The organism is Antarctobacter aquimaris (assembly GCF_900184945.1).
In the GTDB taxonomy this organism is placed as follows: Bacteria; Pseudomonadota; Alphaproteobacteria; order Rhodobacterales; family Rhodobacteraceae; genus Maliponia; species Maliponia aquimaris.
In genome coordinates this window covers 111,313-166,446 of sequence record NZ_FXYF01000007.1, presented here as the reverse complement: position 1 = coordinate 166,446, position 55,134 = coordinate 111,313, and the positions used below count along the sequence as shown (strand labels likewise).

At 69.1% G+C, this 55,134-nt stretch carries 55 protein-coding genes (2 of these 55 cut by a window edge); 14 read left to right on the top strand and 41 right to left on the bottom strand.

Annotated elements, in window-relative coordinates; translation table 11 throughout:
* From MAA8898_RS14175 to MAA8898_RS14165, 3 genes are all read right to left on the bottom strand, one after another.
* Positions 1-486 carry the 5' portion of a TIGR00282 family metallophosphoesterase gene (locus MAA8898_RS14175; protein WP_094021790.1) on the bottom strand. The gene continues 327 nt to the left of window position 1, outside the view, so 486 of the gene's 813 nt are visible here — the first part of the coding sequence; the start codon lies at positions 484-486; its stop codon lies beyond the left edge, outside the window.
* A gap of 153 nt (positions 487-639) precedes the next feature.
* Positions 640-1,380, bottom strand: coding sequence for a VCBS repeat-containing protein (locus tag MAA8898_RS14170; protein ID WP_245853416.1), 741 nt, complete (start codon positions 1,378-1,380; stop codon positions 640-642).
* A complete protein-coding gene (locus tag MAA8898_RS14165; protein ID WP_094021685.1) occupies positions 1,380-1,703 on the bottom strand; it encodes a 2Fe-2S iron-sulfur cluster-binding protein in 324 nt (107 codons plus the stop codon). Before MAA8898_RS14165 ends, MAA8898_RS14170 begins: the two co-directional genes overlap by 1 nt.
* 131 nt (positions 1,704-1,834) lie before the next feature.
* Here MAA8898_RS14165 and MAA8898_RS14160 point away from each other — a divergent pair, with 131 nt between their 5' ends.
* A complete protein-coding gene (locus MAA8898_RS14160; protein ID WP_094021684.1) occupies positions 1,835-2,179 on the top strand; it encodes an OB-fold nucleic acid binding domain-containing protein in 345 nt (114 codons plus the stop codon).
* Between the two features lie 96 nt (positions 2,180-2,275).
* On the top strand, positions 2,276-2,824 hold the full coding sequence (locus MAA8898_RS14155; RefSeq protein ID WP_094021683.1) for a peptidoglycan-binding domain-containing protein: 549 nt from the start codon (positions 2,276-2,278) through the stop codon (positions 2,822-2,824).
* A gap of 89 nt (positions 2,825-2,913) precedes the next feature.
* Here the strand turns inward: MAA8898_RS14155 and MAA8898_RS14150 are convergent, their stop codons facing one another.
* The 5 genes from MAA8898_RS14150 to MAA8898_RS14130 form a co-directional block, all read right to left on the bottom strand.
* Positions 2,914-4,305, bottom strand: a complete 1,392-nt coding sequence (locus MAA8898_RS14150; RefSeq protein ID WP_370738626.1) for a DegQ family serine endoprotease — start codon at positions 4,303-4,305, stop codon at positions 2,914-2,916.
* A gap of 278 nt (positions 4,306-4,583) precedes the next feature.
* On the bottom strand, positions 4,584-4,784 hold the full coding sequence (locus tag MAA8898_RS14145) for a DUF2065 domain-containing protein (protein ID WP_094021682.1): 201 nt from the start codon (positions 4,782-4,784) through the stop codon (positions 4,584-4,586).
* Entirely contained in the window at positions 4,781-5,842 is a 1,062-nt protein-coding gene (gene hflC, locus MAA8898_RS14140; protein WP_094021681.1) for a protease modulator HflC, read from the bottom strand. Before hflC ends, MAA8898_RS14145 begins: the two co-directional genes overlap by 4 nt.
* A complete protein-coding gene (gene hflK / locus MAA8898_RS14135; protein WP_094021680.1) occupies positions 5,842-6,984 on the bottom strand; it encodes an FtsH protease activity modulator HflK in 1,143 nt (380 codons plus the stop codon). The genes hflC and hflK overlap by 1 nt, the downstream gene beginning before the upstream one ends.
* 60 nt (positions 6,985-7,044) lie before the next feature.
* Complete coding sequence (locus MAA8898_RS14130) at positions 7,045-8,514, bottom strand: FAD-dependent oxidoreductase (RefSeq protein WP_094021679.1); 1,470 nt, start codon at positions 8,512-8,514, stop codon at positions 7,045-7,047.
* Positions 8,515-8,716: 202 nt separating this feature from the next.
* Between MAA8898_RS14130 and MAA8898_RS14125 the strand changes: the two genes are divergently transcribed.
* Positions 8,717-9,979, top strand: a complete 1,263-nt coding sequence (locus tag MAA8898_RS14125) for a SulP family inorganic anion transporter (protein ID WP_094021678.1) — start codon at positions 8,717-8,719, stop codon at positions 9,977-9,979.
* A 134-nt stretch (positions 9,980-10,113) separates the two neighbouring features.
* Here the strand turns inward: MAA8898_RS14125 and rpiA are convergent, their stop codons facing one another.
* The 3 genes from rpiA to MAA8898_RS14110 form a co-directional block, all read right to left on the bottom strand.
* A complete protein-coding gene (gene rpiA / locus MAA8898_RS14120; protein WP_094021677.1) occupies positions 10,114-10,896 on the bottom strand; it encodes a ribose-5-phosphate isomerase RpiA in 783 nt (260 codons plus the stop codon).
* A 103-nt stretch (positions 10,897-10,999) separates the two neighbouring features.
* Entirely contained in the window at positions 11,000-11,680 is a 681-nt protein-coding gene (locus MAA8898_RS14115; RefSeq protein WP_094021676.1) for an anti-sigma factor, read from the bottom strand.
* A complete protein-coding gene (locus MAA8898_RS14110) occupies positions 11,677-12,228 on the bottom strand; it encodes a sigma-70 family RNA polymerase sigma factor (protein ID WP_094021675.1) in 552 nt (183 codons plus the stop codon). The genes MAA8898_RS14115 and MAA8898_RS14110 overlap by 4 nt, the downstream gene beginning before the upstream one ends.
* A gap of 92 nt (positions 12,229-12,320) precedes the next feature.
* Between MAA8898_RS14110 and cobS the strand changes: the two genes are divergently transcribed.
* The 3 genes from cobS to MAA8898_RS14095 are packed head-to-tail and all read left to right on the top strand — an operon-like array spanning position 12,321 to position 14,182.
* Positions 12,321-13,307, top strand: coding sequence for a cobaltochelatase subunit CobS (gene cobS, locus MAA8898_RS14105; RefSeq protein WP_094021674.1), 987 nt, complete (start codon positions 12,321-12,323; stop codon positions 13,305-13,307).
* Positions 13,304-13,705 carry a VOC family protein gene (locus MAA8898_RS14100; protein WP_094021673.1) on the top strand — a complete coding sequence of 134 codons (402 nt, stop codon included), beginning with the start codon at positions 13,304-13,306 and terminating at the stop codon, positions 13,703-13,705. Before cobS ends, MAA8898_RS14100 begins: the two co-directional genes overlap by 4 nt.
* A gap of 57 nt (positions 13,706-13,762) precedes the next feature.
* Complete coding sequence (locus MAA8898_RS14095; RefSeq protein WP_176445166.1) at positions 13,763-14,182, top strand: hypothetical protein; 420 nt, start codon at positions 13,763-13,765, stop codon at positions 14,180-14,182.
* A 316-nt stretch (positions 14,183-14,498) separates the two neighbouring features.
* Here MAA8898_RS14095 and MAA8898_RS14090 read toward each other — a convergent pair whose 3' ends face one another.
* On the bottom strand, positions 14,499-15,533 hold the full coding sequence (locus tag MAA8898_RS14090; RefSeq protein ID WP_094021671.1) for a hypothetical protein: 1,035 nt from the start codon (positions 15,531-15,533) through the stop codon (positions 14,499-14,501).
* Positions 15,534-15,638: 105 nt separating this feature from the next.
* Between MAA8898_RS14090 and cobT the strand changes: the two genes are divergently transcribed.
* A complete protein-coding gene (cobT, locus tag MAA8898_RS14085) occupies positions 15,639-17,513 on the top strand; it encodes a cobaltochelatase subunit CobT (RefSeq protein ID WP_094021670.1) in 1,875 nt (624 codons plus the stop codon).
* Here the strand turns inward: cobT and MAA8898_RS14080 are convergent.
* A complete protein-coding gene (locus tag MAA8898_RS14080; protein ID WP_094021669.1) occupies positions 17,497-17,679 on the bottom strand; it encodes a hypothetical protein in 183 nt (60 codons plus the stop codon). The two genes, cobT and MAA8898_RS14080, sit on opposite strands and share 17 nt — an antisense overlap.
* Before the next feature lie 153 nt (positions 17,680-17,832).
* Here MAA8898_RS14080 and MAA8898_RS14075 point away from each other — a divergent pair, with 153 nt between their 5' ends.
* Positions 17,833-19,029: an alpha/beta hydrolase gene (locus MAA8898_RS14075; RefSeq protein WP_094021668.1), complete on the top strand. Its 1,197-nt coding sequence runs from the start codon at positions 17,833-17,835 to the stop codon at positions 19,027-19,029.
* A gap of 1 nt (position 19,030) precedes the next feature.
* Complete coding sequence (locus MAA8898_RS14070; protein ID WP_176445165.1) at positions 19,031-20,239, top strand: alpha/beta hydrolase; 1,209 nt, start codon at positions 19,031-19,033, stop codon at positions 20,237-20,239.
* A gap of 24 nt (positions 20,240-20,263) precedes the next feature.
* On the opposite strand, the gene MAA8898_RS14065 is transcribed toward MAA8898_RS14070, so the two are convergent.
* Both MAA8898_RS14065 and MAA8898_RS14060 read right to left on the bottom strand, forming a co-directional pair.
* Positions 20,264-20,707: a hypothetical protein gene (locus MAA8898_RS14065; protein ID WP_094021666.1), complete on the bottom strand. Its 444-nt coding sequence runs from the start codon at positions 20,705-20,707 to the stop codon at positions 20,264-20,266.
* A gap of 99 nt (positions 20,708-20,806) precedes the next feature.
* On the bottom strand, positions 20,807-21,253 hold the full coding sequence (locus tag MAA8898_RS14060) for a hypothetical protein (protein WP_094021665.1): 447 nt from the start codon (positions 21,251-21,253) through the stop codon (positions 20,807-20,809).
* Positions 21,254-21,383: 130 nt separating this feature from the next.
* Here MAA8898_RS14060 and MAA8898_RS14055 point away from each other — a divergent pair, with 130 nt between their 5' ends.
* The gene (locus MAA8898_RS14055) at positions 21,384-23,150 is read left to right on the top strand and encodes an aminopeptidase P family protein (protein ID WP_094021664.1); all 1,767 of its coding nucleotides are present in this window, start codon (positions 21,384-21,386) and stop codon (positions 23,148-23,150) included.
* A 56-nt stretch (positions 23,151-23,206) separates the two neighbouring features.
* A complete protein-coding gene (locus tag MAA8898_RS14050; RefSeq protein ID WP_094021663.1) occupies positions 23,207-23,548 on the top strand; it encodes a DUF427 domain-containing protein in 342 nt (113 codons plus the stop codon).
* Between the two features lie 45 nt (positions 23,549-23,593).
* On the opposite strand, the gene MAA8898_RS14045 is transcribed toward MAA8898_RS14050, so the two are convergent.
* Positions 23,594-24,409 (bottom strand): sulfotransferase family protein, encoded by an 816-nt coding sequence (locus MAA8898_RS14045; RefSeq protein WP_094021662.1) that lies wholly within the window; start codon positions 24,407-24,409, stop codon positions 23,594-23,596.
* Positions 24,410-24,664: 255 nt separating this feature from the next.
* On the opposite strand from MAA8898_RS14045, the gene MAA8898_RS14040 reads away from it, so the two are divergent.
* A complete protein-coding gene (locus MAA8898_RS14040; RefSeq protein WP_094021661.1) occupies positions 24,665-25,492 on the top strand; it encodes an SH3 domain-containing protein in 828 nt (275 codons plus the stop codon).
* Between the two features lie 52 nt (positions 25,493-25,544).
* On the opposite strand, the gene MAA8898_RS14035 is transcribed toward MAA8898_RS14040, so the two are convergent.
* Positions 25,545-27,152 carry a chloride channel protein gene (locus MAA8898_RS14035; protein WP_094021787.1) on the bottom strand — a complete coding sequence of 536 codons (1,608 nt, stop codon included), beginning with the start codon at positions 27,150-27,152 and terminating at the stop codon, positions 25,545-25,547.
* A gap of 141 nt (positions 27,153-27,293) precedes the next feature.
* Between MAA8898_RS14035 and MAA8898_RS14030 the strand changes: the two genes are divergently transcribed.
* Positions 27,294-28,667: an FAD-binding oxidoreductase gene (locus MAA8898_RS14030; RefSeq protein ID WP_094021660.1), complete on the top strand. Its 1,374-nt coding sequence runs from the start codon at positions 27,294-27,296 to the stop codon at positions 28,665-28,667.
* Between the two features lie 125 nt (positions 28,668-28,792).
* On the opposite strand, the gene MAA8898_RS14025 is transcribed toward MAA8898_RS14030, so the two are convergent.
* The 16 genes from MAA8898_RS14025 to MAA8898_RS13950 all read right to left on the bottom strand — a co-directional run bounded on the left by MAA8898_RS14025 (position 28,793) and on the right by MAA8898_RS13950 (position 45,633).
* A complete protein-coding gene (locus MAA8898_RS14025; protein ID WP_094021659.1) occupies positions 28,793-29,386 on the bottom strand; it encodes a TetR/AcrR family transcriptional regulator in 594 nt (197 codons plus the stop codon).
* A 73-nt stretch (positions 29,387-29,459) separates the two neighbouring features.
* Entirely contained in the window at positions 29,460-31,112 is a 1,653-nt protein-coding gene (gene recN / locus MAA8898_RS14020) for a DNA repair protein RecN (protein ID WP_094021658.1), read from the bottom strand.
* Between the two features lie 34 nt (positions 31,113-31,146).
* Entirely contained in the window at positions 31,147-32,001 is an 855-nt protein-coding gene (locus MAA8898_RS14015) for an outer membrane protein assembly factor BamD (RefSeq protein ID WP_094021657.1), read from the bottom strand.
* A gap of 131 nt (positions 32,002-32,132) precedes the next feature.
* Positions 32,133-33,062, bottom strand: coding sequence for a UDP-3-O-acyl-N-acetylglucosamine deacetylase (gene lpxC, locus MAA8898_RS14010; protein ID WP_094021656.1), 930 nt, complete (start codon positions 33,060-33,062; stop codon positions 32,133-32,135).
* A 382-nt stretch (positions 33,063-33,444) separates the two neighbouring features.
* A complete protein-coding gene (gene ftsZ, locus MAA8898_RS14005; RefSeq protein ID WP_094021655.1) occupies positions 33,445-35,055 on the bottom strand; it encodes a cell division protein FtsZ in 1,611 nt (536 codons plus the stop codon).
* Positions 35,056-35,563: 508 nt separating this feature from the next.
* The gene (gene ftsA, locus MAA8898_RS14000) at positions 35,564-36,892 is read right to left on the bottom strand and encodes a cell division protein FtsA (protein ID WP_094021654.1); all 1,329 of its coding nucleotides are present in this window, start codon (positions 36,890-36,892) and stop codon (positions 35,564-35,566) included.
* A 3-nt stretch (positions 36,893-36,895) separates the two neighbouring features.
* Positions 36,896-37,942, bottom strand: coding sequence for a cell division protein FtsQ/DivIB (locus MAA8898_RS13995; RefSeq protein WP_094021653.1), 1,047 nt, complete (start codon positions 37,940-37,942; stop codon positions 36,896-36,898).
* A complete protein-coding gene (locus MAA8898_RS13990; protein ID WP_094021652.1) occupies positions 37,930-38,850 on the bottom strand; it encodes a D-alanine--D-alanine ligase in 921 nt (306 codons plus the stop codon). The genes MAA8898_RS13995 and MAA8898_RS13990 overlap by 13 nt, the downstream gene beginning before the upstream one ends.
* Positions 38,851-39,044: 194 nt before the next feature.
* On the bottom strand, positions 39,045-39,983 hold the full coding sequence (gene murB, locus MAA8898_RS13985; protein ID WP_094021651.1) for a UDP-N-acetylmuramate dehydrogenase: 939 nt from the start codon (positions 39,981-39,983) through the stop codon (positions 39,045-39,047).
* Between the two features lie 42 nt (positions 39,984-40,025).
* Positions 40,026-40,301 carry a hypothetical protein gene (locus MAA8898_RS13980; RefSeq protein ID WP_094021650.1) on the bottom strand — a complete coding sequence of 92 codons (276 nt, stop codon included), beginning with the start codon at positions 40,299-40,301 and terminating at the stop codon, positions 40,026-40,028.
* On the bottom strand, positions 40,298-40,582 hold the full coding sequence (locus tag MAA8898_RS13975; protein WP_094021649.1) for a hypothetical protein: 285 nt from the start codon (positions 40,580-40,582) through the stop codon (positions 40,298-40,300). The genes MAA8898_RS13980 and MAA8898_RS13975 overlap by 4 nt, the downstream gene beginning before the upstream one ends.
* Before the next feature lie 83 nt (positions 40,583-40,665).
* On the bottom strand, positions 40,666-40,917 hold the full coding sequence (locus tag MAA8898_RS13970) for a DUF2484 family protein (protein ID WP_094021648.1): 252 nt from the start codon (positions 40,915-40,917) through the stop codon (positions 40,666-40,668).
* A 334-nt stretch (positions 40,918-41,251) separates the two neighbouring features.
* Entirely contained in the window at positions 41,252-42,655 is a 1,404-nt protein-coding gene (gene murC, locus MAA8898_RS13965; RefSeq protein WP_094021786.1) for a UDP-N-acetylmuramate--L-alanine ligase, read from the bottom strand.
* Between the two features lie 13 nt (positions 42,656-42,668).
* Positions 42,669-43,814, bottom strand: a complete 1,146-nt coding sequence (gene murG, locus MAA8898_RS13960; protein ID WP_094021647.1) for an undecaprenyldiphospho-muramoylpentapeptide beta-N-acetylglucosaminyltransferase — start codon at positions 43,812-43,814, stop codon at positions 42,669-42,671.
* Between the two features lie 97 nt (positions 43,815-43,911).
* A complete protein-coding gene (locus MAA8898_RS13955; protein ID WP_094021646.1) occupies positions 43,912-45,078 on the bottom strand; it encodes a peptidoglycan glycosyltransferase FtsW in 1,167 nt (388 codons plus the stop codon).
* Between the two features lie 246 nt (positions 45,079-45,324).
* The gene (locus MAA8898_RS13950; RefSeq protein ID WP_094021645.1) at positions 45,325-45,633 is read right to left on the bottom strand and encodes a hypothetical protein; all 309 of its coding nucleotides are present in this window, start codon (positions 45,631-45,633) and stop codon (positions 45,325-45,327) included.
* 144 nt (positions 45,634-45,777) lie between these two features.
* Here MAA8898_RS13950 and MAA8898_RS13945 point away from each other — a divergent pair, with 144 nt between their 5' ends.
* Positions 45,778-46,956, top strand: coding sequence for a BaiN/RdsA family NAD(P)/FAD-dependent oxidoreductase (locus tag MAA8898_RS13945; RefSeq protein WP_094021644.1), 1,179 nt, complete (start codon positions 45,778-45,780; stop codon positions 46,954-46,956).
* Here MAA8898_RS13945 and murD read toward each other — a convergent pair.
* The 8 genes from murD to rsmH all read right to left on the bottom strand — a co-directional run.
* On the bottom strand, positions 46,953-48,356 hold the full coding sequence (gene murD / locus MAA8898_RS13940; RefSeq protein WP_094021643.1) for a UDP-N-acetylmuramoyl-L-alanine--D-glutamate ligase: 1,404 nt from the start codon (positions 48,354-48,356) through the stop codon (positions 46,953-46,955). The genes MAA8898_RS13945 and murD overlap by 4 nt on opposite strands.
* Entirely contained in the window at positions 48,353-48,685 is a 333-nt protein-coding gene (locus MAA8898_RS13935; protein ID WP_094021642.1) for a hypothetical protein, read from the bottom strand. Before MAA8898_RS13935 ends, murD begins: the two co-directional genes overlap by 4 nt.
* 37 nt (positions 48,686-48,722) lie before the next feature.
* Positions 48,723-49,805: a phospho-N-acetylmuramoyl-pentapeptide-transferase gene (mraY, locus tag MAA8898_RS13930; RefSeq protein ID WP_094021641.1), complete on the bottom strand. Its 1,083-nt coding sequence runs from the start codon at positions 49,803-49,805 to the stop codon at positions 48,723-48,725.
* 14 nt (positions 49,806-49,819) lie between these two features.
* Positions 49,820-51,259, bottom strand: coding sequence for a UDP-N-acetylmuramoyl-tripeptide--D-alanyl-D-alanine ligase (locus tag MAA8898_RS13925; RefSeq protein ID WP_094021640.1), 1,440 nt, complete (start codon positions 51,257-51,259; stop codon positions 49,820-49,822).
* Entirely contained in the window at positions 51,256-52,749 is a 1,494-nt protein-coding gene (locus tag MAA8898_RS13920) for a UDP-N-acetylmuramoyl-L-alanyl-D-glutamate--2,6-diaminopimelate ligase (protein WP_176445164.1), read from the bottom strand. The genes MAA8898_RS13925 and MAA8898_RS13920 overlap by 4 nt, the downstream gene beginning before the upstream one ends.
* 73 nt (positions 52,750-52,822) lie before the next feature.
* Positions 52,823-54,616, bottom strand: a complete 1,794-nt coding sequence (locus tag MAA8898_RS13915) for a peptidoglycan D,D-transpeptidase FtsI family protein (protein ID WP_094021639.1) — start codon at positions 54,614-54,616, stop codon at positions 52,823-52,825.
* The gene (ftsL, locus tag MAA8898_RS13910) at positions 54,613-54,963 is read right to left on the bottom strand and encodes a cell division protein FtsL (RefSeq protein WP_094021638.1); all 351 of its coding nucleotides are present in this window, start codon (positions 54,961-54,963) and stop codon (positions 54,613-54,615) included. Before ftsL ends, MAA8898_RS13915 begins: the two co-directional genes overlap by 4 nt.
* A gap of 1 nt (position 54,964) precedes the next feature.
* On the bottom strand, positions 54,965-55,134 hold the 3' end of the coding sequence (gene rsmH / locus MAA8898_RS13905; protein ID WP_094021637.1) for a 16S rRNA (cytosine(1402)-N(4))-methyltransferase RsmH. It continues 814 nt past the right edge of the window; 170 of the gene's 984 nt are visible here — the last part of the coding sequence; the start codon falls outside the window, past its right edge; it ends in the stop codon at positions 54,965-54,967.

Here is a 55,134-nt window from a genome sequence, read left to right as displayed (position 1 = left end):
CATCTTCTCGCTGGTCGCCTCGCAGTGCATGTCGACCACGATGGCCTGCGCCTGCCCGCCCAGCGGATGACGCTTCAGCACCTCGTCCACGGCGGCAAAGGGGTTGTCGTAGGCGCGGCTCATGAACACCTGGCCCAGCGCCTGCACCACCAGCACCTTGCGCCCGCGCCGGTCCTTGTAGAGCGCCGCGCCGCGCCCCGGCGCCTGCCGGGCATAGTTGAGCGGCCGCAGGATCCGGGTCTCGCCCTCGATATGGGCCAGCATCTCCTTCTGGTCAAAGGCATGATCGCCCAGCGTGATCACGTCCGCGCCCGCGTCAAAGATCGCCTTGGCGTGCTCGGCCGACAGCCCCGCGCCATTGGTCGCGTTCTCCGCGTTCACGATCACGAAATCCAGCCGCCAGGCTTCGCGCAGCCCGGGCAGCTTGTCGGTGATCCCCTGCCGCCCCGCGCGGCCCATCACATCGCCTAGAAACAACAGTCGCATGAGGCCAAGCCCTACCCGCCGGACCGGCGAAAGCAAAGCCCCAATCTTGCACGGAACCCATCGGAAAAAAGCACCGCACCCAGGGCTTCTTCTGGCCGAAAATACCCCGGGGGAGCCCCGGACCTGATCCGGGGCGGGGGCAGCGCCCCCGACCTACCGGCAGTCCAGCGCGCGCGCCATCCGGTCAGCGCTGTACGGCCCCAATGCGCGCGGCGTCAAACCGCCGTCAAACCGCACCGCCACCACTTGCCGCCAGTCGCCCGTGGCCAGCACCATCTCCGGCCCCGCGCCGCAGTCGCGCAAGCCCCCGGCGATGTAATCCCAGCCGATGCGATGGTTGGTGAATCCTTCCGCCGCCGCGACCTCGGTCAGGCGGCCCGCCGAATAGCGCCAGACGCGCAGGACCCGGGCCAGGTGCGGCCGGTCGACATAGGCGATCTCCACCGCCCCGTCGCCGTCCAGGTCCGCCGCGCCCACCGGCGCCAGCCAGCGGTTCGGCTGGCCGATGTGCGGCGTCGCGGCCAGCTTGACGCCATCCGCCCCGTACAGCGCCAGTTGCGCGCCGGTCTGCGCCTGGGTCTCGACCACCAGCACCGCGCGGCAGCCCTCCGGCCCCAGGTCCACCAGCCGCGGCGCGACGTCCTCGAACACCCGGTCGGGCGGCAGCGTCACGGTCACGCTCCGGCCGCCGGCACGCTCGATCGTCAGGCTGCCCCACTCGATGGCATCGCCCAGCACGCCATGCGCATAGCGATCCGTCGGCGCGCCATAGCGCGCCGCCTCGGTGCAGCCTTCGGCATGGGCACCGCCCGCCACAAGCGCCAACGCGAAACACGCGCCGCGGGCCAGAGACCGCCACGGGCGCCACGACAGGCGCGGCGCCCCCTCGGGCATCAGATCTGCTTCTCGGGCATCTGCACCACGAGACCGTCCAGCGCGTCGCTCACCTTCAGTTGGCAGGTCAGGCGCGACCGCGTGGGATCGGGCTCGTAGGCGAAATCCAGCATGTCCTCTTCCATGTCCTCGCGCTTGGGCAGCTTTTCGACCCAGTCGGGATGCACGTAGACATGGCAGGTCGAACAGGCGCAGGCGCCGCCGCAATCGGCCTCGATGCCGGGGATGTTGTTGTCGCGGGCACCTTCCATCACGGTCAGCCCGTTGGGGACCTCGACGACGTGCTCGGTGCCGTTATGCTCGATGTAGGTGATCTTCGCCATACAACCGCTCTCCTTGAACTCCGGGACCTAGTTAGTGCGCCCTCCGGCCCGCCGCCACCCCCCTTTTGCGCAAAGCCGCGCAGGCCACGGACCGCTTGGCGGCAGGGTGGGAATGTTCTATATTCGTTCCCATGACACCCCCGCCCGACTGGCCCCGCCCGCCCTCCTGCCTGCCGGCAAACCGCCTTGGCGCGCCGCCCAACGGCGCGCGGGTGACGGTGGCCGGGCTGGTGATCCTGCGTCAGCGCCCCGGCACCGCCAAGGGGGTGATCTTCGTCACGCTCGAGGATGAGACCGGGGTGGTCAACGTCATCGTCTGGCGCAAGCTCTATGAGCAGTTCCGCCGCGCGGTGATCGCCGGGCGGATGCTGCGGGTGACCGGCCGCGTGCAGCGCGAAAACGGCGTGACCCATGTCATTTCCGAGCATATCGAGGATATCTCGCCGCTGCTCGACCGCCTGCTTGAGACCCCCTGAGCACACCGCCGCCCAGCGCCGCGCGCGACCCTAGGCAGGCGCCTGCAAAACCGCTATTGTCCCGCCAACAAAGGCACATCAGAGGCCCGAGCAGTCATGCCCCGATCCCACCGGTCCCTTCGGCACTGGCCCGCGCCGCTTGGCGCGCTGGTCCTGCTGACCGCCTGCGGCGATGCCCCCGGCGTCAGCCGCGACGCCCTGGACCTCGACGCCCCGCCGCCGCTGGCCGAACAGATGGCCGACGGCACCTGCCGCGCACGCGACACCGTGCCCGCGGTCTACGAACACGTCATGGGCGAGGTCCAGGTCGTGCAGGCCGAGATCGCCGAGGACGGCACCGTGGTCCGCCCGCCGATCTACCGCAAGGCCCCGGTCCCCCGCGTGGTGCGCGAACGCGGCGAGGTCACCTTCGAAGCGCCCTGCCCCGACCAGATGACCCCGGAGTTCATCGCCTCGGTACAGCGCGCGCTGGCCGCGCGCGGCCATTTCGCGGGCAATGTCACCGGTGCGCTGGACGCCCCCACCGCCGCCGCCATCCGCCGCTACCAGTCCGAACGCGGGCTAGAAAGCGCGCAGCTTTCGCTGGAAACCGCGCGCGCCCTGGGGCTGATCGCCGTCGACCTCAGCAAGGATACCAACGGCTAGCCCCCCCGCGGGCGGACAAGACGCCGACATGAAAAAGGGCGGCCCAAGGGCCGCCCTTCCTGTTTCTCCGGACCGCTGTCGCGCGGGGATCAGCCCTGCGACAGGCTCAGCGCGACAAAGCGCGGGTCGCCACCGCGACGCACCAGCAGCAGGATCGACTTGCGGCCTTCGTCCTTGGCCTCCTCGATCCGTGCCTCCAGGTCCTCGACGCTGGTGATCGGGTTCTGACCCACCTCGGTCAGCACGTCGCCGGCACGCAGGCCCTTCTCGTAGGCCTCCGAGGTTTCCTCGACCCCCATGATGGCCAGGCCGGTGGTGCCGTCGGGCAGGTTCAGCTCGGTCATCAGCTCTTCGGTCAGCGGGCTCAGGGTCAGGCCCAGCGTCTTCAGCTCGGTCACCTCTTCCGGCGCGGCGGGGGCGGCGGCGGGCACGGCGGACTGCGCCTCTTCGCGGCGGCCCAGCGTCACCTTCAGCGTCTGCGTCTCGCCGTTGCGGTTGACCACCACGCGCACGGCCTTGCCCACCTGGGTGTTGGCCACGACGCGCACCAGCTGGCGGGTGTCGGTCACCTCGATGCCGTCGAACGACAGGATCACGTCGCCCGCTTCCATCCCCGCTTCCTTGGCCGGACCTTCGGGCACGTCGGACACCAGCGCGCCCTTGGCCTCGGCCAGGCCCAGCGCCTCGGCGACATCGGCGCTGACGTCCTGGATGCGCACGCCCAGCCAGCCGCGGCGCGTCTCGCCGAACTTCTGCAACTGGTCGACCACGTTCATCACGACGTTCGACGCCATCGAGAACCCGATGCCGATGGAGCCGCCGTTGGGCGACAGGATCGCGGTGTTCACGCCGATCACCTGGCCGTCCATGTTGAACAGCGGCCCGCCCGAGTTGCCGCGGTTGATCGCGGCGTCGGTCTGGATGTAGTCGTCATAGGTGCCGCTCAGCGCGCGGTTGCGGGCCGACACGATGCCCGCCGACACCGAGAATCCCTGCCCCAGCGGGTTGCCCATGGCCATCACCCAGTCGCCGACACGGGCGGTGTCGCTGTCGCCGAAATTGACGTATTTCAGCGGCTTGTCCGCCTCGACCTTGAGCAGGGCGATGTCGGTGTTGGGGTCGGTGCCGATCAGCTTTGCCGGCAGTTCGAAGCCTTCGAAGAACTCGATGGTGATCTCGTCGGCGCCTTCGATGACGTGGTTGTTGGTGACGATGTAGCCGTCTTCGGAAATCACGAAACCCGACCCGAGGGCCGACGACCGGCGCGGCCGGCTGGGGCCGTTGCGGTCCTGGAATTCACGAAAGAAATCCTCGAAAGGCGACCCTTCGGGCACGATGCCCTGCGGGCCGGTCCGGCCGGATACCGTGGTGGAGGTGGTGATGTTGACCACCGAGGGGCTGATCCGTTCCGCCAGGTCGGCAAAGCTTTCGGGCGCACCGCGGGCCGAGGCCATCAGCGATTGCGATACGATCAGGATCATCGACAACGTCGCCAGCCAGAACAGCCGGAGCGGGGTCGCCTTGTCCTGCGTCAGAGCGAGGGATTGCGGTTTCAATGGGGTCTCCTTGTCTCTGCCAATGGCAGACGCGCAGGACGCGCGTCGCCACCTGCCTCCTGTCTGCCAGTGTGACAAAGATAGGTGCGCGCGCGCAACACCAAAGGGATGAAACAGCGCCTCACTGCCTTGTGACAGCCCCCGGCGCGCCGCAGGTCGGCATGTTTCCGCCCCCGGTCGCGGCCGGAAGCGGGTCCGGGCGGTCAGATCAACCCGCCCCTGGCGACCCAGAGCACGATCAGCCCGCTGATCACCGCCAACAGCCCCAGGCTGCGGCGCTGGTCCAGCGTCAGCTGGCGCAGCGCCTCCAGCAGCTGTTCAATGAGTTGAGGGGCCAGTGCGTACACCAGCCCCTCGATCACGAGGACCATGCCGATCCCCGTCAGGATGTCCGTCCAGCTCAATTGTCGGCGGGGGCGCTGTCGGCTTCGGGCGCCGCCGGCGCGGGCGCCGGATCGGCGGGCGCGGGCGCCGGGGTCGGCGCCGGCGTGACCGGGGCCGCGTCCTGTGCGGCCTCGGGCGCGGGCGCCACCGGCGACAGGGCCTCGGCCGCGGGCGCGGCAGGCAGACCCAGCGTCAGGTCCCCGACCAGCGAGTTCTCGCTCTTGAAGTAGTCGAAGAACTGGCTGTCCGGCGTCATGACCATGGTCGAGTTGTCGCCGCGCAGCGCTTCCTCGTAGGCCTGGAGCGAGCGGTAGAAGGCAAAGAACTCCGGGTCCGCGCCGTAGGCGTCGGCAAAGATCTTGCTGCGCTCGGCGTCGGCCTCGCCTCGGATCACGTTGGCTTCGCGTTCCGCCTCGGACAGGGTCTCGACCACGGTCCGGTCGGCCAGCGCGGTGACGCGCTGCGCCGCCTCGTTGCCTCGGGCACGTTCGTCCGCCGCCTCGCGCTCGCGCTCGGCCCGCATCCGGTCAAAGGTCGCGTCGAGGTTCTGCGACGGCAGGTTGGTCTGCTTCAGGCGCACGTCGACCACGTCCAGCCCCAGCGAACGGGCCTGCTGGCGCGCCGCGTCGCGGATCCGCACCATCAGTTCGCGCCGGTCCTCGGACAGGATCCGGTCCGAGGTCACCTGGTCGGCACCCAGCACTTCGCGGATCTGCGCGTTGAGGATGCCCGACAGGCGGTCCTCGGCGACGCGTTCACCGCCAACACCCACCGCCTGGCGGAACTGCACCACGTTGGCGATGCGGTAGCGGGCAAAGGCGTCGACCACCAGACGGCGGTCGTCCGAGGGCGTGACTTCGATGGTGTCGGTGTCCAGCGACAGGATGCGGTCGTCGTAGCGCACGACCTCCTGGATCAGCGGGATCTTGAAGGCGAGCCCGGGCTCTTCCTTGACGGCCTTGATCTGGCCGAACTGCAACACCAGCGCCTTCTCACGCTCGTCCACGACAAAGATGGACGACAGGAAGACGACGATCGCCACCACGAGGATTGGCAATAGCAGGGTTGTCTTGCGCATCACTGGTTCCCCCCGCTGCGGCGAAGTTCATTGAGCGGCAGGTAGGGCACGACGCCGCTGCCGGCCCCGTTCCCGGTGACCGAACCGTCGAGGATCATCTTGTCCACGCCGGCCAGCACGCGTTCCATCGTCTCGAGGTAGAGACGGCGGCGCGTCACTTCGGGCGCCATGGCGTATTCCTGCTGCACGCTGGTAAAGCGGGCCGCCTGGCCCAGCGCCTCGTTCACGACGCGGGCGCGGTAGCCTTCGGCCTCTTCGCGGATCTGCGCGCCCTGGCCTCGGGCCTCGGCGACGACGCGGTTGGCGTAGGCATCGGCCTGGCGTTCCAGCCGGTCGCGTTCCTGTTCCGCCGCCTGGACGGCGCGGAACGAATCGATCACCTCGCGCGGCGGGTCCGCGGTGTCGAGGTTGATCCGGACGATGGAGATGCCGCTTTCGTATTCGTCCAGCGTCGACTGGATTTCCTGCAACGCGTTGTCGGCGATCGCGCCACGGTCACGGTTGAGGATCGGCGCCAGGTTGGACGCCGCGATGATCTCGCGCATCACCGATTCCGACACCGCCTGCACCGTCAACTGCGGATCGCGGATGTTGAACAGCAGCTTGGCCGGATCATTGATGTTCCAGACCACCTGGAACTCGATGTCGACGATATTGGCGTCGGTGGTCAGCATCAGCCCGTCGCCGGTGCCGCGCCCGGACCCGATCGTCTCGGTCCGTTCCGAGGTCACGTTGACCACCTCGTAGGTGACCAGCGGCCAGGGGGCAAAGTTCAGGCCCGGCTGGCCGGTCGCCGAATAGCTGCCCAGGAACAGTTCGACCGACTGCTCTTCGGGCCGCACCGTGTAGAACGATCCAAAGGCCCAGAGCGCCAGCAGGCCCAGCGCGCCCAGCGCCACGGTGCCGCGGGTCAGCCCGCCGCCACCGCCGCCCGAGCCGCCGCCGGACCCGTTGCGCCCGTCGCCGCCGCCGCGCCCGCCCATCAGGACGCGCAGCCGCTCCTGGCCCTTTTTCATCAGCTCGTCGATTTCCGGGATCTGGCTTTCTTCCGGTCGCCGGCCGCCGCCGTTGGGCGGGCGCTGGTTGCCTCCGCCCTGGTTTCCACCGCCGCCCCCCCAGGGGCCGCCGCTATTGCCTGCCATGAACTTCGTCCTTCCTGGTCTCTCGTATTGGTTTCATACCTGTGCGCCCGATCCGCGAATTCAAGCGCTTCGCACCGGATTGCGCATGGTGACGATCTCTTCGGACATGGTCGGATGCACCGCCACCGTCCGGTCAAAGTCCTCCTTGGTCGCGCCCATCTTGATCGCGATGCCGGCCAGCTGGATCATCTCTCCCGCGCCGGGGGCCACGATATGACAGCCCAGCACCTTGCGCGTCGCCTTGGACACGATGAGCTTCATCAGCACCCGGTCGGGCCGCTCGGCAAAGGCCGTGCGCATCGGCCGGAACGAGGTGCAGTAGACGTCGATCTCCTCGCGGTCGCGCGCGGCCTCCTCGGTCAGGCCCACGGTGCCCATTTCCGGCTGGGTGAAGACCGCGCTGGGGATCAGCTCGTGGTCCACCGGCGTCGGGTTGCCGCGAAACACCGTCTCGACAAAGGCCATGCCCTCGCGGATCGCCACCGGCGTCAGGTTCACCCGGTCGGTCACGTCGCCGATGGCATAGACCGAGGGCACCTTGGTCTGGCTGTAGGCGTCCACCTCGACCGCGCCGCCGCGCGTCAGGGTGAGGCCCAGGTCCTCCAGCCCCATGTCGGCGGTGTTGGGCCGGCGCCCGGTGGCAAACAGCACCGCGTCGAAATCGCGGACCTTGCCGTTGGTCGCCTTGACCCGCAGCGGCCCGGCGCCGGGCGCGTCCTCGGGGTGGGCGCCGAACTGGCTGGCCTCCACCGGCACGGTGCCCATGCCCTCGGCCTCGGGGCTGCCGGCCCCGTCCTCGGGATGCGCGCCTGCGGCGCGACGCATCTCGACGATGTTGGTGCCGGTGTGCAGGTCGATGCCGCGCTCCTTCATGGCGTCGGCGATCAGCCCGCGCGCCTCCTCGTCAAAGCCGCGCAGAATCTGCGCGCCACGGTAATACTGCGTCACCTCGACCCCCAGCCCGTGCAGGATGCAGGCGAACTCGCAGGCGATGTAGCCGCCGCCGATGATCAGGATCGACTTCGGCAGGGTCTCCATGTGGAACAGGTCGTCCGACACCATCCCCAGCCGCGCGTTCGGCATGTCCGGCCGCACCGGGCGCCCGCCGGTGGCGATCAGAATGTGCTTGGCGGTCTTCACCTCGCCGGTCGACAGCTCGACGGTGTGCGCGTCGCGCAGCCGCGCGCGGGCGTCGAAGGTCTCGACCCCGGAGCCGGTCAGCAACCGGCGGTAGACGCCTTCCAGCCGGTCCAGCTCGGCGTGCAGCCTGCCGCGGAACGCGCTCCAGTCGAACGCGCCATCGGCAATGTCCCAGCCATAGGCGCGCGCCTCGGCCGGCATGCCGGCATATTCGGAGGCAAAGACCATCAGCTTCTTCGGCACGCAGCCGCGGATCACGCAGGTGCCGCCGTAGCGGTCCATCTCGGCCAAGGCCACCTTCGCCCCGGTCTCGCCCGCCGCCACGCGCGCCGCCCGAACCCCGCCGGACCCGCCGCCGATCACGAAGAGATCATAGTCGAAACCGCTCATGCACCGCTCCCTCCTGGCTCGGTCCGAGATATTTCACATGGGGAGGGCGATGGCCAGAGCCACCGGACCACCGTGCCGCCCTGCGGCTTCTTCTCTGTGCAAATACCTCCGGAGGAGCCGACCGGAAAGAAACGGATCGTCCCGACGAGGTGCGGCGGCATGGTTCTTGCCGCACCTGGTCCGGCGGCTTAGCACTTGCCCCATGCGCCCGATGTTGCTGACCACCCTGCCCGACACCACCCGCCCCGGCCTGCTGCGCGATGCGCTGGCCGGGGTGACGGTGGCCATGGTCGCGCTGCCGCTCAGCCTCGCCATTGCCATCGCCTCGGGCGCACCGCCGGCCGCCGGGGTGACCACGGCGATCGTCGGCGGCTTTCTCGTGTCGCTGCTCGGCGGCAGCCGGGTGCAGATCGGCGGGCCGACCGGCGCCTTCATCGTCGTGGTCTTCGGCACCATCGCCGCGCATGGCTACGACGGGCTGGTGATCGCCACGCTGATGGCGGGCGTCCTGCTGCTGATCGCCGGGGCGCTGAAAGCCGGGCGGCTGATCGGGCTGGTGCCCGAACCGGTGATCAACGGCTTTACCATCGGCATCGCGGTGATCATCGCCACGAGCCAGTTGAAGGATCTCTTCGGCCTCACCATGGCCGAGGTGCCTGCCGACGTGCTGCCCAAGCTCGCAGCGCTCTGGCAGGCGCGCGAGACGCTGAACCTGTCTGCGCTCGGGACCGGGCTGGCCACCATGGTCCTCATCGTCGTGCTGCGCCGCGCCCTGCCGCGCTTTCCCGGGCTGATCCTGGCGGTGGGCGCGACCTCGGCGGCGGCGGCACTGATGGCGCTGCCGGTGGACACCATCCAGTCGCGCTTTGGCGCGTTGCCCGCGGGTCTGCCGGCCCCCGCCCTGCCCGCCGTGACGCTGCAAAGGCTGACCGAACTGCTGCCCTCGGCCGTGGTGATCGCCTTCCTGGCGGGGGTCGAATCCCTGCTCTCGGCCATGGTGGCCGACCGGATGACCGGCGACCGCCACCGCCCCAACGCCGAGATGCTGGCACAGGGCGCGGCCAACCTCGGCTCGGCGCTGTTCGGCGGGCTGCCGGTGACCGGCGCCATCGCCCGCACGGCAACCAACATCCGCGCCGGCGGGCGCACGCCGGTCGCCGGGCTGGTCCATGCCGCGACCATCCTGGTGGTGATGCAGGTGGCGGCGCCGCTGGCCGGGCAGATGGCGATGCCGGCGCTGGCCGGACTGCTGATCCTGACCGCCTGGAACATGAGCGAACCGCACAAATGGCGCGGCTACCTGGCCGCACGGCGCTCGGACGTGTTTCTGCTGCTGCTGACCATGGGGCTGACCGTGGTGGCGGACCTGACGGTCGCCATCGCGGTGGGCGTGGCGCTGGGGCTTGCGCTCCGGCTCGCCCGGCGTGACGTGCCGCCCGCCGACTGGGATCCGCGCGACCGCTGAGCCGGGGGCAAAGGCCTTTCGAAAGGCCTTTGAAAGCGATTTCAAAATCGCTTCGAAGCGGCTTGAAAGCCGCTTTTCAAGGGCTTTGCAAAGCCCTTGACCAAGGCTTTTCGAAAAGCCTTGTCCGCCCGGCCTCAGACGTCGCGAAAGATGTTCTCTTCCTCGACAAAGTCCAGCCGCGCCTCGCTGACCGTGCCCTCGTTGATGTCGCGCGTCTCGACCCGCCCGTCGCCGTGGCCGATCACCACCTTGTCGCAGATGTCGATGAACAGCCCGTTCTCCACGACGCCGGGGATCTGGTTCAGCACCATGGCCAGCTGCCGCGCGTTGCCGATCCGGCCCAGGTGCAGGTCCAGGATGTGATTGCCCTCGTCGGTATGGAACGGCTTGTCGCCGTTCATCCGCAGGGTCGCCTGCCGGCCCATGACATCCATGGACACCAGCGTCTCTTCCAGCAGCGCCTGCGTGGTCTGCCAGCCGAACGGGATGACCTCCACCGGCAGCGGAAAGGCGCCCAGCCGCTCGACCTCCTTGGCGGCATCGGCGATCACCACCATCTGGTCGCTCGCCGTCGCCACGATCTTTTCCTGCAACAGCGCGCCGCCGCCGCCCTTGATCAGGTTCAGGTCGCCGTCGAACTCGTCCGCGCCGTCGATGGTGATGTCCAGCCAGCGCGCCTCGTCGAGCGAGATCACCTCGATGCCGACATCCCGCGCCAGTTCCGCGGTGCGGGTCGAGGTCGGCACGCCGCGAAAGCGCAGCCCCTCTTCACGCACCATCTCGCCCAGGCAGCGCACCAGCCATGCCGCGGTCGACCCGGTCCCGAGCCCCACGCGCATGCCCGACTCCACCAGGCTGGCTGCCTGTTTCGCCGCGGCGAACTTGGCCTTGTCGATGGGGGACAATTCTCCGGTCATGGACCTCTCCTCTGGAAACGGGCAGCAATCGGCGCCCTTATACGGGGCACCGCACCGATGGGCGAGGCCAAATTGCCGCGCATGCAAGGACTCGGCCGGCGCATCAGCGCGCGACTAGCCGCCCCTCGGCCCGCACCGCCCCCGGCATGCCATCCGGCGCGCCGCCCGCCGGTTCCTCGGTGACCAGCAGCCGGGCGCCCTCCAGCCCGTCCGACAGCGCCGGCGGCAGCGCCACCAGCGTCTCCTCGGTCCGCAACAGCGCCAGCGACACCGCCGCGCCCGTCTCGGGCGACAGCCAGAGCTCCAGCACGCGCCCCTCACCGACCTCTCCCGCGGTCCGCGCGACCACCAGCACCCCGGTCTCCGGGTTGAGCGCGGCGGTCAGCGCCAGGTCGCCCGCCGCCGCAACCAGGTCGGCGCCCAGCACGGGCTGCGCCGGGTCCAGCAGCCCGGTGGCAAAGACCAGCCAGGCGATCGCCGCGCCCGCCACCGCACCCACGAAGTAGGGCAACACCTGCTTGATCACCGAGGTCTTTTCGACCGGGCCGAACACCCGCGCCTCGATCCGCCGCAAGACCTGCGGCGGCGGGGTCTCTTCGGCGATGGCGTCGACGAAGCACGCGAAATACTCGGTCCAGGCGGCCACGTCCTGTTGCAGGTCCGGCTCCGCCGCCAGCCGCGCCTCGAACCCGGCGATCTCCTCGCGGGGCATCAGGCCCAGCGCGTATTCCGCCGCGCCCGCCTCCCAGCCGCCCGGCAGATCCCTGTCGCGCGACCTCTTCATCGGCTCAGGCAGTCCCGCAGATGGATGAGGTCGGCGCGCAGGGCGGCGCGCAGGCTGCCCTGGGTGACGCCGGCGTTGTCGGCCAGGTCGGCATAGGTGGCGCCGTAGAGATAGGCCTGCCGCAGCATGTCCGCCCGCCCCGGCGGCAGCTCGCGCAGGCAGGTCTCCAGCACGCGGGCCTCCTCGCGCAACTGTGCCAGGCTTTCCGGGCCGGGTCGCGGCGCATACAGGCGCTCGGTGATCTCCAGCGGGCCGGCCGCCTTGCCGGCGGCGCGCTCGGCGCTCAGCCGGGCGATGGCGGCATCGCGGGTGATCGTCACCAGCCAGGTCAGCGGCGCGGCCTGCGCGGTGCGGTACTGCCCGGCGCGCTCCCAGATCCCGACATAGACCTCTTCCAGCACCTCTTCGGCCAGCGACTCATCGCGCAGGATGCGCAGCGAGATGCCGTACAGCCGGGCCGAGGTCGCCGCGTAGAGCTTGCGAAAGGCCGTGCGGTCGCCACTGGCGACGCGGCCCAGCAATGTCTCGATCTGTTCCTGCGCGGTCATCCGGACGCTCTCACCACTTCCCCTTGCCCCTCTCCGCGATATGTTGCACGTAAGCCAAAGCAATCGAGCTTTGACAGAAGGACGCGGGCACCATGGCCGACGGCATGATCGATATCAACGCGAAACCGACCGAGGAAATCTCCGTCCGTGAAGTCTTTGGCATCGACACCGATATGATCGTGCACGGCTTTCCGGACCGCACCGAGCGTGTGCCGGACATCGACTCGACCTACAAGTTCGACCCCGACACCACGCTGGCGATCCTCGCGGGCTTCCGCAACAACCGCCGCGTGATGATCCAGGGCTACCACGGCACCGGCAAGTCGACGCATATCGAACAGGTCGCGGCCCGGCTGAACTGGCCCGCCGTGCGCGTCAACCTCGACAGCCACATCAGCCGGATCGACCTGATCGGCAAGGACGCGATCAAGCTGATCGACGGCAAGCAGGTGACCATGTTCCAGGAGGGCATCCTGCCCTGGGCATTGCGCAACCCCACCGCCATCGTGTTCGACGAATACGACGCCGGCCGCGCCGACGTGATGTTCGTGATCCAGCGCGTGCTGGAAACCGACGGCAAGCTGACGCTGCTGGACCAGAACCAGGTCATCACCCCGCACAAGTATTTCCGCATCTTCGCCACCGCCAACACCGTCGGCCTGGGCGACACGACCGGCCTCTACCACGGCACCCAGCAGATCAACCAGGGCCAGATGGACCGCTGGTCGCTGGTGGCGACGCTGAACTACCTGTCGATCGACGCCGAGACCGCGATCGTCCTGTCCAAGGCGCCGCACTACAACAACGACAAGGGCCGCAAGACCATCCGCCAGATGGTGACCGTGGCCGATTTCACCCGCCGCGCCTTCATGAACGGCGAATTGTCGACCGTGATGTCGCCGCGCACCGTGATCGCCTGGGCGCAGAACGCCGAGATCTTCCGCAACCTCGGTTACGCCTTCCGCGTGTCCTTCCTCAACAAGTGCGACGAGCTGGAGCGCCAGACCGTGGCCGAGTTCTATCAGCGCTGCTTTGACGAGGAACTGCCCGAAAGCGCGGCCAGCCTCAGCATGAAGTGACCCGGCAAGCAGCGCCCGTCCTACGGGTTGCGCGTCCGACCGATGACATCGACGCACTTGTGACCTTCTACCGTGACGGCCTGGGATTCGACCTCCTGGGCCGTTTTCGGGATCACGACGGCTTTGACGGTGTCATGCTGGGTCATCCCCGCGCACCTTGGCACCTCGAATTCACCCGCGAAACCGGCCGCCCCGCAGGCGGCGCCCCCTCGCCTGAGCATCTCCTGGTGCTCTACCTGCCCGACCGGGCCGCGTGGCAGGCCGCTGTCGGCCGGATGCGCGCGGCGGGGCATGATCCTGTCGCGGCGCACAATCCCTACTGGGATCGCAACGGCGTCACCTTTGCCGATCCGGACGGCTACCGTGTCGTCCTGCAACAGGCGGACTGGACGCTGTAGGGGACAGCGCGCGCAGCCCCAACAGCCCGTTAACCAATCGGGCGTACCGTTCGCCTCATGAACGCTTTGCGAACACTCCTTGTGCTGATCCTGTCGTGGGCCGCCTGCCCGGGTGTCGCGGACGCACCCCAGCCGACGGATGAGGCGCTGACCCTGGCCGCCTGCCACGGCCGCTACTCTGCCGTGCTGGAACACGCCTGGCTGATGCAGGACGACACCGAGGTCGCGGCGCGACTGCGGCGCGATCTCTTTGCCGCCATGCTGGACGCGCTGACCCGTGACGGCAGCGATGGCCCGGCGCTGGAGGGCGCGCTGCTGAATTTCCGCCTGACCGAGAAACAGGCCACCATCCACCTGCTGACCACCGCGCGCTTTGGCACCGACCCGCGCCGCGCCCGCCATGCCGCCACCCTGCTGGGCCGGCAGCTGGACGCCTGTGACCGGCTGGTGATGCGGCGGCTGGCGCTCGGCTCGTGACCTTGCCGCCACCGGGTCACGGTCGCTAAAAGTTTTCAGAACGCCTTCTTCTTCGACGCAATTTCCCGTGTAAAATTCACGCCATGGGCGGTGCGAAAGCAAGTCCGGTCTTGTTCGCCGGACTGCGGGCGCTGCCCGTTCCCCTGCTTGCCATGACGAATGGCCCACACAACCGCACGCAGGTCTTGCCGCCTGCCCTGGCCGCTACTCGGCCGAGATGGAGCATGACCCGCTAGACCGGCGCGGTCGGCGAAAGCCCGCGCTCGCGCCGCGCGCCTGGCCATCCGCCCCTGCGATCGCCCGAAGCGCCGCCCGGTCAGAAGAAATCCGGACACAATCCGCCCGACCCCTCGGCGATCCGCTGCATCAGCGCGGCCTGTGGCCCCTCGCGCGTCAGCGCCGAATAGCGCTCGACCCAGGCGGTCATCTCGTCTCTCAGCCGGGTGCGCTCCGCGTCGTCCGTGGCGTCCCGCAGCTCCTCGGCGATCCCGATACGCCGCGACCCCATGCCGATCAACTCCCGCACCAGCGCCTCCAGCTCCGCCTTGCCCTCCGGCGCGAGGACCTCGAACAGCGGGCCGGTCCCGTCGCTGACCTGGTGCGCCAGGCAGTCGAAATTGCGTGTCTGGCTCAACGCAAAAGCCGTCCCCACCGCCAGCGCCAGCTCCGCCGCATCGGGCGCGACGCGGGTGTAGCTGCGGGCATAGGCCCGGGGCAGCCGCGTCACCGGGTTGCGCAACTCGCCGACCAGCACCAGCACATCCTCGTGCAGGCGCATCTGCAGCGGCAGTTCGAAATGGTTCAGTTCGGTCTTGGTCCAGAGGTCATGCGACCGCTCGAACTCCAGCTGCCGCTCACCGTAGACGATCTCGTCGCCATAGCCCGCGACGGACAGCGTGCCATCCGCCTGCCGCTCCAGCGTCGCCTCGGCCGTGACGCCCAGATAACGCCCCTCCTCGGACCAGAGCGGCGCATTGATCCGGGGCGATGCCGCCTTCATCCAGTATTGCGTGACCCGCAGCGTGTCCGCCTCGGGGCCCGGCCCGATGACCAGCAGCTCCTGCCCCGGCACGGTGATCCCCGACAGGTAGGACAACACCCGGTCGCCCAGCCAGGTGCCGTGCAGCGCCGACAGGTCCTCGGGCGGCGCGGCCTGTTCCAGCGCGGTCTTGTTGATCTCGAACATCGCCAGCGCCGCGCGCGTGCAGCCCAGCGGGCCGTCCGGGTCCTCGGAGGCGCCGACGGCGGGCGGCGGCACGCGCAGGGCGGCCTGCATCTCGGCGCAGGTCACATCGGCGGCGGCGGCGGTGGACAGCAGGAACAGGGACAGCACGGGGGCAAGGCGGATCATGGCTCAAATCTCCTTTGGACAACGCCCGCAGACTACACGCCAGCCGCCCCGGGACCAAGCCCGCAGCCTCTTGCAGGCGTCCGGCAAAGCGCGGATAACGGAGGCATGAGCAAGCCCACCGACAACCCCGCCGACCCGTTCAAGAAGGCCCTCGCCGAGGCCACCAAGGTCATGGCCGACGATCCCGACCTGACGGTCAGCTACTCGGTCGATCCTTCGGGAATGTCGGGCGACGCGATGCGCCTGCCGCAGGTGTCGCGCCGGATGACCCGCGACGAGGTCATGCTGGCGCGCGGCACCGCCGACGCGCTGGCGCTGTACCACCGCTACCACGACGCCAAGACCCATTCGCGCTACCTGCCGCAGGGCGACATGGCGCGCGAGCTCTACGAATCGATGGAAACCGCCCGCTGCGAGGCGATGGGCGCGCGCGACATGCCCGGCACCGCAGGCAACATCGACGCCAAGATCGCCGCCGATGCGGCGCGGCGCGGCTATGGCCAGATCCGCGAGGCGGCGCAGGCGCCGCTGCCGATGGCCGCCAACTACCTGATCCGCCACCTCGCCACCGGCCGCGACCTGCCCGCCGACGCCACCAACGTCATGGAGCTGTGGCGCGGCTTCATGGAATCGCAAGCCGGGGACACGCTGGAGCGGCTGGACGACACGCTGTCCGACCAGACCGCCTTTGCCAAGTTCGCCCGCCAGATGATCCGCGACCTCGGCTATGCCGACCAGCTGGGCGACGACCCCGACCTCGAGGACGACTCCGAGGAAGAAGGCGTCGACGACGACCAGGACGATCAGCAGGACCCCGATTCCACCGGCGACGACGACCAGGGCGAAGACGCCGACGCCGATCCCGAAAGCACGCAGGACGACACCCAGGACCCCAGCCAGGCCCAGGTCACGATGGACGAGTCCGCCGACGACGAACTGGGCGACGAGACCGAGATGCCCGAGGGCGAGGCCCCGCTGGAGCCCCCCGCGCCGCAGCCGATCTCCGAGGCCGACCCGGATTACAAGGTCTACAGCACCGACCATGACGAGGAAATCTCGGCCGAGGAGCTGGCCGAGCCGGTCGAACTGGAGCGCCTGCGCGCCTACCTCGACCAGCAGCTGGAACCGCTGAAAGGCGCGGTGTCGCGCCTTGCCAACAAGCTGCAACGCCGGCTCCAGGCACAGCAGAACCGCAGCTGGGAATTCGACCGCGAAGAGGGCATCCTCGATGCCGGCCGGCTGGCGCGCGTGGTGGCCAACCCGACGACGCCGCTGAGCTTCAAGGTCGAAAAGGACACCGAGTTCCGCGACACCGTGGTGACGCTGCTGCTGGACAACTCCGGCTCGATGCGCGGCCGTCCGATCAGCATCGCGGCGATCTGCGCCGACGTGCTGGCGCGCACGCTGGAACGCTGCTCGGTCAAGGTCGAGATCCTAGGCTTTACCACCCGCGCCTGGAAGGGCGGGTTGTCGCGCGAGGACTGGCTGAACGCGGGCCGCGAACAGCAGCCCGGCCGCCTGAACGACCTGCGCCACATCGTCTACAAGAGCGCCGACGCCCCCTGGCGGCGGACCCGCGACAACCTGGGCCTGATGATGAAAGAGGGCTTGCTCAAGGAGAACATCGACGGCGAGGCGCTGGAATGGGCGCACCGACGCATGACCCACCGCCCCGAGGCGCGCAAGATCCTGATGGTGATCTCGGACGGCGCGCCGGTGGACGACTCGACGCTCTCGGTGAACCCGGCCAACTACCTAGAAAAGCACCTGCGCGACGTGATCGCCATGGTCGAGCGCAAGAAGCAGGTGGAATTGCTGGCCATCGGCATCGGCCACGACGTCACCCGCTATTACGAACGCGCCGTGACGATCACCGATGTCGAACAGCTGGCCGGGGCGATGACCGAACAGCTCGCCGCGCTGTTCGACAGCGACCCGCGCGCAAGGGCGCGCTTCATGGGGATCAAGCGCGCGTCGTGACGGGTTTGGCCACGGCGACGTGGCGCGGCGCCCCGGCAAAGACCCGGGCGACAAAGGCCAGCCAGGCGGCGCGGCGCTGACAGTTGGCCTCGCGCGTGGCGGTATCGGCGGCGACGTGGCGGGCGGCAGCGTGGGTCAGGTGGGCGGTGTCGAAGGGGGTGAACATCGGGGCTCTCCTCTGGCTGATGTCCCATCTTCGCGCAACGGCGCAGGCCGTGCTTGAAGGTCCTCCTGCCTTTTCCCTTGGAAACCCCTGAGAAACGGCCCCCAGCCTGCGGAAACGCTTGTGGCGGCCCGTGGGGCGGCGTTTACTTTTGTCATGCGCCACGCCTTTGCCGATTGCCTGCTGGACACCGAAACCCTGACGCTGACCCGCGCAGGGCAGCCCGTGCCGGTAGAGCCGCAGGTCTTCGACCTCATCCGCCTTCTGGTGGAAAACGCGGGCCGCGTGGTCACGCGGGACGAGATCGTGGACACCGTCTGGCAAGGCCGCATCGTGTCCGAATCCGCCATCTCCGCCCGCATCGCCGCCGCGCGCAAGGCGGTGGGCGACGACGGCAAGGCCCAGGCCGTGATCCGGACGGTGGCGCGGCGCGGGCTGCAACTGGTGGCCGGGGTCAAGACCTCCGAGCTTGCCGCCAACAGCCCCCCGGTTGCCCCAGTCCCGGTCAGGACACCCCGCGTCCGCTATGCGCGCAGCGACACGGGCCGGGCGCTGGCCTATTCCGTCAGCGGCGCGGGCACGCCAGTCGTTTACTCCGGCTACGGTCAGAACGATGTGGAACTCGACTGGCATTGCGCCGCCTTCCGCCCGCTCTATGACGCGATTGGCGCGCGCCACCGGTTGGTGAAGTTCGATCCGGTCGGCACCGGGCGGTCGGACCTGACGCTGCCCGACGCCAGCTTCGACCGGCGGGCCGAGGACCTGCGGGCCGTCGCGGATGCAGCGGGGCTCGATCGCTTTGTGCTTTTCGCGCAGAGCGGCGGCTGCCTTCAGGCCATCCGGTTTGCCGCGAAATACCCGGACCGGGTGACGCGCCTCTTGATCAACGGAGGCTATGCCGAGGGACGATCGCGGCGCGGCGACACGCATGGCACCGAGACGATGCGCGGCCTGATCGCGGAAGGCTGGAACAAACCCGAAAGCAGCTTTGCGCTGGCGTTTTCGCTGCTGTACTTCCCCGAGGGGCCACTCGATCTTGCCGAGGAGGTCATGCAGGTGATGCGCCGGGCCTGCCCTATGGACAACATGCTGGCGGTTCGGGACGCCGTGAACGGCGCAAACGTGCTGAAGGACCTGCCCCACATCGCCTGCCCCACCCTGATCGTGCACAGCCGAAACGATACGGTTCACCCCCTGTCGCAGGCGCAAAAGCTGGCCGCCGGCATTCCCGGGGCCGAACTGGCCGTGCTGGAAACCGCCAATCATGTGCCCCTTCCCGGCAATCCCGCTTTCGCGCCTTTCCTCGACATCGTGCTGGACTTCCTCGCCGATGCTGCGCCGCAGGGTGACTGACATGCGCCACACCTTTGCCGATTGCCTGCTGGACACCGAAACCCTGACGCTGACGCGTGCGGGAACGTCCGTGCCGGTAGAGCCGCAGGTCTTCGACCTGATCCGCCTGCTGGTGGAAAACGCGGGCCGCGTGGTGACGCGGGACGAGATCGTGAACACCGTTTGGAATGGCCGCATCGTGTCCGAGAGCGCGATTTCCGCGCGCATCGCCGCCGCGCGCAAGGCGGTGGGGGATGATGGCAAGGCGCAGGCCGTGATCCGCACCGTGGCGCGGCGCGGGCTGCAACTGGTGGCGGCGGTGTCGGCCGCCCCCCACGCCGCCCCCCACGCCGCCGACAGGCCCGCAATCGGCACCGACCGGCAGAGCCTCCGCTTTGCACGGGCGCGGGACGGCGCGCACCTGGCCTATGCCGTGACCGGCGATGGCCCGCCCCTGTTCCTGGCATGGCATTTCCCGACCAGCCTGGAGCGGGACTGGCACGATCCCGATTGCCGCGCGTTCTTCGATGCCGTGGGACAGGGCCGACGCCTGCTGCGCTACGATCACCGCGGCAGCGGCCAGTCCGAACCGGCCCTGACCACGATCGACCTGGACCGGGCCGCCGACGATCTCTGCGCCGTTGCCGATGCGGCGGGGTTCGACCGGGTCGATCTTCTGGGCCTGTCGAGCGGCGCGCTGTTTTCCGTGGCCTTCGCCGCCCGCCACCCGGATAGGGTGCGCAAGCTGGCCTTGATGGGCGGCTATGTCGACGGGCGCCTGCGCCGCGGGGCCGCCCCGCCCGACGAAAACGCCGAGGCGATCAACGCCCTGATCCGCGATGGCTGGCGCACGCCCGGCAGCCCGCTGATCGGCGCCTGGATCAGCGCCTATTATCCCGATGCCAGCCCGCAGACGATCCAGCGTTGGGTGTCCAACATCCAGCACGCCTGCACCCTCGAGGCGCTGACAGCGATGCGCTCCATGGTCAACACCGTGTCCATCGCCCAGCGGTTGCCGCATGTGCGCGCCCCGACGCTGGTGCTGCACGCGCGCGACGATGCCGTGCACCCGCTGTCCGAAGGGCGCAAGCTGGCGCAGGGCATTCCCAACGCAGAGCTCGTAGTCATCGACTGCGCCAACCACAATCCCTTTCCCGGCATGACCGGATGGGACCAGTTCCTGCGCGAGGTGCAGGCTTTCCTGGCCGACCCCGCGCCGCCGGATGGCTGACACGCCCCCGCCCCTCCGGCGCGCTCAGGTCTCGGGCAGCTTGCGCATCGCGGCGCTGAGCGGGTTCTTTCCGTCCACGGTGAACTGCGCGTGGTGCACCTTCCAGCAGTCCGGGTAGCGGTGCAGGATCGAAAACGCCGCGTGCGGCGACACCGACAGCACCGTGCCGCTGTGGATGTAGCGCGTCTCGTGCGTGGCCCAGATGACGTCCGGCCCACGAAACTCGGCATGGGTGACGCGGCGGATCATGTGGGTGATGTTCTGTTCGCGCTGCCGCGCCATCACCGTGACGAACAGCGCGCGGGTCTCGTCCTCGCTGCGCAGCACGCGCCGCCCCGAGAAATCCTCGACCGTGTTCGGCGTCGCGAACCAGCGCAACACCCCCTCCATGTCACCGCCCAGCATGGCCTCGCCGCAGCGGTCCAGCATGTCCTGAAAGATGCGCCTCGCTTCCGGGTCGTCGCTCACGGCTGCTGTCCTCCCTGCGATCGGGCACAGGTCTAGCAGACTCCGCGTCCCGTGACAGCGGGCGCGGCAATTCGCGCCCCCCCCCCGACAGCGGCCTCACTACGGCGCGCCCGAGTCGGGAAAGCGTTTGCGCAGGGCCTCCCCGGCCGGGCTGTTGCCGTCCACGGCCACCTGCAACATGCTGATCTTCCAGCGGTCCGCCCCGCGCACCAGGATGACGAAGCCGACATAGGGATCGCCCGACAGCAGGTTGCCGGCGCGGACATAGCGGGTCTCGTAGGTGGCCCAGATGGCGTCCGGCCCCTTGAACTCGGCCTCCAGGCAGCGCCGCACCATGTGGGTCATGTTCCGGTCCTTCAGCCGCTCGATGAAGGTGGCGCAGATGGCGCGCATCTGCGCTTCGGTGGTGGCGACGACGCGCCCCTCCAGGCTGTCCAGCGTGCAGGGCATGTCGCACCAGGCCAGCGTCTCGTCGATGTCCCCCGCCAGTGTCGCCGCACCCTGCCGGTCCAGAACGTCCTGGGCTATGTCGCGCGCGCTGTTCATCGTGTCGGGTCTTTCGTTTCGTCGCAGTCTGACAGCCGCACGCGCGAACACAACCCCCGCCGCCGGGCCGTTGCACGCCCTCTTGCCACCCGCCCGCCTTTGGCTAGGCTGCGCCGCAAAGGAGTCCGCCATGTTCCAGACCTTCACCGACACCGCCTCCCCCGACCAGGGCCCGCCCCGGCTGGCACGGCTGCGCGAGAAGCTGGCAGAGCACGGGCTGGACGGCTTTGTCGTGCCGCGCGCCGATGCGCACCAGGGCGAATACGTTGCGCCCCGGGACGACCGGCTGGCCTGGCTGACCGGCTTCACCGGGTCGGCGGGCTGGTGCGTGGCGCTGCGCGACCGCGCCGCCGTCTTTGTCGACAGCCGCTACCGCGTGCAGGTCAAGGCGCAGGTCGCCCCCGCCTTTGACAAGGTCGACTGGCCGGAAACCGCTCTGTCGGACTGGATCGGCGCGGCGCTGCCACAGGGGCGCATCGGTTTCGACCCCTGGCTGCTCAGCGTCGAACAGCGCCGCACCATGGCGGAAAAGCTGCCCAAGGTCACGCTGGAGCCGGTCGACAACCTGATCGACGCGATCTGGCCGGACCAGCCCGAACCGCCGCAGGGCCGCGTCTTTGCCCAGCCGCTGGAACTGGCCGGCGAGGCGCACGGCGACAAGATCGCGCGCCTGGCCCGCGACCTCAAGGCGCAGGCCGCCGTGATCACCCTGCCCGACAGCATCGCCTGGCTGCTCAACATCCGCGGCAGCGACATCCCCCGCAACCCGGTGCCGCATGGCTTTGCCGTGCTGCACGGCGACGCGCGGGTGACGCTCTACATCGACCCGGCCAAGCTGCACGACCTGGGCGACCACCTGGGCGCCAGCGTGACCCTGCGCACGCCCTCGCAGTTCCTGGCCGACCTCGCCGCGCTGGACGTCCCCGTCCAGATCGACCCGGCCACCTGCCCCGTCGCCGTGGCGCAGGCGCTGAAGACCATCGTCGATGCGCTCGACCCCTGCCTGCTGCCCAAGGCGCGCAAGAACGCCGCCGAACTCGACGGCACCCGCGCCGCCCACCTGCGCGACGCGCTGGCCATGGTGCGGTTTCTGGCATGGCTCGACGCGCAGCCGCCGGGCAGCCTGACCGAGATCGCCGTCGTCAAGCGGCTGGAGGAAGAACGCCGCGCCACCAACGCGCTGCGCGACATCTCGTTCGAGACGATCGCCGGATCGGGGCCGAACGGCGCCATCGTGCATTACCGCGTGACCGAGGCGACCGACCGCCGCGTCGGCGCGGGCGAGTTGCTGCTGGTCGATTCCGGCGGGCAATACGTCGACGGCACCACCGACATCACCCGCACCGTCGCCATCGGCGATCCGGGGGCCGAGGAGGTCGCCAATTTCACCCGCGTGCTGCGCGGCATGATCGCCCTGTCGCGGCTGCGCTTTCCCAAGGGGCTGGCCGGGCGCGACATCGACAGCCTGGCCCGCGTCGCGCTGTGGGAGGCGGGGCTGGACTACGGTCACGGCACCGGCCACGGCGTCGGCGTCTACCTCTGCGTCCACGAAGGCCCGCAGCGCATCGCCCGCACCGGCACCGTGCCGCTGGAAGCGGGCATGATCCTGTCGAACGAGCCGGGGTTTTACCGCGAAGGCGCCTATGGCATACGGATCGAGAACCTGATCGCGGTGGAATCCGCGCCCCGGCTCGACGGCCAGAACGTCGCCGACATGCTGCACTTCGAAACCCTGACCTGGGTGCCGATCGACCGGCGCCTGGTCGATCCCGATCTGCTGACAGTGGCGGAACGCGACTGGCTGAACGACTACCACCAGCGGGTGCACACGATGCTCGCGCCGCACCTGGATGCGGCAACAGGACAGTGGCTCTCACAGGCCTGTTCTGTCATCTGACATGACAACGAAACACACCCCGGGTGCGCATCACGGGGGAAACACAGGGACACGACATGAGCAAGATCACCATCACACCGGCCGAAGGCACCTGGGTGGTCCGCGCCGGCGGCGCCGTCCTGGCCGAGACGACCAACGCGTTGAAACTGCACGAGGACGGCCACGCCCCGGTCATCTACTTCCCGCGCGGCGACATCGCCATGGCCTTTCTCGACCGGACCGACCACAGCACCACCTGCGCGACCAAGGGCGTGGCCAGCTACTATTCCATCGCGTCCAAGTCCAGGACCTACGAAAACGCCGGCTGGTCCTACGAAGACCCCACCCCCGAGGCCGCGGCGATCAAGGACCACATCGCCTTTGCCGACCAGGACGGCGTGAACGTCGAGCGCATCTGATCCACGCGCCCCGCGCGCGTCGGCCACCGCGCGCACCGGCCCGCCCTAGACGCGGCGCTTCAGCACATCGTTGCCATAGACCAGCCGCCGGTTGGTCCGCGCGCAGGCGCCGTACAGCAGCCCCGAGGCGATGGGCCAGTCCATGTCCGCCATCCAGCTGCCGTCATAGCGGATGCTGGCCGCCAGGTGCGGCCGCCGGATCGCGCTGTTGCCGGTCACGATGTGGCTGCGCGTCTTGCCGAACGGCGTCAGCATCGCCGGATCGAAGGGCACCCCGATCCAGTCGCAGAGCTTGCCCAGCGTCTCGCGCGGGCGCATCGCCAGTTCCTCGTAGCCCAGCCGGAATCGCGGCAGCCCGCTGCGGCTGACCGCGGCGTCCAGCGTCCGCACTCCGCGCAGCCAGGTCAGATGCGCCGACACCAGGTTGTCGCCCTCGGACTTGCGCCGCGAGGCGACCCAGCTGCGCACGTCCCGCGTGATCTGGATGAGGCGCACGTCGTAGTCCCGCAGCGCATCCAGGTGCCGCCAGCCGTCGGGCGAGCTGTCCAGCACGTAGCGCGCCTCGGGCGACAGCGCCCGCGCCGCCGCGTCGACCCGCGGGAAATGCCTGCGCACGTCGCCGTCTTCGGGCAGGTGGTCCAGCAGCTGCGACCACAGCGGACAGGCCTCCGCCGCCGCCCCGCAGGTGCAGAGGCGCTGCCGGCCCTTGGCCCCCTGCAATTTGCCCACCTTGACGCCCGAGGTCAGCCGCAGCGCCTCGCCCACGCCGACGATCTGCGGTGACACGCCCAGTGCGGCATCCAGGATCGTGGTGCCACTGTGCTGGACACCGACGACCAGCAGGATCGGGTTGCGGGGCAAGGCAGTTTCCTCTGCGCGGACGTCATGCCCGCCGGATTACCAAACCGCAAGGCCCAAGGGAACGCGGATTCGGTGGCGCACGGGCACCGAAAAACCCGCCGGGCACGGGTGAAACCGGCACCGGGCAAACCGGGCAGACCCACGGCAACCCCCTGAAAATACGGGTGCTATCAGCTAACACCCCCCCGATATTGCCTCGCTGCGACGGTCTGGCCCAACACTGTCGCATCCCCCTTTGCACAAAGGACCAGACCCATGCTCAGACTGCTCACATTCCTTTCGGCGCTCTTTCTCGCCAGCGCCGCCGCCGCGACGACCCTCTGGGTGGACGCCCCGCGCGACGGCTATCTCAATCTGCGCACCGGCCCTTCGACCCATTACCACGTGATCGGGAAGATGCCCCACGGCAGCAAGGTCGAGGTGCTGCACACCCCCGGCAAATGGTACAAGGTGCGCCACCAGTCCGGCACCGTCGGCTGGGCGCACAGCGCCTTTCTGTCGTCCCACCCGGTCCGCCAGGGCCATGACCGCGACCACGGCTACCACGGCCAGCCCTACAAGCCGCCGCATGGCGCCCCCGGCGGCCACTACGGCGGTCAGCCGACCGGCCCGGAGTACTGGGTCCACGCGCCCGGCTACTCCGGCCTGAACCTGCGCGAAGGCCCCGGATCGCAGTACCGCGTCGTGATCACCATGGGCCAGCGCGACAAGGTGATCGAGCTGGGCCGCCAGGGGTCGTGGATCCTCGTCCGGCACGCATCGGGCCGCGTCGGCTGGGCGCATGGCAACTACCTGGTCCGCAAGGACCCGGGCTACGCGCCGGGACACAAGGGCGGCAAGCCCTGGGACCGCGACCGCGACGGTTACTGGAACAACCACGGCGATAACCGCGGCTGGGACCGCGACCACAACGGCCGCGCCGACGATGACGACGACTGGACGCGCAAGGGCGACGGCCGGGACCGCAACGGCCACAAGGCCGACAGGCCGGTCGACTTCGCCGAAGCGATGAACCGCTGCCTCGGCTACGCCGGGCAGGACCTGCAATTCTGCGTGCTGCGCCAGCTGGGCAAGCGGCGCTGACCCCGGACCGGCGGTGATCGGCCAGCGCGGGCTCCGGCCAGGGGGCCCGCCGTCAGCTGTGCTCTTCCTCCGCCGTCGCGGCCAGGGCGCGGTTGTAGGCCTTCAGCGCGTCGACGTGGAACAGCGCGCCCTGCAACACCGGCGCGCCGTCCTTCAGCAGGACCACCGGCAGGAATGCCACGCCCGACTTCTCGAACAGCGGCAGCGCCACCTCCAGCGTCGCGGTGGCCTGCACGTAGAGCCCCTGCTCGATCATCCGCAGGCAGGCCTCCTCGTCGGCGGCATTGTCGTCGGTCGGCTTGCGCATCACCCCCTGCACGCGGAACATCGTCAGCAGGTAGGCCTGCGGCCCGGCCGCCAAGTGCACGTTGCGCCGCCTCAGCTGCGTCAGAAAGAATGACCGGTCCACCCCCCGCGCCGCCAGCGCCGTCGACATCGACACCGAGATCATCACCGCCAGCCCGGTCTGCCAGTCGCCGGTCAGTTCGAACACGATCAGCGTGGTCGAGATCGGCGCCCCCAGCACCGCCGCCGCCACCGCCCCCATGCCCGCCAGCGCATAGAGCGTGAACGCCGAGGACACGTCGGGAAACAGCCCCGTCGCGATATGGCCAAAGGTCAGCCCGGTCAGCGCCCCCACCATCAGCGAGGGCGAAAAGATGCCGCCGCCCATCCGCCCCGCGATGGTGATCGACACCGCCGCCACCTTGATGACCGCGAACACAAAGGCCTCGTGCAGCAGCAGGTCGCCGGTCAGCGCGCGCGAGGTCGTCTCGTAGCCGACGCCGATGATGTGCGGGTACTGGATCGCGATGGCGCCCAGGATCAGACCCGCCACCGCCGGCCGCAGCCAGTAGGGCAGGTTCAGCCGGTCCTGGAACGCGGTTTCCACGTCGTCGGCGAAAAAGATCGCCCGCATCATGATGATCGACACCAGCCCGCAGACCAGCCCCAGGATGAAAAAGGCGGGCAGCTCCAGGTAGAACTCCACCGTCGTCGTCCCCGGCAGGATGAACTCGGTCACATCGCCATAGACCAGCCGGTTGATCACCGTGCCGGCGGCGCTGGCCACCACGATGGGGGCAAAGGCGTGCAGCGCGAAATGCCGCAGGATCACCTCCAGCGCGAACAGCGCCCCCGCGATCGGCGCGTTGAAGCTGGCCGAAACCGCCGCCGCCACCGCGCAGCCCAACAGGTCGCGCCCGGTGATGCCGTCCACCTTCAGCGTGTTGGCCACCCAGCTGGCAATCATCGCCGCGATGTGCACCACCGGCCCCTCGCGCCCCGAGGACCCGCCGGTCGACAGCGTGATCCACGAACTCAGCGCCGAGGCGATGCCGGCCTTCTTCTCGACCCTGCCGTCGTTCAGCGCCGCGCCCTCGATCACGTCGGCCACCGCGCGCACCCGCCCGTCCGGCGTGCCGATGTGCAGGATGATGCCCACCACGACGCCCCCCGCCGCCGGGATCAGCAGCACCCAGGCCCAATGCAGGTGCTCGGCAAAGCTGTGCAGCCGGTTCACGTCCGGCGTGCCGTAGAGAAAGGTCTGCAACCCCTCGATCGCGCCGCGAAAGGCGATCGCGGCCAGGCCCGAGGCGATGCCGATGCCCAGCGCGATGAACCAGAACTGCACCTGGCCCGGCCCCTTGTGGCGCACCATGTCCCAGCCGCGGCCAAAGGCCGACGTAAAGCCGTGTACATGGTGTCGCAAAAGGCTCGGCAATCCAGCCTCCCTTGATCCGGTGACTTTCCCCTAACGGCTTCTCTGCTAGAGTGCTCCGGAACCGCTCCGGAGACCCGCATGCCCATCGCTCAGGTGATCGACGATCTACGCCCCCTCCTAGGCGAACGGCTCAGCCTGTCCAAGTCCGATCTGCACACGCACGGCGCGTCCGAGTCCTATTTCCCGACCATCCCGCCGCAGGCCGTCGTCTATCCGCGCAGCACCGACGAGGTGCGCCGCATCGTCGTCGCCTGCGCCGCCGCCGACGTGCCGCTGGTGGGCTACGGCGCCGGCACCTCGCTCGAAGGGCAGACCCAGCCCGTGCGCGGCGGCATCACGGTGGACTTTCGCCACATGAACCGGGTGCTGGAAATCCGCCCCGCCGACATGGACGTGACGGTGCAGCCCGGCGTCACCCGCCAGGCCCTGAACGACGAATTGCGCGCCACCGGCCTGTTCTTCCCGGTCGATCCGGGGGCCAATGCCTCGATCGGCGGCATGGCGATGACCCGCGCCTCGGGCACCACCACCGTGCGCTACGGCTCGATGCGCGACAACGTGCTGGGGATGGAGGTTGTTCTGGGAGACGGCAGGGTGATTCGCACGGGCACCCGCGCCCGCAAGAGCGCGGCAGGCTACGACCTGACCGCGCTGATGATCGGGTCGGAGGGCACGCTGGGCCTGGTGACCGAACTGACCCTGCGCCTGCACGGTCAGCCCGAGGCGGTCAGCGCCGGCATCTGCGCCTTTCCCGACATGGCCTCGGCGATCGACGCGGTGATCGAGACGATCCAGATGGGCATCCCCATGGCGCGGATCGAATTCGCCTGCGCCAACACCGCGCGCGCCTTCAACGCCTACGCCGGCACCGACATGGACGCCGCACCGCACCTGATGGTGGAATTCCACGGCAGCCCCGAATCGACCCGGCAGGATGCCGAACGCTTTGGCGAGATCGTGGCCGACCACGGCGGCGGCGCCTTCCGCTGGTCGGGGCAGGAGGAAGAGCGCCGCGCGCTCTGGGCGATGCGGCACAACGGCTACTACGCCATCCTCGCCGCACGCCCCGGCGCACGGGCCGTCGTCACCGACATCTGCGTGCCGATCTCGCGCCTCGCGCAGGCGGTCGAAGAGACCCAGGCCGACATCGCCGCCAGCGGCCTGCCCGGCCCCATCGTCGGCCACGTCGGCGACGGCAATTTCCACGCCGTGCTGCTGACCGACCCCGGCCAGCCCGCCGACCTGGAGACCGCCAAGCGTCTCGCCGCCCGCATGGCCGACCGCGCCTTGCGGCTGGGCGGCACCTGCACCGGCGAACACGGCATCGGCTACGGCAAACTGCCCTTCATGAAGGCCGAACACGGCGAGGCCTGGAACGTCATGGGCGCGATCAAGGTCGCGCTCGACCCGCAGAACATCATGAACCCGGGCAAGCTCGTCCCCGGCAACTGACTCGGCACCTGACCCCGCAAACCGACCCTGCCGGGAGCGGCTGGAGGGTGGGCCGCTGACGGGCGCAGGCCCGGCAGTCGGGGCGCCCGGGCCGCGCCCGAGTTCCCCCAAGACCCGGCCCACACTCAGGCCGCGCGCCCCAGCACCACCTCCGCCGCCCGCGCCAGCCGCGCCACCCGGGCGCGCCGGTCCGGTGCCAGCCGCGCGCCCAGCACCGCGCGCAACGCCCAGTTCCCGGTCAGCAGGTCCAGCCACAGCGCCGCCGCCGCCTCGGGCGCGCCGCGCAACCGCCCCGCCGCGCGCAGCCGCACGAACAGCTGCACCACCCGCGGCACGATCAGGTCGCGCCAGGCCGCGTCCGCCGCCTGTCCCAGCGCGCCGGTGTCATCGGCCGCCGCCGCGCGGCACAGCGCCAGCCAGCGCGCCTCGGTCCAGGCCTCCAGCAGCAGCGTGCCGACGCCTTCCAGCACCGTCTCCGCCGCGCCACCGCCGATCAGCACCGCGTCGACTTCGGCCGCCACCTCGGACGCGCGGTGCACGATCAGCGCCCGCAACAGGCCGGTCTTGTCGCCGTACCAGCGATACAGCGTCTCGTTCGACGCGCGCGCGCGCCGCGCCACCGCCAGCATCGACAGCCCGCCCTGCCCCGTTTCCGTCAGAACGGCAAAGGCCGCCTCGGCGATCTCCGCCCTGCGCGCCCGTCGCGTTTCCGGTGTCATGCCACTATGCCCTCCGGAACCGGCCAACCGGACCAGAGGATACCCGCCCCGACCTACCGAAGGGTAAACCGGCTCAGGGTTTGAGCAGCGCCCGCGCCGCGGCGCGGGCCTCCTCGGTCACCGTGTCGCCCGACAGCATGCGCGCGATCTCGTCCTCGCGCGCCTGAGGCGCCAGCGCCACCACCTCGGACAGCGTCACCTCGCCCGCGACCCGCTTGGCCACGCGCCAGTGATGCCCGCCCAGCGCCGCCACCTGCGGCGAATGCGTCACCACCAGCACCTGCCCGTCCTCGGCCAGCGCCTTCAGCCGCCGCCCGACCGCATCCGCCGTGGCCCCGCCGACACCGCGGTCGATCTCGTCGAAGATCATCGTCGCGCCGCGCCCCTGCGCCTCGGCCAGGCAGACCTTCAGCGCCAGCAGGAAACGCGACAGCTCGCCGCCCGAAGCGATGCGGTTCAGCGGCCCCGACGGCGCGCCCGGGTTGGTCGCCACGGTAAAGGTCACCAGGTCCACGCCCTCGGGTCCGGGCGGCGCCTCCTCGACCTGGGTGGCAAAGACCGCCCGCTCCATCTTGAGCGGCGCCAGTTCGCCCGCCACCGCCGCGTCCAGCCGCGCCGCCGCCGCGCGCCGGGCCTCGGTCAGGGCCTGCGCCGCGGCCGCGTAGGCCGCGTCGGCCTCGCGCACGCCGCGCTCCCATTCCTTCAGCCGCGCCTCGCCCGCGTCCAGCGCCTCCAGCTTGCGCTCCAGCGTTTCCGCGAGATCGGCCAGCTCGTCGGGCGGCACGCCGTGCTTGCGGGCCAGGCCGCGCAGCGCGAACAGCCGCTCCTCGGTTTCGTCCAGGTCGTGCGGGTTGAACTCCAGCGCCTCCAGGCAGTCGGCCACGCCGCGCGCCGCGTCGTCCAGCTCGGCCATGGCGCGCGCCAGCGCCGCGACCGGCGCATCCAGCCGGCCTTCGGCCTTGTCCGCCGCCCCTTCGAGCCAGCGCAGCGCGTTGGCCATCGCGCCCTCGGCCCCGTCGTAGCCCAGCGCCGAGGACGCCTGCGCGATGTCGTCGCGGATCTTTTCGGCCGACTGCATGGCGCGGCGCCGCGTGTCCAGCGCCGCCTCCTCGCCCGGTTCCGGCGCCAGCTTGCGCAGTTCGGCCACCGAGTGGCGCAGGAAATCCTCCTCGGCCCGCACCGCCTCCAGCGCCGCCGCCGCCGACGCCTGCCCCTTGCGCGCCGCGGTCCGGGCCTGCCAGGCCTCACGGACCGCCGCGCGCGGTGCGTCGAGCTGGCCGTAACTGTCCAGGATGTCGCGGTGTCCGCGCGGGTCCAGCAATCCGCGGTCGTCGTGCTGGCCATGCAGCTCGACCAGCGTCTCGGACAGCGCCCGCAGCACCTCGCCCGACACCCGCCGGTCGTTGACCCAGCCGGTCTTGCGGCCGTCGCGGGTGTTCACCCGGCGCAGGATCAGCTCGTCCGAGGCCGGCAGCCCGGCCTCCTCCAGCACCGCCCGCGCGGCGTGGCCCTCGGGCAGGTGGAACTCGGCCACCACCTCGCCCTGCTCGGCCCCGGCGCGCACCAGCTCGGCCCGGCCGCGCCAGCCCAGAACAAAGCCCAAAGAATCCAGCAGGATGGACTTGCCCGCCCCGGTTTCGCCGGTCAACACGTTGAGACCCGGCTGGAACTCGAGCTCCAGCCGTTCGATGATCAACATGTCCCGGATTTCAAGTGCGCGCAGCATGGTTGCCGAAAGACCTACAAGGCCCCGCCGGCCGTTACAACCATTCGCCCTTGATCATCTGGCGGTGGATCGCGGACAGCCAGTTGTCGCCGAACGGCTTGGCCTCCAGCCCCTGCCGCGTCAGCAGCTTGTAGCCGTCCTGATACCACTCGCTGGACTGGTAGTTGTAGCCCAGGATCGCGCCCGCGGTCTGTGCCTCGTCGGTCAGGCCCAGCGACAGATAGGCCTCGATCAGGCGGTACAGCGCCTCGGGCGTGTGCGTCGTGGTCTGGAAATCCTCGACCACCACGCGGAACCGGCTGATCGCCGCGCCGAAATGGTCACGCTTGAGATAATAGCGCCCGACCTCCATTTCCTTGGCCGCCAGGTGGTCAAAGGCCAGGTCGAACTTCAGGATCGACGACCGCGCGTATTCGCTGTCGGGATAGCGTTCGATCACCGTGCGCAGCGCCTGCAAGGCCTGGAAGGTCAGCCCCTGGTCACGGCCCACCAGCTCGATCTGGTCGTAGTAGGACAGCGCCAGCAGGTACTGCGCATAGGCCGCGTCGTCATCCGCCGGGTAAAAGTCTATGAACCGCTGCGCGGCCGAGCGCGCGTTGTCGTAGTCCTTGTTTTCGTGGTAGGAATAGGCCTGCATGATCAGCGCGCGCTTGGCCCAGTCCGAATAGGGATACAGCCGCTCGACCTCGCCAAAGTAGAAGGCCGCGTCCTTCAGGTCCTTGCGTTGCAGCTCGTATTCGCCGCGTTCAAAGATCTGCTTGGCGGTAAAGCCCTCGAGCGGGACCCCGCCGGGGCCGACTTCCCTGCGCTGGAACGTCTCGCAGCCCGCCAGCAGAAGCGATGCCGCCATTATCCCGATCACCAGTTTTCGCGATCTGCCCAAAGACATGCCCGCCTGTCCTCTGCTCTGCATGGCGCCCCCTCGGGGGCGCCCGTTCAAAAGCGGTCTAGCACATAAAATTGCGGTGCAAAATGTCTTGCGGCCGGAATAATGCGCGACGTGGCGCAGCCCCTTCGGGATCAGGCGACCGCCGGAATTTCGTGCCGTTCGACACCGGCACCGGGCAGCCGCGCCGCCTGGCCTGCGTCGCACAGCACCACGCGCGAGGCGCCCGGCGTCGCGAACAGTTCGCGCAGAAGCGCGTTGGTCAGCGCGTGGCCGGCCTTGTGGCCCTCGTAGTGGCCGACGATGGGCGCGCCGGCCAGCGCCAGGTCGCCCAGCGCATCCAGCATCTTGTGGCGCACGGCCTCGTCGGCGTGGCGCAGGCCGCCCGGGCTCAGCACCCGGTCGCCATCGACCACCACCGCGTTTTCATAGGTCCCGCCCAGCGCCTTGCCGGCGGCGCGCATCGCCGCCACGTCGGCCGCGCGGCAAAAGGTCCGGCTGTCGGACAGTTCGCGCACAAAGGTGCCGTTGGCCAGGTTCAGCGTCTTGGTCTGTTCGCCGATGGCGGCATCCGCAAAGGCGATGTGAAAGCTCATGGTCAGCCCCTGCCCCGGCGCGCCGGGCAGCAGCCGGGCCCAGCCGCGGCCGGTGTCCACCGACACGGGTTTCAGCACCTCGATGGCGCGGATCGGCGTGGCCAGCGCGCGCAGACCGCGCGACAGGATCCCGCGGACAAAGGGCACGGACGATCCGTCCAGGATCGGCGCCTCGGGGCCGTCGATCTCGATCAGCGCGTTGTGCACGCCGCAGCCGGCCAGCGCCGCCATGACGTGTTCGACGGTCGACACGGAGGCCCCGGCGCGGTTGACGATCATGGTGCACAGCGGCGAGGCCTCGACCGAATCCCAGCGCGCCGGGATCATGGTGTCGCCCAGCGCGATGTCCGTGCGCTTGAACCAGATGCCGTAGTCCGCACTGGCCGGACGGATGGTCAACCGGGCGGCTGCGCCCGAGTGTAGACCGACGCCCGTGAAGGTGATCGGAGAACGTAGCGTGGTTTGCACGAGGCTGCCCCTTTTTTGCTCACATCCCCCCAACCTGGACGTGGCTTTGATCCAAGGGGATAGGCAAGGCCGCTCACAGGCTCAAATCAAAGATTGTAACCATGTGAAACATGGCATGGCAGGCATCGGCAAAAGCCCGCGCAAGGGCACCGAGACCCCTGTCAAGCCCCTGTATTCAAACCCATATTTCCAACCTCCCCCAGAGTTGTCCACAGCCCGGACTCGGCGGGAATCGGCCCCTTGTTGCAGCCGGGTCACCATTTGTGAACGCTTTGAAACAGGCCCTGGAACGGCAGGACCGCCCGTCACGGGGTGACGGGCGGTCCTGGTATTTCGGCTTTTGCGTGTCCGGGGGGCGGCGCCCCCGGGGCAATCTGCCCGCTCAGTTGGCCTGGCGGCGGAGGAAGGCGGGGATCTCGATCCGCTCGTCCTCGGCCTCGGCTTCCTGGTCGTGGATCGGCGCGGGGCGGTGCGCCTGAACCGGCGGCTGCTGCCGGCGCGGTTGCGGCGCGGCCTGCTCGGCGTGGCCGGTCATGCGCCCGATCAGCGAGTTCATGCTGAAGCGCGGCGCCTTTTCCTCGGCCGGGGCGGCGGCCCTGCGCGGCGCGGGCGCCTGGGCCTGCGCCTCTTCGCGGGTGCGGGCGGCGGCGGCCTTCAACCGGTCCAGCGTCGCGGGGCTGGGGGTGCCCGGGGCCTGGGCGCGCGGCGCGACAAAGTCCTTGGGGTCGGCCTCGATGGTGTCCGGGGCGGGGCGGAAGTCGGCCACCTGCGGGCGGTAGGCCGGCATCGGCAGGCCATCGTCGTCGGCCTCCTCCTCGATCACCTCGTCGTACTCGCGCGACATGACCGGCTCGGCCGCGTCCTCGGTCTCCAACTCGCCGAACAGCGAAGGCTCTTCGGCCACCGGCTCCGGCGCCTTGGCGACAGCCTGCTTCGGCTCCGGCCGGGCGGCCGGCGCGGCGGTCATCGGCGACGGCAGCGGCTGCGACATCTTGCGGCGCGGCACCGGGATGTCGTGCACGTTCTCGCTGGCGTCGATCCCGGTGGCGACCACGGACACGCGCATCACGCCACCCATGCTCTCGTCCAGGGTCGACCCGACGATGATGTTTGCGTCGGCGTCCACTTCCTCGCGGATGCGGTTGGCCGCCTCGTCCAGTTCGAACAGCGTGAGGTCGTGACCGCCGGTGATGTTGATGAGCACGCCCTTGGCGCCCTTGAGGCTGATCTCGTCCAGCAGCGGGTTGGCGATCGCCTTCTCGGCCGCCTGGATCGCGCGATCCTCGCCCTCGCCCTCGCCGGTGCCCATCATCGCCTTGCCCATCTCGTCCATCACCGCGCGCACGTCGGCAAAGTCGAGGTTGATCAGGCCCGGGCGGACCATCAGGTCGGTGACGCCCTTGACACCCTGGTACAGCACGTCGTCGGCCATCGAGAACGCCTCGGTAAAGGTCGTCTTCTCGTTGGCCAGGCGGAACAGGTTCTGGTTGGGGATGATGATCAGCGTGTCGACGACCTTTTGCAGGCTGTCGACGCCCGCCTCGGCCTGTTTCATCCGCTTGGCGCCTTCGAACTGGAAGGGCTTGGTCACCACGCCCACGGTCAGCACGCCCAGTTCGCGCGCGGCCTGCGCGATGATCGGCGCGGCCCCCGTCCCGGTGCCGCCGCCCATGCCGGCGGTGATAAAGCACATGTGCGCGCCGGCCAGGTGATCGACGATCTGCTCGATGCTCTCCTCGGCGGCGGCGGCGCCGACAGAGGCCCGTGCCCCCGCGCCCAGCCCCTCGGTCACCTTCACGCCCAGCTGCACGCGGTTCGGCGCCATGCTCTGCGCCAGCGCCTGCGCGTCGGTGTTGGCGACGACGAAATCGACGCCCTCGAGGTTTTTCTCGATCATGTTGTTGACGGCATTGCCGCCTGCCCCGCCCACGCCAAAGACCGTGATCCGGGGTTTCAGCTCGTCGTGGCCGGGCATGGAGAGGTTGAGTGCCATGTTGTCGTCCGCCTGTCTTATTTTTCCGGTTTTCAGGCCTGTCCACAGCCTGTTCCCTGAAATCCTACCGATTGCGGCCCGGTTCGTCACGCGAAAAACGCAATTTCGCCACCAAATATGGGCGATTTCATGCCGCTTTTCGGCTTATTTCGAAGCTGGCAACACATCTGGTGGATTTGCTCACAAACCACACAACAGACGGCAGGGCACGCGGCGAAGCGCGCCACGCGAAACCGGGTCTCCAGCAGTGTTAGGAAAGTCTGCCCGACCCTCCTGGCGCCTCTTATCCACGGGCACCTGTGGGTAACCTAACGCGCCCCGCCGGGGGTGTCACGCGCGAAAACGCGCGCCGGGGGACCGGCGCGCGGGTTTTTCCGGTGGTGTCGTGGATGTGCGACGGCGGGGGCCAAGACGCAGCACCCGGAATGTCAGGGGTGCGGCCGGTGATCTTTCGCCTGCGCGAAAGACACCCTTGCCACCGGAACGCGGTTTTCCCCGGAAAACCGCGTTACCAATTCTCCCTGAACCATTGCACCGCGCGCTTGAGCGAGCGCGCCGGAAGCCGGTCCACCGGGATCTCGAAATCCCACCATTCGTCCTGCGGATGCGCCGCGAACAGGCACAGCCCCACCGCGCCGGCAAAGCCCGGCCCGGTCGCCGCCTGCGGCAGCCCGTGGACCCGCAGCGGCCGGCCCAGCCGCACCTGCTGGCCCAGGATCTTGGACGCCATGCCATCCAGCCCCGGGATCTGGCTCGCCCCGCCCGTCAGCACGATCTGCTGGCTCGGCAGGTGGTCGAACCCCGCCGCATCCAGCCGCGCGCGCACTTCCTCGAGGATCTCCTCGACCCGCGGCCGCATGATGCCGATCAGCTCGGCCCGGCTCACGGTGCGGCGGTCGTGTTCCCAGTCGCCGGTCTCGCCGCCGCATTCGATCATCTCACGGTCGTCCATGCCGGTGGCCACGACGCCGCCGTAGAATGTCTTGATCCGCTCGGCCGTCGCCATCGGCACCTGCAACCCCATCGAGATGTCGCTGGTCACATGGTCCCCGCCCATCCGCACGCTATCCGCGTAGATCATGTGTTTCTTGATGAAGATCGAGATGCCGGTCGCGCCGCCGCCCATGTCGATGCAGGCCGCGCCAAGTTCCTGTTCGTCCTCCACCAGCGCGGAAATCCCGCTGACATAGGCCGACGACGCCAGCCCCGCCAGCTCCAGGTCACAGCGCTTGACGCAATAGGCCAGGTTCTGGATCGCCTGCGAGTCCACCGTGAGCATGTGCATGTCGACGCCCAGCTCGTTGCCGATCTGCCCGCGCGGGTCGATCAAGCCCGAGCGGTGGTCGAGCACAAAGTTCACCGGCTGCGCGTGCAGCACCTCGCGGTGGTGGCCAAAATCCGGCACGTCGCAGGACGACAGCACCCGCGCCACGTCCTGTTCATCCACCGTGGTCCCCATGACCTCGGCCTTGCCGGCCAGCCCGTAAGAGCGCGGCTCGGCGCCGGAAAAGGCGGCGATGACGTGGTCGACCCGGATGCCGGCCATCTTCTGCGCCGCCTGCACCGCGGTGCGGATCGCGCGCTCGGTCTCGGTCATGGCGTGAACCTCGCCGAACCGCACGCCGCGCGACCGCGTCGTCGCCGCACCGATCACCCGGAACCCCGACTGCCCTGCCAGCGACCCGATGCCCTCGTCCGACGGGTCCGACCCGTCGAAACGCAGCACCAGGCAGGCGATCTTGGACGATCCCACGTCCAGGATCGCCACCACGCCGCGCTGCATCGCCGCGCGGCGCATGTTCCGCATTGCCCTCTGGGACTCGTAAAGCTCGATCATCGCCTATTCCCTACCAGCCTCGATTGCCTTGATCCGCCACATCTCTTGTGTGGCGTTGTCCGTCATCCGTACCGTCGGCCGCCGCGGCAGCCGCAGGTCAACCACCGTGATATCGCGCGCCAGCAGGTCGTAGGAGGGCGTCAGCGCCATGGCGATCGCCCATTCCAGCGCCTGCTCCGCGCCCGTCTCGGGCAGCAGGATGCGCTGGTCGCGGTCCAGCACTACGTCCCAGCGCCGCGCGCCCATCCGTTCGAAGCCGCGCAGCCGGTCGTGGATCGGCCCGGCCGAGGCGTGCAGCCGCAGCGCCTCTTCGGTGACCCGCGCCATGCGCCGCCGCGCCGTGTCGGCCAGCGCAACCGCCGCCGGGATCTCCCTGGCCAGCCTGTCCAGCGCCTCGGGCCCCTGCCGTTCCGCCTGCCGCACCGCGGCCAACGCGGCCACGGCCTCGGGGGTCAGGATGTCCCCGGCGATCACCGGCAGGTCGGCAAAGGCCAGGCGCGACTCCGCCCGCCCGACATATACGCCCTCGGCGTCCAGCAGGTTCAGCGTCTCGCCGCTGCGCCACAGCACCTGCGGCACGCGCTGCTCCACGTCCACCTGCAACACCCCGCCCTGGCGGATGCGCAGCCGCGCCGATTTCACCGCGTCCATCGCGATCACCTTGCGCTGCAAGGCCTCGATGTCGAGATCGAAGGACGACTGCGGAAAGTCGATCTGCAAATCCGTCCGGATCGCCTCGGCCACCGCCGCGTCGGCGCCGTCGATCGCCATCAGCTTGACCTGGAACTCGGGCCGGTTCTCCACCGCCAGGCGCACGTCGGCGATCATGTTCTGCACCGCCGCCTGGTTGTCCGGCACCGCCAGCCAGGCCCCCGCCGCGCCAAAGCAGACGCCGAACGGCAGCAGCACCCGCAGGGCAAAGCGCACCAGCGGCGTCAGCATCAGCCGCTCGATCCGGTACTTCAGCCTCGAGGCGCCGGGATCCAGCCGCGCCATCTGGGGATCGTCGTCATCCTCCGGGTGGAGGGCGGCAGGCTCTAACGTCCGCATGACGCGTCCTCCACCATCCAGGCGCAGAACTGACCGAATGTCATGCCCGCCAGCGCCGCATGCTCGGGCGACAGCGAGGTCGGCGTCATCCCCGGCTGGGTGTTGGTCTCCAGCAGGATCAGCCCGTTTTGGCCCCTGCCCTCGTCCCAGCGGAAATCGGTGCGCGACACGCCGCGGCAGCCCAGGCACACATGCGCCCGCAGCGCGTAGTCCAGGCAGGCGTCATAGATCTCGGCCGGGATCTCGGCCGGGCAGACATGGCGCGACCCGCCCGCCTTGTATTTCGCGTCGTAGTCGTACCAGCCGTCGGTCAGGATGTCGGTGACCCCCAGCGCCCGGTCGCCCATCACGGTCGTGGTCAGCTCGCGCCCGGGCACAAAGGCCTCGACCATGACGACATCGGGCATCGACGCGTCCAGCACCGGCGGCCCGTTAGCCTCCTCGTGCACCAGGTAGACACCGACAGACGAGCCTTCGTTGTAGGGTTTGACGACATAGGGCGGCGCCATGACGTGGCCGGCCATGACCTCGTCCTTGCCGGCAAGGCGGCTGTCCGCCACCGGCAAGCCGGCGGCGCGATAGGCCTCCTTGGTCTTTTCCTTGTCCATCGCCAGCGCCGAGGCCAGCACGCCGGAATGCGTGTAGGGGATCTTCAGCCATTCCAGGATGCCCTGGACGCAGCCGTCCTCGCCCCAGCGGCCGTGCAGCGCGTTGAACACCACGCCCGGCGCGATCTCGGCCAGCCGCTCGGCCACGTCGCGCGACGCGTCCAGCTCGATCACTTCATAGCCTTCGCCCCTCAGGGCGGCGGCGCATTCCCGACCGGAAACAAGCGAGACCTCGCGCTCTGCCGAGAACCCGCCCTTCAACACCGCCACCATCGGGAGTGTCCTGCTCGACATCCCCAAACCGCCTCGTTTTCAGGGGGTTGACCCCCCTTGCCCCGCACGGGTTTGTCCCGTGCCTTGTTCCTGGCTCGGGTTTGTCCCGCGCCTTGTGCCTGACACGGGTGTGTCCCGTGCCCTGTCCCTGTGGCGGAAACCCCGCCGTATGTGATGCAACCTGCCTGTGGTCGCCGGGTCCCTGCTCTTTGATCTTGTTGTCAGGATGGGCCCGTGTCGCGCGCCGGTTCACCGACCCGCATGATTTCCCACTCTAGCTCTATTCCACTGTGTTGGAAAACCCTTTTTCGCACTTCCTCGCCCAGCCCTTCCAGCTCGGCCGCCGTGGCGCCGCCGGTGTTGACCAGGAAATTGGAGTGTTTCGGCGACATCTGCGCGCCGCCCTGTGTGGCGCCCCGCATCCCGGCCTCGTCGATCACCTTCCAGGCCTTCAGTTCGTGCGTGTCGTCCGCCTGCCCGGTCGACGAAAACCCCGCCGGGTTGCGAAAGGTGCTGCCCGCGGTGCGGTCCTTGGTCGGCTGCGTCTCGTCGCGCTTCTTCAGCTGCGCGTCCATCTTCGCGGCCAGCGCCTCCGGGTCACCCGACGCCCCCTCGAACACCGCCTCGACCAGCACCCAGCCGTCGGGCAGGTCGCTCTGCCGATAGCGCAGGTGCAGGTCAGCGGCGGGGATCGTCACCACCGCGCCGCCCCGCGTCACCGCCCGCACCTCGACCAGATGATCGGCGACGTAAGAACCGTAACAGCCCGCATTCATCCGCACCGCGCCGCCGATGCTGCCCGGGATGGTGCGCAGGAACGTCAGGTCCACCCCCGCCTCCGCCGCGCGTTTCGCCACATGCGCGTCCAGCGCCGCCGCCCCCGCCGTCACCCGGTTGCCCGCGACCGTGATGCCGTTGAAGCCGCGCCCCAGACGGATCACCAGCGCCCGCAGCCCGCCATCGCGCACGATCAGGTTGGACCCGACCCCCATGGGAAACACCGGCACCTCGACCGGCAGCGCCTTCAGGAAATCGCACAGGTCGTCCAGGTCGGCGGGCTGGAACAGCCAGTCCGCCGGCCCGCCCACGCGCAGCCAGGTCAGGTCGTTCAGGGGGCGGTCCGGCGTCAGCCGGCCGCGCGGTGTCGGCAAATCGGTCATGGGCAGGGTGCTAGGACGCCACGCCGCGCGGTGCAAGGGGGCTCAGGTCGCGCCGGCCCGCGCCGGCCGCGTCAGGTGGCCGATCAGCGCCCCGATCCCCAGCCCCAGCAGCGCCGGCGCCAGGCCGAACAGCCACAGGATCAGCCTGTCCAGCCCGTCGAGCCCGGGCGCCGCTTCCTGCCGGGCAAAGGCCCAGAGGATGCCGCCGATCAGCGCCAGCGCCAGCAGCGCGGCGATGCGCCCGCGCCCGGCCGCCAGGCAGATCCAGCCCGGCACCAGCCCGAACAGCAGCGCAACGGCAGGCAGGCCCAGGATCATTGCGCGCGCACCGGGTCCGCCTCGGCGCGCCGGTCGGCCCAGCCCAGCGCCGCGCCCAGCGCCAGCGCCAGCAGCGCCGGCAGCGACACGCCCCAGAAGGCAAAGGTATAGACCAGCACGTCCAGCCCGACGGCCCGCCCCTCCTGCCACAGCAGCCACAGTGCGACGCCGGCCAGCAGCGTGGCCAGCCCGGCCAGCGCCTCGCGGCAGGCTTCGCGCATCAGCAGGTGGCCCCACAGAAGGGCGCTCAGAAAGCTCAGGAATGGAATGGCATACAACATGGCGGATCCCCTTTCGGTTCGGGGATCACTCTGCGCGCAGACCGCGCAGCGGCACAGTCCGGAATCCCGGACCGTGGGTCAGGTCAGGCCCGCACGGCCTTGTGGCGGAACCAGCGCAGCAGGTAGCGCACCGGCCAGCGCAACACGCTCATGCCCGCGAACAGGACAAACAGCCCGACCCAGGGGCCGTTCTCGTAGGTGACATAGCCCACCAGCGGAATCCCCAGCGCGATCAGCACATAGGCCCGCCGCCAGTGATTGTCGCGCGACGGGATCATCGCCAGCACATTGGCCACGACGGCCCAGGCGCAGGCCAGGATCAGTGAAAGAGTCATCTTTGAACCTCCGTGCCCCCCAGAGGTGCGCACAGTCTGCGCCCAAGCACGGCTCAAGGCAAGACCCGCGCCCCGCGAATTTGCCGAAAACCCGGCGTAACCCCCCGGTTTCCCGTCAGATGGCGCCACGCGGGCCTCCCCCGAACGCGCCCGCGGCTTCTTCTCTGCGTAAATACTCCCGGGGGAATGGCGCCGCAGGCGCCAGGGGGGCAGCGCCCCCTCCTGAACGCAAAACGGAGGGCAGCGCCCCCCCCACAAACGGCAACGGCCCCCGAAACAGGGGGCCGTTCCGGGTCTCCGCTCGACCCGGCACACGGGCGCCGCAGGGCGGGGTTCACCCCGCCGCCGACAACCGCTTCGGCAGCCCGTTCGCCCAGGCCGAAATCGTGCCCGCCCCCAGGCAGACCACCATGTCGCCCGGCTGCGCCTGCTCGCGCACCAGCCGCACCAGGTCGTTCTCGTCCAGCAGCGCGCGCGCGTGGCGGTGGCCATGCCGCACCAGCCCCGCCACCAGGTCCTCGCGGGTGGCGCCAGGGATCGGCTCTTCGCCCGCGGCGTAGACCTCGGCGATGGCCACCACGTCTGCCTCGTTGAAGCAGGTGCAGAAATCCTCGAACAGGTTCGACAGGCGCGAATAGCGGTGCGGCTGATGCACCGCGATCACCCGGCCCTCGCAGGCCTGCCGCGCGGCCTTGAGCACGGCGGCGATCTCCACCGGGTGGTGGCCGTAATCGTCGATGATGGTCACGCCGTTCACCTCGCCGACGCGGGTAAAGCGCCGGTTGACCCCGCCGAAGGCCGCCAGCGCGGCGCGGATCTCCTCGCCGGTCATCCCGAGGTGCCGCGCCACGGCGACAGCGGACAAGGCATTCGACACGTTTTGGTCACCCGGCATCGGCAGGGTGCAGCCCTGGATGGTCTCGCCGCTCTGCTGGAACGCGACGTCGAAATGCGCGACACCCTTGACATAGCGCAGCCCCACCGCGCGCACGTCCGCCTGCGCGTTGAAACCGTAGGTCACCACGCGGCGGTCGGTCACCCGGCCCACCAGCGCCTGCACCTCGGGGTGGTCGGTGCAGCACACCGCCAGGCCGTAGAACGGGATGTTGGACACGAACTGGTAGAACCCGTCGCGCAGCGCCTCGATGGTCTTCCAGTGCTCCATGTGCTCGGGGTCGATGTTGGTCACGATGGCGATGGTCGCGGGCAGCCGGTTGAAGGTGCCGTCGCTCTCGTCGGCCTCCACCACCATCCATTCGCCCTGCCCCATCCGCGCGTTCGACCCATAGGCATGGATGATGCCGCCGTTCACCACCGTCGGGTCAAAGTTGCCCGCGTCCAGCAGCGTCGCCACCATGGTCGTGGTCGTGGTCTTGCCGTGGGTGCCGGCGATGGCGACGTTGGATTTCAGCCGCATCAGCTCGGCCAGCATCTCGGCCCGGCGCACCACCGGCAGCCCGCGCCGCCGCGCCTCGTCCAGCTCGGGGTTGCCGCGCTTGATGGCCGACGAGATCACGACGACCTGCGCGTCTTCCAGGTTCTCGGCCCGCTGGCCTTCGAACACATGCGCGCCCATCGACACCAGCCGGTCGGTGATCTTGGACGCCTTCAGGTCCGACCCCTGCACCTGGTAGCCCAGGTTCAGCAGCACCTCGGCGATGCCCGACATGCCGATGCCGCCGATGCCCACGAAATGGATCGGGCCCACATCGCCGGGCAGTTTTGTCGCGCCGATCATGCGGGCGCCCCGCTCAAGCCCCAGGTCCTTCATCTGTCTCGCCCTCGTATTGTTGTTGTTGTGTCGTCAGGCCCGCCAGGTCTTCGACCAGCGCGGCCAGGTGTTCGGCCGCCTCGGGCTTGCCGGTCCGCAGCGCGGCCTGCGCCATGCGGATCGCGCCCTGCTCGTTCGACAGGATCGCGTGGATCGCCTCGGTCAGCACCTCGATGGTCAGCTTGCGTTCCGGGATGCGGATCGCCGCGCCCGCCTCCACCAGCGCCTGCGCGTTGGCCATCTGGTGATCGCCCGTGGCGTGGGGATAGGGGATCAGGATGCTGGGGCGCCCGATCACCGCGATGTCGGCCACGCTGGACGCGCCCGAACGCGAGATCACCAGCTGCGCCTCGCTCATCCGTGCCGGCACGTCGTGAAAGAACGGCTCGACATCGGCGTCCAGCCCGTTCTCGGCGTAATAGGTGGCGACGCGCATCTGGTCTTCCTCGCGGGCCTGGTGGCTGACGCGCAGGTGGCCGACCATGTCCAGCGGCAGCGCCGCGATGGCCGGCGGCACGATGTCCGACAGCGCCCGCGCGCCCTGGCTGCCGCCGATCACCAGGATCGACATCGGGTAAGGCCCCGGCGCGATGTAGCCCGCGCCCGCCCGTTCGCGCACCGCCAGGCGCACCGGGTTGCCGGTGTGGATACCCTCCACCCCCTCGGGCAGCGCGGTGGGCCAGGTGCCGCAGGCGATCAGGTTCACCCGGGTGGCGAACCAGGTATTCACCTTGCCCAGCACGCCGTTCTGTTCATGGATCATGCGCGGAAGTTTCAGCAGCCAGGCGGCGGTCAGCGCCGGCACGCTGGGATAGCCGCCAAAGCCCACCACCACGTCGGGCCGGTCGCGCCGCATGCCCCAGATCGCCGACAGCACGCCACCCGCCAGCCGGAACGGCACCAGCGCGCGGGCCAGCGGCCCGCCGCGGTCGAATGTGGCCGAGGCGACGGTCTCGATCTCGACCGAATGGGGAAAGCCGGAGGTGTAGCGCGCGCCGCGCTCGTCGGTCGACAGCTTCACCCGCCAGCCCCGCCGCAGCATGAGTTCCGCCAGCGCCTGCGCGGGGAACATGTGCCCCCCGGTCCCGCCCGCGGCCATCACCAGCAAAGGCTTGCGTTCACCCATTCACCCGTCTCCGTCACCGATCGAGGGGCGCATATACCATCGGCGGGGTGCCGTCCATTGTCCGGCACCGACCGGCAGCTTCCCGCGCATCGGCGGGTCACCGCGTCCGGCCACGCAGGATGTCGCGGATGTCGCCCTGCGGCCGGTTGCGGGTAAAGGCCAGGATCATCCCGACCGCGATGCCGCCGGCGATCAGCGACGACCCGCCATAGCTGACAAAGGGCAGCGTCATGCCCTTGGCCGGCAGCAGCCGCACCGCGACACCCATGTTGATCATCGCCTGCACGCCGAACATCGCCACCAGCCCGGTGCCCGCGAGGCGGATAAAGGGGTCCCGCTCGCGCATCAGCCGGACAAAGCTGCGGATCACGATGGCCGAATACAACGACAGGATCACCAGCACCAGCACCAGGCCGTATTCCTCGGCCGCCACCGCGATGATGAAATCGGTGTGCGCGTCGGGCAGGCTCCACTTGACCTCGCCCTCACCCACGCCGACGCCGAAAAATCCACCCTCGCGGATCGCGTTGGTGGCATAGCCCAGCTGCGTCGTCGGATCGACGTCCGGGGTCAGAAAGCCGTCGATCCGCCGCGCGAAGTGTTCCGAGGCGTTGTAGGCCCCGACCCCGCCCAGCACGACCAGACCGGCCAGCGCCACCAGCAGCACCATCGGCGCGCCGCCGACGAACCACATCACGCCCCAGCCGAACAGCACCAGCGCCGCCTGCCCGAAATCCGGCTGGAACGCCAGCATCAGCACGATCGTGGTCATCAGGACAAAGGAATAGAGCCGCCCCGGCGGGCCGCCGATCTCCTGCCCCGCCGCCATCAGCCAGGCGGCCATGATCACGAACAGCGGCTTGAGGAACTCCGAGGGCTGCACGCTGGCGAACCCCAGGCTGTACCAGCGCACCGCGCCCTTGCCGAAATCGGTGCCGAGGACCGGCAGCAGCGCCAGCGCCACGAAGGCGCCGAAAAAGCCCAGGATCGCCAGCCGCCGCACCATGACCGGGTGCATCATCGACACGATGAACATCACGATCATCGCCAGCCCGCCAAAGAAGGCCTGCCGCTGCACGTAGTAGAACGGCACCAGCCCGTTGCGCTCGGCCAGCGGCGGCGAGGCCGCCAGTCCCAGCAGCAGCCCCACGCCGAACAGCATGAGAATGCAGGACAAGGTCCACTTGTCCACCGTCCGCCACCATTTCGGCAGGACCGGCTCGCCGCCCCGGACGGGCGCCGCGCCATAAACCATTTCCGTCATCCGAACACCGCTCAATTGCCTCGGAACGCCCGGTTTTTCCGGGTCTGAGAGGCACCCTAGCCGATCCGGGGCGATCTGGCCACAGAATTGCGGTTGCGGGTTCGCCTTTGTGCCTGACGGTTTGCCTGGCCCCTGCCGGACAGCCGGTGGGGGGGCGCTGCCCCCGTCGCCCCCTGCGGGGCGACTCCCCCGGGAGTATTTTCACAGAGAAGAAACCCCGGGGCGCGCGCCCGGACGGTCGGCGGCTCACCAACGCGGAGACCACTCCACGTCCTCGCCCCGGCGCGCCTTTTCGCGCGCTTCCTCCAGCCAGTTGCCGTGCCGGGCATGCGCCTGCAAGCGGCGTTCGCGCTCGGCCTTGTCGCGCTTGTCGACCTCTTCCAGCGCGTGCACGTCCCAGGGCGACACGAGGCCGCCCACGACCCGCCCGTGCCGCGTCAGCAGGTAGCGCCCGCCCTGCATCTCCAGCCGGCGCAGGTACAGCGCCATTTCCTTGCGGAAATCGGCGACCGACAGTTCGCTGGCGACAAAGCCTGTTCCCTCGATGTACTTCATGTGGACAGGCTGGGGCCGTGCGGTTAACAGGGCCTTGCGCGTGCGTGCGCGGGTTTCCCGGATGGGTGAACAAGGCGTTACCGCTTTGTACAAAAGGACTTTTTTCGCGTACAAGACGTACAAAACGTACAAAAGCCGGGTGCCATGCACTGTCAGACCCTGATCCTTGGCGCCGGCGCCGCCGGCATGATGGCCGCGGCGCACGCCGGGCCCGGCGTGCTGGTCCTCGACCATGCGAAAAAGCCCGGAGAAAAGATCCGGATTTCCGGCGGCGGGCGCTGCAACTTCACGAATTTGTACTGCGATCCCAATGCCTTCCTGTCAGGCAACCCGCATTTCGTGAAATCCGCCCTGGCGCGCTACACGCAATGGGATTTCATCGACCTGGTGGGCCGGCACGGCATCGCCTGGCATGAAAAGACGCTGGGGCAGCTGTTCTGCGACGGCAAGTCCACCCAGATCGTCGACATGCTGTTGAAAGAAATGGAGAAATCCGGCGCGCAGTTGTGGCTGGAGACCACGGTCCGGCAGGTCCGCCACAGCGACGGAAGGTTTGTCACGCGTGTTGAAAAGGCCGGGGAGCCCCTTGAAATCACGTCGAAAAACCTGATCCTGGCCACCGGGGGCAAGTCAATCCCAAAGATGGGCGCGAGTGGCCTGGCCTACGAGATCGCCGCGCAGTTCGGCCATGCCCTGACCGAAACCCGCCCCGCCCTGGTCCCACTGACCTTTGGCGACCGCTTTGCCGGGATCTCCGGCGTGTCGGCCAAATCTTTGGTTTCAAACGACAAAGCCAGCTTTCCCGAGGCGCTGTTGTTCACCCATCGCGGGCTGTCCGGCCCGGCCATCCTGCAAATCTCCAGCTACTGGCGCGAGGGCGAGGAGATCGTGGTCAACCTCCTGCCCGACCTCGATTTGTCCCGTCATTTCAGGGAGATGCGCCGCAGCCAGGGACGCCGCGCCGTGAGCGCCGAGCTCTCGGCGCATCTGCCGACGCGGCTTGTCGCCCACCTGGGACAAGAGCTTGATTTCAAGGGGAATATCGCCGACCTGTCGGATGCCCGCATCGCCGCGCTCAGCGAGGGTCTGACCTCCTGGCGGCTGAAGCCCACCGGGTCCGAAGGTTATCGCACCGCCGAGGTCACGCTGGGCGGGGTCTGCACCTCGGGATTGGACTCCAAGTCCCTGATGTCAAACCATCTTCCCGGTCTCTACGTGATCGGCGAGGCGGTCGATGTCACCGGCTGGCTGGGCGGGTACAACTTCCAGTGGGCGTGGTCCTCGGGCGTGGCGGCGGCGCGGCACATCGTCGAAACGGCCTAAGCGATGCCCAGAACCCTCTGAACACAGACGATAAAATCCTCTCCGCGCTTTTCGAAGTTGTCGTACTGGTCAAAGCTCGCGGCCGCAGGGGCCAACAAAACCACTTCTCCAGGCTGCGCCTCGGCGCTGGCGCGGGCCACGGCCTCGGCCATGACGGTGCAGATTTCCGCCTCGATTCCGGGCAGTTGCAGGGCAAAGCTCTCGGCCTCTCGGCCGATGACATAGGCCTTGACGACGTGCTCCAGCCCCGGCGCCAGAGCCGCCAGCCCGCCCTCCTTCATCAGCCCGCCGCAGATCCAGCGGATCTTCGGGAAGGCTTGCAGCGCTTTCAGCGCAGAATCCACGTTTGTGGCTTTGGAATCATTGACATAGGCGACGCCGTTCAGATCGACGATGTGCTGGCTGCGGTGCGGCAGACCGGGATAGGTCCGCATCGCCGCCTCGATCTCGCGCGGGGGCAGGCCCAGGCTGCGACAGGCGGCATAGGCGGCGCAGGCGTTCTGGTGGTTGTGCGCGCCGGGCAGGCCCGTGATCTCGCGCAGGTCGATCGCGCCGACCTGCCGGCCCTTGCGCCATTCCGCCAGAAATCCTTTGCGCGCAAAGACATACCAGCCAGGTCCGCTCAGTTTCTGGCCGCTGGAGACGCGGATCACGCGGTCATCGGCCCGGCCCTCTGACAGCTGCCCGGCCAGGAACAGCCCCTCGACCTCGTCCACCCCGATCACCGCCCGGTCCGGCCCACCCTCGGCGAACAGCCGACGCTTGGCCGCGAAGTAGCCGCCAAGGCCCGCGTGCCGATCCAGGTGATCGGGCGAAAGGTTCGTGAAAACAGCGACATCCGGGGTGAGGCTGCGGGCAAGTTCGGTCTGGTAGCTGGACAGCTCCAACACCACCACGCCGCCGTCCTCGGGCGGGTCGATGTCCAGCACGCCGCGGCCGATGTTGCCCGCCAGTTGGCTGTGCCGCCCCGATGCTGTCAGGATGTGGTGGATCAGTGCCGAAGTGGTTGATTTTCCATTGGAACCTGTGACCGCGATCACCTTGGGCGGGGTCTCGTGAGCGTCGAAATCCGCGCCCAGGCTGCGGAAGAACAGCCCGATGTCGTTGTCCACCGTCACCCCGGCCCGCAGCGCCGCCGCGATCACCGCGTTCGGCTGCGGGTAGAGATGCGGGATCCCCGGCGAGGTGACGAGGCAGGCAACGTCGTCAAAGCTCTCGGCGCGGTCCAGCCGACGCACCTCGAAGCCCTCCGCCTCGGCCCTCTCGCGCGCGGCGGGCGTGTCGTCCCAGGCCACCACCCGCGCGCCGCCCTCGCGCAGCGCGCGCGCCGCCGACAGGCCTGACCGGCCCAGCCCCAGCACGGCCACGACCGCGCCATCGAACCCGACGACCGGGATCACCGTGCCACCTCGTGCCGGTTGGTGACGTAGGTCGCGGTGTTGTACGCGAGGTCGAAGGAGAAGTAACAGTCTTGCAAGATCAAAGCCTTCACCGCCACTTCGACCTCAGCCATCAGGGCGCGGGTAAAGGCCGCGTCGCGGTGCGGCTTGGCCAGCAGGCTGAGCGACAGCAGGACGTGGCTGTGGTGAAACACCGGCGCGGGATAGGCGCGGCCCTTGCAGGCCCCGGCGCCGGGATCGTGGCGCTGGATCACCTGTTCGACCGCCGCAAGGATCGCCTGAGCATCGAGCGCCAGGTCATTGGAATACTTCAGTTCCGCATGTGGCATGACAGCCGCCCCCTCCCGCGTGACCGGCGCCGCGCCGTCAGCGTACCTTCAGCGTCGCAAGGCCGATGATCGCCAGGATCAGCGAAATGATCCAGAAGCGGATGACGATGGTGGGCTCGGCCCAGCCCTTCTTTTCATAGTGATGGTGGATCGGCGCCATCAGGAAGACCCGCTTGCCAGTGCGCTTGAAGTACAGCACCTGGATGATGACCGACAGCGCCTCGACCACGAACAGCCCGCCGACGATGCCCAGCACCAGCTCGTGTTTCGTGGCCACCGCGATGGCACCCAGCGCGCCGCCAAGCGCCAGCGAGCCGGTGTCGCCCATGAAGACCGCCGCCGGCGGCGCGTTGTACCACAGAAAGCCCAAGCCCCCGCCGGCGACCCCAGCGGCAAAGATCAGGATCTCGCCGGTACCGGGAACGTAGTGCACGTCGAGGTACTCGGAAAAGTCGACCCGCCCCACCGCGTAGGCGATCACGCCCAGCGTCGAGGTGGCGATCATCACCGGCATGATTGCGAGGCCGTCAAGGCCGTCGGTCAGGTTCACCGCGTTGGCCGCACCGACGATGACGATCATCGCGAAGGGCACGAAGAGGTAGCCGAGGTTCAGCAGCGCATCCTTGAAGATGGGAAAGGCCAGCCGGTTGGTCAGCGCCTCGGGGTGATAGTGCGCGGCCCAGACGGCGGCGAGCCCCGCAATCAGAAAACCCAGCAAAAGCCGTACCTTGCCGGACACGCCGGCGGTGTTCTGCTTGCGCACCTTGGCGTAGTCGTCGGCAAAACCGATGGCGGCATAGGCCGCGGTGACAAACAGCACCATCCAGACAAAGGGATTGTCCAGCCGCGCCCAGAGGAGGGTCGAGGTGGTCAGCGCGCCGATGATCAGCAGCCCGCCCATGGTGGGGGTACCCGCCTTGACGAAATGGCCTTCGGGACCGTCGCTGCGGATCGGCTGGCCCTTGCCCTGCCGCTTGCGCAGCACGTTGATCAGCGGCCGGCCGAACAGGAACCCGAACACCAGCGCCGTGAGGAACGCCCCGCCCGCGCGGAAGGTGATATAGCGGAAGAGGTTGAACACATCGCCCCCGTCGCTGAGTTCGGTCAGCCAGTACAGCATGGGGTTACCTCGTCCTACCCGTCCACATCCGGTGTCGCTTGGCGCAATTTGCGGATCGCGTCAACCACGCGCCCGACGCCCATGGACAGCGATCCCTTGGCCAGCACCACGTCGCCGGCGTCCAGGTCGCGCGCCACGCGTTCGGCCATCTTTTCGCTGGTATCGGTCCAGTGGCCGCGCTTGGCCTCGGGCAGCGCGCGCCAGAGGTGCTGCATCAGCGGGCCGATGCAATGCACGATGTCGATCTGTTCCAGCGCCGGGTTGCTGGCGATCGCGACATGCAGCGCGACCTCCTGCGAGCCGAGTTCGCGCATGTCGCCCAGGTAGGCGATGCGCCGTCCATGCGCGACCCGGCCGATGTCGTCGCGCGGCTGCGCCCCGGCCAGCACCTCCAGCGCGGCGGCCAGCGAAGCGGGGTTCGAGTTGTAGGCATCGTCGATCAGGTCGACGCTCATCCGTGTGTCGACGACATCCAGCGGGATGCGTTCGCGCAGGCCCCGGCCGGCGCCCGCCTGCCACTGGCCCAGCGCGGTGACGGCCAGCGCCCGGTCCAGCCCCAGCGCGGTCACCACGGCCAGAACGCCCATGGCGTTGACCGCGAAATGCCGCCCCGGCACCATGACCTTGTAGAGCACCGGCGACCGCCAGGCGCGCCCTTGCACCACGGTGCAGTCGTCGCGCACGGACACGGTTTCGACACGGTGGTTGTTGGCCGGGCCTTCGCCAAAGGTGATCCGCCGCGCCGCGTGGCGGCCTGCGATCTCACGCAGGATCGGCGTCACGTCCAGGTCGCCATGGTAGACGGCAATGCCCTCCGGACCCAGCCCTTCGAAGATCGAGGCCTTTTCCCGCGCGATGCCCTCGATGTTCTCGAAGGCCGCCAGGTGCGCCGGGGCGACGGTGGTGATCATGGCCACGTCCGGCCGCGCCATGCGCGACAGCGGCGCGATCTCGCCGGGGTGGTTCATGCCGATCTCAATCACCGCGAAATCCACGTCCCGCGGCATCCGCGCCAGCGTCAGCGGCACGCCCCAGTGGTTGTTGTAGCTCTTTTCGGCGGCATGGACGGTGCCCTGCGCGCCCAGCACCGTGCGCAGCATCTCCTTGGTCGAGGTCTTGCCGACCGAGCCGGTCACCGCCACCACTCGCGCCCGCGTGCGCGCGCGCGACGCCTCGCTCAGCGCTTCAAGCGCGGCCTGCACGTCCTTGACCAGCAAGAGCGGCGCGGAGTTGTCCACACCTTCGGGGATATGGCTGACCAGCGCGGCCGCGGCGCCCTTTTCCAGCGCCTGTGCGACGAAGTCATGCCCGTCCCGCGCCGCCTTGAGCGCCACGAAGAGGTCGCCGGGTTCCAGCGTGCGGGTGTCGATCGACACGCCGGTTGCGGCCCAGGTGCAGGGCGTGGTGCCAGCGGTGGCGGCGACCGCCTCGTCAGAAGTCCAGAGCGCGTTCACAGCCGCCTCCCGTCCAGCGCGGCGACCGCCACGCTGGCCTGTTCGACGTCGTCGAAGGGATAGACCGTGTCGCCGACGATCTGCCCGGTTTCGTGCCCCTTGCCGCAGATCAGCAACGCATCGCCGGGGCCCAGGCTGTCGACGCCGCGCAGGATCGCCTCGGCGCGGTCGGCCACCTCCAACGCCTCGGGCGCGCCGTCCAGCACCGCGCGGCGGATCGACGCCGGGTCCTCGGAGCGCGGGTTGTCGTCGGTCACGATGACGCTGTCGGCGTGCTCTGCCGCCGCCATCCCCATCAACGGACGTTTGGTCCGGTCACGGTCGCCGCCGGCGCCGACGATGGCCACAAGGCGGCCCATGACGTGCGGGCGCAGCGCCTGGCAGGCGGTCGCCACCGCGTCGGGCGTGTGGGCGTAGTCGACAAAGACCGTCGCCCCGTTGTCGCGCGCCGCCGCCAGCTGCATCCGCCCGCGCACCGTGGTCAGCAGCGGCAGCACATCGAACACGTCCTCGGGATCGCCGCCGCAAGCGATCACCAGCCCCGCCGCGACCAGCACGTTTTCCGCCTGGAAGCCGCCGATCAGCGCCAGCCGCTCCTGCCGCACGATGCCTTCGAAACTGACGCGGATCACCTGCCCGGTCGGGTCGAAACGCTGGGCCTCCAGGCAGATGTCCGCCGCCTCGCGACCGACGGTGATGACATCCTGCCCGCGCGCCCGTGCAATGGACAGCATGTCGACGCCGCGCGGGTCGTCGATGTTGATCACCGCCACCCCGTCCTCGGGCAGCACACGGCCGAACAGCCCCGCCTTGGCGGCGAAATACTCGTCAAAGCTGGCGTGATAGTCCAGGTGGTCCTGGCTGAAGTTGGTGAAGCCCGCCGCCGCCAGCGTCACGCCGTCCAGCCGCCGCTGTGCCAGCCCGTGGCTGGAGGCCTCCATCGCCGCATGGGTCACGCCGGACTGTGCGGCGCCTGCCAGCATGCGGTGCAGGGTGATCGGTTCGGGCGTGGTGTGTTTCAAGGGCGCCTGCCAGTCGCCTTCGACCCCGGTGGTGCCGATGTTGACCGCGCGCATGCCCAGTTCCTGCCAAAGCTGCCGGGTGAAGGTGGCGACCGAAGTCTTGCCGTTGGTGCCGGTCACCGCGACAACCGTGTCGGGCTGCGCGCCGAACCACAGCGCCGATGTATAGGCCAGCGCCTGGCGCGGGTCCTCGGCGATCACCAGCGCCGCGTCGGAGGCGGCCAGCTCCTTTGCCGCGATCTGCGCGCCGGTGGCGTCGGTCAGGATGACTGCGGCGCCCATGCGCAGTGCGTACTGAATGAATTCGCCCCCATGCACCCGGGTGCCGGGCAGCGCCGCGAACAGGAACCCGTCCTGCACCTCGCGGCTGTCGACCGCCAGCCCGGTGACCGTCGCCTCGCGCCCGCCGCGCGCATGCAGGCCCAGCTGCGAGAGGCTTTTCGTCAGGATCTTGCGCTCAGACGCCATTGCTCGTTTGCCCCCGGTTCTCCAGTTGTCCGACCGGCCGACGCGCCCGCCCGGGACCAGCCCCGGACGCCCCTCAGTCCGAGGCCGTCGTCGACGTCTCCAAATGCCCCTGATCGTACTCCGGGCGCAAGTCCAGAAGCGGCGCTACGCGCTCGATGATCTCGGCCGCGACCGGCACGGCCGTCCAGCCGGCGGTCCGTCGCGGTTCCTTGCCGGTCGTCTCGACCGGCTCGTCCAGCGTGACCACCAGCACGTAACGCGGGTTCTCCGCCGGGAAGATCGAGGCGAAGGTGTTGATGTTCTTGTCCTTGAAGTAGCCGCCGCCGGGTTTCTGCTTTTCCGAGGTGCCGGTCTTGCCAGCCACGTGGTAGCCCGGCACATCGGCAAAGCTGGCGGTGCCGTGCGGATCGTTGACCACCTTGCGCAGCATCACCCGGGCCGCCGCCGCCACGTCCTCGCTCAGCAACTTGTCGCCCACCACCGGGCGGTCCCGCTTGAGCAGAGTCGGCTCTACCGTATGGCCGCCATTGGCCAGCATGGCATAGGCCGCCGCCATGTGCAGCGGCGAGACAGAAATGCCGTGCCCAAAGGAGACCGTGACCGTGGTCTGGTCGCTCCAGCGGGTCTGGACCAGCGGCTTACCGGTCTTGGCCTCCACCAGCTCGACGTGCGGCGGCTCGAAAAAGCCGAGCGCCTTGAGAAACGCCTGCTGCCGCTGGCCCCCGATCATCAGCGCGATCCTGCCGGTGCCCCGGTTCGAACTGCGCACGATCACCTGTTCGGCGCTGATCTTGCCGTAGTTCTTGTTGTTGAATTCGCTGAACTTGTGGCCACCGACCGCGAAGGGCGGCGAGGTGTCGATGATTGTCTCGGGGTTCACGAGGCCCAGTTGCAGGGCCTGCGCCACGGGAAAGATCTTCATCGTGGAGCCCAGCTCGTACACGCCCTGCACCGCGCGGTTGAACAGCGGGCTGTCGTCGGGGTTGCCCTTTGTGGGCGGCGGCGGGCGGTTGTTGGGGTCGAAGTCCGGCAGCGAGGCGATGGCGATGATCTCGCCGGTGCGCACGTCCATCAGCACGCTGGCCGCACCCTTGGCGTTCAGCAGCTTCATGCCCGCGTCCAGCACCTGTTCGGTCGCCGCCTGCACCGACAGGTCGATCGACAGGGTCAGCGGTTCACCTTCGCGCGCCGGATCCTGGAGTTCGGTGTCGAAGAACCGTTCGATTCCCGCCGTGCCCACCAGTTCGGCAAAGGCCACGTCCTGCTTGCCGAACCGCGTGCCGCCCAGCACATGCGCCGCCAGCGGGCCATTGGGATAGAGCCGCATCTCGCGCGAGCCGAACAGCAGCCCGGGTTCGCCGATGTCATGCACGGCCTGCATCTGCTCCGGGCTCAGCTTTTGCCGGATCCAGAGGAACTTGGTTTCCGGGTTGGTAAAGCGCGCGGTCCAGACGTCGGCATCGAAATCCGGGAAAATCCTGGCCAGTTCCTGCGCCGCGCGGAGCGGGTTGACCATGTCGCGCGGGTGGGCATACAGCGCGTGCGTCGACATGTTGGTCGCCAGCACCCGGCCCTGCCGGTCGACGATGTCGGCCCGGCTGGTGATGACCGAGGCGCCGGTGGCCTGCGCGCGCGGCTCTTCGGGTTCGGAGGCGGACAGCATCCCCATCCGCGCACCGATCACCGCGTAGGCGCAAAAGAACATCAATGCCAGGACCAGCAGGCGCCCCTCGGCGCGCAGGCGCATGCGGTCGCGCATCTCCTCGTGCCGCAGGCGGCGGTTCTCGCGTTCGATGGCGTCGGGGTTTTCGCCGTTGCGGCGGGCCTCAAGGATGCGGGCCAGCGGGCGCAGGGGAATGCGGGTCACGGGTTGGTCGCTCCCATTGAGGTCACGTCGACGGGTTCGCTCAGGTCCATCGCCGGGGGCGGCGGCGGGTAGGACACCTGGTCGATGCTGCCGAACTGGTCGGGGCGCAGCGGCAACAGGCCCAGCCGGTCATAGTTCAGTTCGGCCAGTTCGCTTAGCCGGTCGGGGCGGTTCAGGTAGGCCCATTCGGCGCGCAGGATCGCCAGCCGCTCGCGCGCGGCGCCGATCTCGCGGCGCAGGCTGTCGACTTCGTCCAGCGCGTCCTGGGTGCGGTAATTCTCGTAATAGGCCCAGTAGCCGGAGCCGATGACGGCGAGGGCCGAGAGGAGGAACAGCAGGCTGCGCATCTCATCTTTTCCTTGTCATTTCGGGCATCGACAGTTCGGCCGCCGCGATGGCGCGGGCCGGCACCTCGGTGCGCCGCCCGACCCGCAGCTTGGCCGACCGCGCGCGGGGATTTTCGGCCAGTTCACGGTCGTCCGGGCCGATGGCCTTGCGGGTCAGCACCTCGAAGGGTT

Excerpts from the sequence above, each read along its gene's own strand:
- ftsL (WP_094021638.1), bottom strand. The coding sequence starts at position 54,963 with ATGCGCAGCCTGCTGTTCCTCCTCTCGGCCCTCGCCGTCATCGGCTCC.
- cobS (WP_094021674.1), top strand. The coding sequence starts at position 12,321 with ATGGCCGACGGCATGATCGATATCAACGCGAAACCGACCGAGGAAATC.
- MAA8898_RS13980 (WP_094021650.1), bottom strand. The coding sequence starts at position 40,301 with ATGATCCTGGGCCTGCCTGCCGTTGCGCTGCTGTTCGGGCTGGTGCCG.
- hflK (WP_094021680.1), bottom strand. The coding sequence starts at position 6,984 with ATGGCAGGCAATAGCGGCGGCCCCTGGGGGGGCGGCGGTGGAAACCAG.
- ftsZ (WP_094021655.1), bottom strand. The coding sequence starts at position 35,055 with ATGGCACTCAACCTCTCCATGCCCGGCCACGACGAGCTGAAACCCCGG.
- MAA8898_RS14050 (WP_094021663.1), top strand. The coding sequence starts at position 23,207 with ATGAGCAAGATCACCATCACACCGGCCGAAGGCACCTGGGTGGTCCGC.
- MAA8898_RS14115 (WP_094021676.1), bottom strand. The coding sequence starts at position 11,680 with ATGAAGAGGTCGCGCGACAGGGATCTGCCGGGCGGCTGGGAGGCGGGC.
- mraY (WP_094021641.1), bottom strand. The coding sequence starts at position 49,805 with ATGCTGTACTGGCTGACCGAACTCAGCGACGGGGGCGATGTGTTCAAC.
- MAA8898_RS14080 (WP_094021669.1), bottom strand. The coding sequence starts at position 17,679 with ATGTTCACCCCCTTCGACACCGCCCACCTGACCCACGCTGCCGCCCGC.
- MAA8898_RS14095 (WP_176445166.1), top strand. The coding sequence starts at position 13,763 with ATGAACGCTTTGCGAACACTCCTTGTGCTGATCCTGTCGTGGGCCGCC.
- hflC (WP_094021681.1), bottom strand. The coding sequence starts at position 5,842 with ATGCGCAAGACAACCCTGCTATTGCCAATCCTCGTGGTGGCGATCGTC.
- MAA8898_RS14110 (WP_094021675.1), bottom strand. The coding sequence starts at position 12,228 with ATGACCGCGCAGGAACAGATCGAGACATTGCTGGGCCGCGTCGCCAGT.
- MAA8898_RS14035 (WP_094021787.1), bottom strand. The coding sequence starts at position 27,152 with ATGGTGCGCCACAAGGGGCCGGGCCAGGTGCAGTTCTGGTTCATCGCG.
- MAA8898_RS14125 (WP_094021678.1), top strand. The coding sequence starts at position 8,717 with ATGCGCCCGATGTTGCTGACCACCCTGCCCGACACCACCCGCCCCGGC.
- MAA8898_RS14030 (WP_094021660.1), top strand. The coding sequence starts at position 27,294 with ATGCCCATCGCTCAGGTGATCGACGATCTACGCCCCCTCCTAGGCGAA.
- MAA8898_RS14025 (WP_094021659.1), bottom strand. The coding sequence starts at position 29,386 with ATGACACCGGAAACGCGACGGGCGCGCAGGGCGGAGATCGCCGAGGCG.
- MAA8898_RS13955 (WP_094021646.1), bottom strand. The coding sequence starts at position 45,078 with ATGACGGAAATGGTTTATGGCGCGGCGCCCGTCCGGGGCGGCGAGCCG.
- MAA8898_RS13950 (WP_094021645.1), bottom strand. The coding sequence starts at position 45,633 with ATGAAGTACATCGAGGGAACAGGCTTTGTCGCCAGCGAACTGTCGGTC.
- MAA8898_RS14130 (WP_094021679.1), bottom strand. The coding sequence starts at position 8,514 with ATGAGCGGTTTCGACTATGATCTCTTCGTGATCGGCGGCGGGTCCGGC.
- MAA8898_RS14165 (WP_094021685.1), bottom strand. The coding sequence starts at position 1,703 with ATGGCGAAGATCACCTACATCGAGCATAACGGCACCGAGCACGTCGTC.
- MAA8898_RS14150 (WP_370738626.1), bottom strand. The coding sequence starts at position 4,305 with ATGATCCTGATCGTATCGCAATCGCTGATGGCCTCGGCCCGCGGTGCG.
- MAA8898_RS14070 (WP_176445165.1), top strand. The coding sequence starts at position 19,031 with ATGCGCCACACCTTTGCCGATTGCCTGCTGGACACCGAAACCCTGACG.
- MAA8898_RS13970 (WP_094021648.1), bottom strand. The coding sequence starts at position 40,917 with ATGACTCTTTCACTGATCCTGGCCTGCGCCTGGGCCGTCGTGGCCAAT.
- cobT (WP_094021670.1), top strand. The coding sequence starts at position 15,639 with ATGAGCAAGCCCACCGACAACCCCGCCGACCCGTTCAAGAAGGCCCTC.
- MAA8898_RS14040 (WP_094021661.1), top strand. The coding sequence starts at position 24,665 with ATGCTCAGACTGCTCACATTCCTTTCGGCGCTCTTTCTCGCCAGCGCC.
- murC (WP_094021786.1), bottom strand. The coding sequence starts at position 42,655 with ATGATCGGCGCGACAAAACTGCCCGGCGATGTGGGCCCGATCCATTTC.
- murG (WP_094021647.1), bottom strand. The coding sequence starts at position 43,814 with ATGGGTGAACGCAAGCCTTTGCTGGTGATGGCCGCGGGCGGGACCGGG.
- MAA8898_RS13975 (WP_094021649.1), bottom strand. The coding sequence starts at position 40,582 with ATGTTGTATGCCATTCCATTCCTGAGCTTTCTGAGCGCCCTTCTGTGG.
- recN (WP_094021658.1), bottom strand. The coding sequence starts at position 31,112 with ATGCTGCGCGCACTTGAAATCCGGGACATGTTGATCATCGAACGGCTG.
- MAA8898_RS13920 (WP_176445164.1), bottom strand. The coding sequence starts at position 52,749 with ATGGCGTCTGAGCGCAAGATCCTGACGAAAAGCCTCTCGCAGCTGGGC.
- ftsA (WP_094021654.1), bottom strand. The coding sequence starts at position 36,892 with ATGATCGAGCTTTACGAGTCCCAGAGGGCAATGCGGAACATGCGCCGC.
- MAA8898_RS14055 (WP_094021664.1), top strand. The coding sequence starts at position 21,384 with ATGTTCCAGACCTTCACCGACACCGCCTCCCCCGACCAGGGCCCGCCC.
- rpiA (WP_094021677.1), bottom strand. The coding sequence starts at position 10,896 with ATGACCGGAGAATTGTCCCCCATCGACAAGGCCAAGTTCGCCGCGGCG.
- MAA8898_RS14060 (WP_094021665.1), bottom strand. The coding sequence starts at position 21,253 with ATGAACAGCGCGCGCGACATAGCCCAGGACGTTCTGGACCGGCAGGGT.
- murB (WP_094021651.1), bottom strand. The coding sequence starts at position 39,983 with ATGACCGATTTGCCGACACCGCGCGGCCGGCTGACGCCGGACCGCCCC.
- MAA8898_RS14015 (WP_094021657.1), bottom strand. The coding sequence starts at position 32,001 with ATGTCTTTGGGCAGATCGCGAAAACTGGTGATCGGGATAATGGCGGCA.
- MAA8898_RS13995 (WP_094021653.1), bottom strand. The coding sequence starts at position 37,942 with ATGCGGACGTTAGAGCCTGCCGCCCTCCACCCGGAGGATGACGACGAT.
- MAA8898_RS14160 (WP_094021684.1), top strand. The coding sequence starts at position 1,835 with ATGACACCCCCGCCCGACTGGCCCCGCCCGCCCTCCTGCCTGCCGGCA.
- MAA8898_RS14075 (WP_094021668.1), top strand. The coding sequence starts at position 17,833 with ATGCGCCACGCCTTTGCCGATTGCCTGCTGGACACCGAAACCCTGACG.
- MAA8898_RS14090 (WP_094021671.1), bottom strand. The coding sequence starts at position 15,533 with ATGATCCGCCTTGCCCCCGTGCTGTCCCTGTTCCTGCTGTCCACCGCC.
- MAA8898_RS13935 (WP_094021642.1), bottom strand. The coding sequence starts at position 48,685 with ATGCCACATGCGGAACTGAAGTATTCCAATGACCTGGCGCTCGATGCT.
- MAA8898_RS14155 (WP_094021683.1), top strand. The coding sequence starts at position 2,276 with ATGCCCCGATCCCACCGGTCCCTTCGGCACTGGCCCGCGCCGCTTGGC.
- MAA8898_RS14170 (WP_245853416.1), bottom strand. The coding sequence starts at position 1,380 with ATGCCCGAGGGGGCGCCGCGCCTGTCGTGGCGCCCGTGGCGGTCTCTG.
- MAA8898_RS13945 (WP_094021644.1), top strand. The coding sequence starts at position 45,778 with ATGCACTGTCAGACCCTGATCCTTGGCGCCGGCGCCGCCGGCATGATG.